Raw genomic sequence first — 56,601 nt, 5'->3', positions numbered from 1 at the left:
GCACCCATCCCGGCGCCCCGAGGCCGGGAGCCGTCAGCCCCGGCAGATCGCTCATCGGGCGCGATGCTCGGCGACGGCGTCGAGGTAGGCCTCGAGGTCGAAGTCGGGTAGGGCCAGGTAGGCATCGCGGATCGACTCGGCGTCGAGATCGTGAGCGGTCGCTCCCACCCCGTCCAGCACAGCGGAGTACTCCTCCAGCAGCGCCCGGTACTCCGCGATGAAGGCCTCGGGGTCGTCGAGAGTCGATGGGGCATTCGCTGCGAGGTTCTCGACGCGCTGGTCCTGATGCTCGAAGATCACGTCGTTCAGATCGCTCGGGTCGTGCCACTCGACGTTCTCGAGCCCGGCGATCTCGGCCCGCGCCGCGATCTGGTTGGCATTCCACTGCCAGAGGGCATCCGCCATCGTGGCCTGCACGATCTCCTGAGCCTCTTCGGGCAATGCGTTCCACTCGTCGAGGTTCATGATGAAGATGGCCGTGGAGACGGGGGCGCTCATGTTGACGGGGGTGAAATCGGTCACGAACTCCATGACTCCCTCGTCGATGAAGGAGGCCTCTGTACTCGCCCAGCAGTCGATGACCCCGCGCTGCATCGCCTCGTAGACCTCGGTCAGCGGGATGCTCGCCGGTACCATGCCGATCGACGCCAGCTCGCCATTCCAGATTTCGGAGTTCGATCGAACTGTCACCCCCGCGGCATCGGCGGGCGTCTCGATCGGCTTGGTGCATGCCAGGCGGTAGGGGCCGGTGTTGGCGACCGAGAGGACCTTGACGTTCTGCGCCTCGAACTCGGCGTTGAGCGCCTCGTTGGACTCGAAGAGATCCTGCGTGGCGGCCGTGCCCACCGTCATCGATGCCGGGATCTCGTGGGGAAGCTCGTTGCCGAGCCCTTCCATCCAGTAGGTAATCGGCGTCTCGGTGGGGTTGTAGAAGGGTGTGACGAAGCCGATGCTCGCTATCCCCGAGCCGACCCCGCCGAGCACCTCGTTGCCTGGCAGCAGCTCACCGGAAAAGTAGTTCTCGACCGTGATCTTGCCGTCGCTGCGCTTCTCCACCTCCTCGCCGAAGTACGTCTGCGCACGCCCGAGGGCGCCCGCCGCCGGAACGTTCGTGGTGAACGAGAGCTTCACGGGCGTCATGTCCCCGAGTCCCCCGCCCTCGCCGGAGGGCTCGGCCTCCGATCCCGCGCCCGCGCACGCGGTGAGCGCGAGCAGTGTGGCGGCTGCGACGGACGTCGCGAGCACGCGACGAAGCCGGGGACGTTGGTCGTACGGGCTGGATGTTGCCATGGCGCTGACTCCTTTTGTCGTAGGTCTGGGATCGTGCTACCTCGGGCCAGCTCTAGCCCAAGGGATCAACTTTTTACATGCAACGCGCTATCGAAGCGCTCCAGTCGCGAACTTACGTTCTGAGCAAGAGCGACGTGACCGGCATCGTCGGGATGCACCCGATCAGCCACGAACCGGTCGGCTGGCACGAGGTCGAGCCCCGGTATGACCAGGAGGTTGCCATCTCCGGTGGCGGCCGCGAATTCGCGTACCGCATCTTCCAGCGCAGAGCGCAGGTCGCTCTGCGTGGCGCCGAAGCGATTAGGCAGGAACTCGGCATCAGCGCGCAGCACCGGACTGATCACGGCGATCGGTGCATCCGGAAGGCCTTGACGAACCGCGGTCAGGAAGGTCCTCATCGTGGCCGCGATGAGGTCCGTGTCGGCCGGGAGCGTGGAGTAGGAGTTGGTGCCCCAGGCGAGAGCCACCGCGTCGGCCTGGGAGGCCCCGATCACATCCGCCGCGGCCAACTCTCCGCGAGCGGCCCTCGCGAATCCCAGATTGATAAGCTCACGTCCCAGCCGCCGACCGCTCAGCGAGGCCCAGCCGAGGCCTGCGCGGGAGACGGACCACCCCTGTGTGATCGAGTCGCCGTACACGACCCATCGTGGCAACTGAGGTGCTGGCTCCAACGCTCCGCCAACGCCAACGACGCTGTCGAACCTGAGCTGGATCGTCTCGGGAAGGTGGATGTCGATGACCTCGCCCTCGGAACGGGCGGGCAACTCGATCACGGCTACATCTGCGTCGCGCGGGAGGGGTGCGGTCGTGGAGGATCCGTCAGGGGTATATACAACGAACTCCCCGCGCAGGGTCGGCGCTGGCCGCCAGGTCGGTTCACCCCGCCGGAAGCGGACTTCCACCGCCTCGGCCGTCCCCACAATGGAGAAGTGCACGCCCGCGGGGACTCCCGCCGTCGCCACGGTGTCGGAGGGAAGCAGCACTCGCGAGGCATCGGGCAGCCTGGAGCCCCCGTTCCAGTCCAGAGACGGCAGGGTGCCGCGCAGAAGATCGCGCACATCCGTCATAACGTGGCCTCCCTTCGGTAGGACCCGAACGTTGTCACCTTCGACTACACGCAGTATGTTACATGCAACGCACTACTCTGTGCGCGTCTCACCCCCGATGGAGTCGGCGAGGGAGTCGGGAGGGCGAAGTGGCCAGCACGACACTACGATTCGACGGGCGTGTCGCGATTGTCACCGGGGCGGGACGCGGCCTCGGCGAGGCATATGCGAGCGCGCTGGCCGCACGGGGAGCCGCCGTGGTCGTGAACGACCTCGGCTGCGATGTGTACGGTGAGGGCTCGGATCCGGAGGTCGCAGAGGCGGTCGCCGAGTCGCTCCGCCGAAGCGGGGGGACGGCGATCGCCCATACTGAAGACGTCTCCGAGTCCGAGGGGGCTACCGGTCTCGTCGAGGCGGCGCTGAGAGAGTGGGGGCGACTCGACATCGTGGTCGCGAACGCAGCGATCCGCCGCGCGCGCACACTCGCCGATGTATCCATGCTCGACGCGATGACGCACATCAAGACCGATCTCATCGGAACGATGCTGGTGACACAGGCGGCGTGGCCGCACTTCGTCGAGGCAGGATACGGCCGTCTGGTCGTCAGCTCGTCGTCGGCGATCTTCGGCAGCGACCGCGCCGTGCCGTACGCTCTCGCCAAAGGCGCGGTCACCGTGCTGGGCAGGTCGTATGGTGTGCACGCCGAGGGTATCGAGGGGGACATCAAGGCCAATGTGGTCGCCCCGTATGCACTCACCCGAATGCTGCGCGGTGTCTTCGACCACGACCCCGAGGCGCTCGACCTGCGCCGCCGCTTCGGCGGAGCGGAGCGCGCAGCCGAGACCGTCGTCGTGCTGAGCCACGAGCTCTGCCCCGTCAACGCGAACATTTAAGCGACCGGCGCCGGACAGGTGCGGCGCGTGTTTTACGGGGAGACGAAGGGCATCTGGGACATCGACCTCACGGCGGAGGAGCAACTTGCGCACTGGGATCGGCTGGACTCGGTCGACGGCTTCCGGGTCGTCGACGAAGGGACGGCCGAGTACGCCGGCGCCGTGTACACGCGGGCTGCGGAGCTCTTCGATCCGCGACCCGATCCGGTGGAGACGGCGAGCGGCTCCGGTGTCTGAGCCTGCGCGGCTGCTCGCCGACGACCCGTTCCAACTCTCCCCCTATAAGTACACCCCGTACTCACAGCTTCCCCTCGAAGGCCCGCATGCCGCGAGCCTCGGCCACGACCTCATCACGCTGGTCGTGCCCCGACGTCGGGCACGAGGCCGCATTCAACCGGTGGTCGAAGACGATCACTTCTTCGACGGTGCCATGCAGATGCCCTGGATGTCTCCGGGCGACGATGGATTGCGACCCGCGACCTCCAGCTGCTGCGCGACCCGGGTCTCACGGCGATCGCCGACCCGCCCGCCGCCGGCATCTCCCTCGGCACGTATTGGATCACCCCGGACCGCCCCGACGATCACCTCAAGTGGATGTCGGCGACGAACGCGCGCCACCGAGCGATCGGGAACGCCTATACCCATCGTCGCAACGTGTTCACGGCATTCCACGACGCCGTGGACACGGTGTACAGTGACGCCGACGTGCCCCGGGCGAGGTTCAACCTGATAGACCCCGCACCCGGCCTCATCTTCGAGGTGATCGACGCCCCGTCTGCCGATGCGCTCCCGGCCCTCGAATCGTGGCTCCTTGAGGAGCACCTTCCTGCCCGGATCCGGGCCGGGGGTGGGATCTCGTCCGCAGGCGTGTTCCGAGTGAACCCCCCGCGCATCTGGGGACACAGCGCGGCCCGGTACGCCGAGCTCGAGCACATCGGCCAGCACGGCACACAGCTGACGATCCTGTGGTTCCTGGCCGATCCGCCCGCGCAGGCATGGGCAGGCGGCTTCGCCGATGCGGCGGCGACCGCGCGTGCCTCCGGGCGCGGTGAAGTCGCCTTGGTGGCACCCTTCATCCCGCTCAAGATGGCTACGGACAGCTACATGGACCGGCTCCGTGACCCCCTGCCCGAGGCGCCTCACCGTGCGCTGCCGAGCATCCCGGATCCGTCATGAGCGCCCCGCGCCCCACCGTCGTCCAGGTCTATCCGCTCCCCCACCCCAGCGGAGACAGGCTGCTGGCCGCGCACGCCGATGTCATCCACCCCCGGACCGACGACGAAGAGTCCCTCGCGCGCGCACTCCGCGACGCCGATGGTATCCTCGTCTGGAGTCCCGCGAAGCTCCCCGCACGCCTGATCGACGCCGCCCCGCGACTCCGCGTCATCGGCACCCCGGGTTCGGGGTCGACCCGATAGACGTGGCGGCTGCCACCCGCCGCGGCATCCCCGTCGTGCACACCCAGGGCGTGTCGCCGCACGGGGTCGCGGAGTATGCCCTTGCGGCGATGGTGACAGCCCACCGCGACATCGTCGGCATGCACACGGCCCTCCTGTCCGGCGCCGTGCCCTGGCGCACGCGCCCGCAGGATTTCGCGGCGACGGAACTGACCGGCACGGCCATCGGTGTGGTCGGGTACGGCCATATCGGGCAGCGGGTCGCCCGTATGGCCTCGGCCGCGTACGAGGCGGACGTGCTCGTCTTCGACCCCCACCTCGGCGACCCGTCGTCGCTCCCGGGTCCCGTCGAGGTCGTGGGCTCGCTCAACGAACTGTGCGAGCGCAGTCTCTCTGTCACGCTGCACTGCCCCCTCACCGACGCCACCCGGGGCATGATCGGCGCGCGTCAACTCGAGCTGCTCGGGCCGGACGGGGTGCTGGTCAACGCCGCGAGAGGCGGCATCGTGGATACGCCTTCCCTCTGTGCGGCACTGCGCGCCGGCACGCTCAAGGGGGCCGTCGTCGACGTCTTCGACGGGGAACCCCCCTCGGCATCGATGCTCGCCGAACTCGCCGCCACGCCGAGGCTCGTGGTCACCCCGCACGTGGCGGGCGTCACGCACCAGGGGAACGAGCGCATCTCGCTCTCGGTGGTGGAGGACGTGCTCGCCGCTCTCCGAGGCGAGCGGCCACGGGTCCTGGCCAACCGTGAGGTCCTCGGCTGACCGCAGCGCACGTGTGGGCGAGCGTATGCGGACGGTCGGGGTGCGTATCGCTGGGTGGGGCCGGCGCGATGCCGGCCCCACCGTCGCTCACGCCCGGTCGGCGGCCTCCGCCGCGCCGGCCCACAGCTCGCCGAGCGCGCCGGATAGCAGCGGCGTGTCGACCCATGCGAGCATCGCGAACCCCTGCTCCTTCAGCGTACGCAGCTGCGCGACGCGCGCTTCCCGGCTCACGGCGACGGACGCGGTCGCCGTCGTGAAGGAGATGACATCGTTCTTCCTCGCGGCATCAAGCCCCCGCTGTACGGAGTCGACCACCTGCGGGTCGGACACCTGGAGGGGGATGCCGAGATCCTGCGAGAGGTCGCCGACACCGATCCAGATGACATCCAGCCCGGGCACGCTGGCGATCTCCTCGAGGTTGGACATCGCGATGCGGTCCTCGACGATGACCATGACGATGATCTCCTCGTTGGCGGTGGTCCAGTACTCGTCCCATCCGGCTCCCGAGTACTCCGCGGCACGGACATAGGGCGACATCGCACGCACGCCGACGGGCGCGTAGCGCGCATACGACACGGCGCGCTCGGCATCCTCGCGGGTGCGCACGTGGGGCACGCAGATGCCGATCGCTCCGTGGTCGAGGACGGCCGCGATGTCGTCCACATTGTTGCCGGGCACGCGGACGATGACCGGCGTCTTCGCGATCTCCGCCGCCCGGATGATCTCGGCGGCCGAGATCGTGTCTACGCGCTCGCCGTGCTCCAGATCGGCGATGAGGTAATCGACACCGGCGAGGGCGGCCGCCTCGGCCACCTGCGCGCTGGCCGACCCGACGAAGACTCCGAGCTTGAGCTCGCCGTCCTTCATGGCACGCTTGAGACCGCGGGTGGGGTGGAATGGCATGGTCATGCTCCTGTCGTTCGGGGAGGACGTGCGGGACGATCCCGCAGTGTCAAGTGGGGAGGGGGCTGGTCCGCGAGATCGCGTCCAGCTTCTCGAGGGCCTCGCTCCAGGAGGCTCCCGATGAGATGAGGGATGAGCTGAGCAGGCCCTGCGCCGGTCGGCCGATGGCGAGCGCCCCGACGAGGCGGTCACCGGTGCGATACCACGCGAGACCGTCATGGTCGCGGATGCTTCCTGCCACTACCTCGACGTCGGCGCCTGTGGTGACGCCGGCGAGCTGGATGCGCACGCCGTACTGGTCGGACCAGACGTAGTTCGCACCGGAGAACGGCGTCGTGGTGCCGCGCATCAGATTGCGCGCGGCCGCCGTGGCCTGCTGGGAGGCATTGGTCCAGTGCTCGACGCGCATCCGCCGTCCGAACAGGGGGTTCGGCCAGTTCGCGATGTCACCGACGGCGTAGACGCCTGGCGGGCCGGCGGCGAGGCTCTCATCGACGACCACACCGTTGTCGAGGGTGAGACCCGAGCCCTCCAGCCATGCGGTGTTCGGCGTGACCCCCACGCCTGCGATCACGAGGTCCGTCTGCAGCCTCGAGTCATCCGTGAGACGCAGCGTTCCGGGCGCTGCCACTCCGGCGACAGTGACCCCCAGCCGCAGATCTGTTCCGTTGCCGCGGTGCAGATCCATAATGGCATCGGCCATTTCGGGACCGAGCGAGCGAGCGAGCGGCGTGCGCTCCAGCTCGAGCACCGTCACCTCGATGCCGCGCGAACGGGCCCCGGCCGCGAGCTCGGAGCCGATGAAGCCTGCTCCGATGACGGTCAGGTGACGCGCCCCGGCGAGTCGCTCGCGGATCGCTATGGCATCGTCGATGCCACGGAGCGCGAGCGGGTCGTGAGGTGCGTGACCCCATCCCCCGAGTCGTCGAGCGGCGACCCCCGTCGCGATGATCAACCCGTCGTAGGGGATGGAGTCGGCTCCGACGAGCACCCGGCGCGCGTCGAGATCGAGACCGGTGGCGGCGTGTCCGAGGCAAAGGTCGATCTGCAGGTCGCCGTACTTCTCCATCGGGCGCAGCAGCGTGCCGCGGGGGTCCGCGTCGCTGCTGACGACGTCCTTCGACAACGCCGGCCGATCGTACGCGGGATACGCCTCCTCGCCCAGCAGGACGATCTCACCGTCGAAGCGCTCCCGGCGAAGCGTCTCGGCCGCACGAAGTCCGGCAATCCCCGCCCCGACGACGACGACCCGGCGGAGTCCGGCGATGCCCTCGCTCATCGCGCTCGCCGGAAGGACAGGACGACGAACTCGTCATCGATCTCGAGCGGCATGACCTGGGCGGTGTAGGGCCCGGCGACGCGGTGGTTGACGGCGTCGACGTATCCGCCTTCCGTCTCGACGGCGACCGCCTCGGCCGCCTCGATCTCCTCGGCCACGCGACCGCCGCTCTCCACGCCCACCTGGAATGCGCGAGCGGGCGGGTATCTGTTCGGATCCGTGTTCACCGCGGGGTCATACCACGACTCGCCGGTCTTGATGTCGAACTCCCACCCGTGCCACGGGCACACGATGAACTTCTTTGTCTCATCGAGCCGCACGTCGCCGGGACGGCTGGATTCGACGAGGCCGAGCACGTCGCCCTTGCATAGCTCCCCGCCGCGGTGGGGGCAGTAGTTGAGGATGGCGTGGAACTGGCCGTCTACCCGAAAGATGCCGATCTCCTTGCCGTCGACCTCGACGATGATGCGTGAGCCCTCGGGGATGTCCTTCGTTCGCGCCACGATGTACTTGCCGTCGCGGCGCCGGGTCGCCGGCGGCCTCTCGAGGGTCATCGTGTGCCGCCGTCGAGCCGGTACCACTCGCGTGCGTTGCCCGACATCACCTTGCCGCGAACGCCCTCCGGGAGGGCGCCTAACAGCACCGCAAGGTCGTCGCCGTGATCGTGCGGATAGTCGCTCGCGTACATCAGGATCTCCTCCGAGCGCAGCCATCCGATCACCTTCGCCAGGTCTTCGGGATCGGACGCCGCCAGGGGCGCCGTGCTGAAGCGCACATGGTCGCGGAGGACTTCGAAGGGCCGGCGATCGAGCCACGGCACCTCCCGGCGGATACCCTTCCAATTGCGGTCCAGGTCCCACATCCAGGCAGGAACCCACGTGAATCCGCTTTCGAGAAACGACAGGCGCAGATCGGGGAACCGCTGGAAGAGACCCTCTCCGAGGATGCTGATGATCTGGGCCTGGAAGATCTGCACCTCGGCGGAGTACTCCTCGGCCACCCAGGAGGGGAAGCCCGACGGCGTCGGGGCGAGTCCCTCGTTGCTCCCGCCGAAGTGGATGCCGCCCACGATGCCGCTGCGTTCGAGCGCCTCGAACACCGGCCAGAAGACCCGCTTGCCGTAGAGCCGCCCGCTCCGGGCGGGAAGGATCGCCTGGACGAAGCCGGAGTGCGAACCCATGCGGTCGATCTCCGCCGCCATCGCGGCGGGATCATTCGGGCCGGGCAGTACCAGGGAGGCGCGGAGTCGGGGCTCAGGCTCGAGCCAGTGCTCGACGAGCCAGTCGTTGACCGCCCGGGCGAGGGCGACCGAGAAGTCGGGCGGACCCCCGTCGATCGGGAAGAGGCAGGTGAGGATCGCGACATCCGCGCCGCCTGCATCGAGCACGTCGCGCTGGATCATCGCCAGGTCACTGGCGGGGGGCCGCCCGTCCTGGGGGCGCCAGTCCGCGCGTGCGGCGAGGCGCATGTTCGGCGGATACGTCGCGGCGAGCGAGGGCCCGTACCACTGCTGCTCTGTGATGTGCTGCACCCAGACTGGATCGAGGTACGGCAACAGCACACTCGCATCGGGCACCGTCGCGTGCACATCCACGTCGACGGTGGGTCCCGTCCAGTTTCGCCGGACGCCGGTCGGCGCCGTCTTCGCAATCGTCATGCGGCGGCCCTCCCCGGGAGCTCGAGCTGGTACAGGGCGTGCGCATTGGTCTCAAGGATCCGCCGTTTCACGAGCGGGTCGAGGCCGCGGGGGAGGCTCTCGAACGGGGAGTCCATGTCCCAGTGCGGGTAGTCGCTCGAGAACATCAGCCGGTCGCCGAAGCCCTCCTTCGAGAAGAGCCCGTACACCTCGTCGAACTGCTCGGGGTACTCGGGGTCGAACGCGGGCTGGGTCGTGAACCAGAAGTGGTCTCTGAAGTACTCCGACGGCTTGCGCTGCAAATGGCCGACCTCTTCGCGCATCGTCTCGTACGCTGCATCCATCCGCCACGCCAACGGCACCGCCCAGCTCCACTGCAGCTCGATCAGGACGATCTTGAGGGTCGGGAACCGGTCGAAGACCCCATTGAAGATCATGGATGAGACGAGGCCCTGCGCGTATGAGGACAGAGATGTGCGCGCCTCGAAGTAAAATGTCCACTCCCCCACCCCGGAACGCAGGCTGCTCACGCCGTGCACGTGGATGGCGACGGGAAGATCCCGATCGACGGCAGCCTGGTAGATCGGCCAGTACATGGGATCCCCTGCGGGCCGCTCGAGGTGCGTGTCCATGAGCACCTGGACGTATCGATCGCTCGACCCCGCCACCCGATGCACCTCACCGGCGGACCAGTCCGGTGCGGTGTGCAGCGTGTTGATGGAGGCGAACCAGCGAGGGTCGGAGGCGAGCCATTCGGCGGCGTTGTAGTCGTTCAGCGCTCGCGTCCGCTCGATCTGGAGGTCGAGGGGGTGGCGACCGGTCGTGCCCTTGATGTGGCTGATGATCGCCGCATCCATGCCGTATTCGTCGAGCAGCTGGAAGCGGGCGAAGTCGGGATCGCTCCCGCCCATTCCGCCACCGGGGGGAACACTGTCGAGGCGATTGGCATTCGGCCTCGCGGTCAGGCGGACGGGAGACGCGGACGACGCCCCACGACCCCAGCCGACGAGCGATGCGTAGTCCCGCCAGCGCTGCGACATGTACGCCGTCAGCGCAGACGCCGGCGGATTATTGTGCACGTCCGTGTCGATGACCAGGAAGTCCTCGAATCCGGCCGGACGGCCCTTTGCGAGATACGTTGCGCCTCCGATGGGCATGTCAGTTCTCCTCTCCCGCCGCGCGGGTGATCGCGAGCACGGGGCAGTCGTCCATGGCACGACGGGCGAGATTCTCCTTGCCCTGGGGAACGACGCCGTCGGCCAGCAGTACGGCGTAGCCCCACTCGTCGAGTTCGAAGACCTCGGGGAGGTGACGCGCACATGCGCCGAATCCTTCGCACAGCTCCGCGTTCAGTGTGAGTTTCATGTCGCCCTCGTAGATCGGGCCGCCTTGTCGACGACCCTGTCAGACAGTCTCATTCTGTGGCGAGACTTATGTGATGTCAATGCTTTTACGTGCAGTATGTAAAGTGCAACCAGGTGTATACGCAACCGACTAACTGGGATCGAGGTCGCGGTAGGCGGACCTCTTAGTCCCTGTGGGCGGTGCGAAGCGCCGGTAGTCGTACGGCCCGGGGCTCAGGTATCCGCCGTCGACCGCGAGCGTGTGTCCCGTCACCATCGCCGCCATATCGGAGAGCAAGAAGATGGCGCCATTGGCCACATCCGCGTCAATCCCGCCCATCCGGTCGTCCACGTCGGCGATGGCGCGCACTAGCTCGTCGTCATCGAGCACGTTGGCGGTGACGGCGAATGCATCCCCTCCGCGGTCTCGGATCCGGGCCGCCACCGGCTCGACGCGCAGAGGGTCGAAGTCGAGCGCGGCCACCCTGGCACCCGCCGCGCTCGCCACTTCGCAGCACGCCTCACCCATCCCGGGACCGGCACCGATGACGAGGACGGATTGGCCCGTCAGGCCCAATAGCGAGTCGACCATGTCGGTCCGCACCTCCACACGGTGACTGTCTTGTGCGCGGTGCGGCTGCCGTCGCGCCATAATCACCGCTTGCATGTTGCATATTACACGGGGCATTTAAGATTCGCCCCCTTTTCATATTGCATGTAGATCTTGAAACTGGAATCACTCTTGAGTAACCTAAGCGGAGGCTCCCGCACGGGGAGCAGTTCCACGGCAGCAACAGGTGTGTTTTGACGACGACGTCGCAGTACCGAACCCGGACGCCGACGTCTTTACGCCGCCCACTCCACGACATGCAACCCGCGACGAGCCACCGCCGCACCGGCCGAGCCATAAGGAGAATCGCGTGACGATCAACGACGACATCCGCATCTACCACGCCAATGCGGAGAAGCACCATCTCAAGTTCCCCGAGGGCACCGAGTTCCCGGAGCTCTACGAGCTCACCGAGGAGGAGTCCCTCATCCCGGTGTCGGAGTACACGTCTCAGGAGTTCCTGCAGCAGGAGCTGGAGAAGGTCTGGTACCGCAGCTGGCAGGTCGCGTGCCGCCAGGAGGAAGTGCCGAACACCGGCGACTACTTCGAGTACAACATCGGAACGCAGTCGTTCCTTGTGGTGCGCGGCGAGGATCACGTCATCCGGGCATTCCATAATTCCTGCCGTCACCGCGGCACCCTCCTCAAGCTCGGCACGGGCAACGCGACGAACCTCACCTGCTCGTTCCATGCCTGGTGCTTCTCACTCAAAGGGGAGCTCGTCGACATCCCCGACCGCCACCTCTTCCCCGGCGTGACCAATGAGGCGTACAGCCTTCGCGAGGTCGGCTGCGACCTCTGGGCGGGATTCGTCTTCATCCACCCCGACCCCGAACGGGCCGCGGCGCAGCCGCTCCGAGAGTTCCTGGGTCGCGTCGCCGTAGACGTCGACGTCTACCACATGGAGAGCTATCGGGCGACGATGCAGGCGAGCATCGAACTCAAGTGCAACTGGAAAGCCGCCATCGAAGCGTTCATCGAGGCCTACCACGTCTCGTTCACGCATCCGCAGATTCTGGCGTACCTCGATGATGTGAACACCGTGCTGGAGGTGTTCGGCGACCACAGCAGGATGATCGTCCCCTACGGCGTCCCCTGCATGCGCCTCGAACACGTCGACGAGGCCGAGATCTACGAGTCGTACTTCAACAAGTCGGCGACATCCTTCCGGCACAAGTCGGCCGCAGGGCTGCCCGACCATCTCTTCGACGAGCACGGCGAGTGGATGCTCGACGAGCCCATCCGCGACTACATGATCGAGCACCACGCGACTCTCGGCCGAGAGAGCGGGCACGACTACTCCGAACTGACCCGCGAGCAGCTGGTGGACGATTACGACTATCACATCTTCCCCGGCTTCAAGTTCAATTCGCACGCCGGCGCCGCACTCGCGTTCCGTTCGCGCCCGCACCCCACCGACCCCGACCGCTGCATCTTCGATGTGTACAAGCTGGTCTGGCCGAATGAGAACGAGTCGATCCCCGAGCCCGCCCCGTGGATGAACGTCGACATCTCCCAGCAGAGCATGGGCCTCGTGCTCGACCAGGACTTCGGCAACCTCGAGAAAGTGCAGCGAGGGATGCACGATTCCACCCTCGATCACGTCACCTTCGGCGCGCCCGAGGTGCGGATCGCCAACTTCCACAAGGTCATACACCGGATGATCGCCGAGGACTGACAGACCGTCGGCGAGCGCCTGCGCACCGGCATGACACCCTACGAAGGAGCCCGATGAGCACCCCCACGACGGTTGCGCCCGCGGATCAGATCGACGCCACCTCGGTGGAGCAGCTCTTCCGCGTCGCGCTGAAGATCGCCCACTGCGACGAGCGGATGCAGAAGGAAGTCAAGGCGGGCGGCATCAAGGCCGCCACATACCCGGTGCGGGGTCTTGAGGGAGTCTGCGCCGCGATCGGCCTGGCTCTGGAGCCGACCGACTATCTCGTCTCCACCTACCGCAACCTCGGGGACGCGATCGCCAAGGGGATGCCGCTCGGCGCCGCCATAGCGGAGATCAGCGGGCGCGAGACCGGGGTGGCGAAGGGCAAGGGCGGCGCCATGCACCTCGCGGATGTCGCGGTCGGGCTCATGACGACGACCGGGATCGTCGGGGCGGGTCTGCCCATCGCCAACGGACTCGCACTGGCGTCTCAAATGTCGAGTGACGGGCGCGTGACCGTGGTCACCTTCGGCGACGGAGCCACCTCCATCGGGGCCTTCCACGAGGCCCTCAACCTGGCCGCCCTCTGGAAGCTGCCGATCGTGTTCGTCTGCCAGAACAACGGATGGGCGGAGCACACGCCCGTCGACGAGTACATGGCCCAGACCGACATCATCGCGAAGGCGCGCAGCTACGGCATCGATGCCGAGCGGGTGGACGGCTTCGATGCCGTCGCGACGCTGGAGACGCTGGGGCGCGCCGTTTCGGCCGCCCGCATAGGGGCAGGCCCCCGCTTCGTCGAGGCGATGACGTACCGCCTCGCCGGTCATACAAGCACGACCGACTTCTCGTATATGGACAAGGACGTGCTTGCACGTCATCGCGCCGACGACGCCGTCGTGCGGCTGCGTGCGCGCCTGGCGGAAACGGCGTTCGACGCGGACGCCGCCGAGGCGGATGTCCTCGCGGAGATCGACGCGGCCTTCGCGTTCGCCGCCTCCAGTCCCTACCCCGACCAGCGCGAGGCGCACACCGACGCCTATGCCCTCGCCACGAGCGCCCCGGAGGCCCGCCGATGAGCACCGTCGCCACACAGACCCGCACCATCTCGATGGCCGTCGCCATCAACGAGGCCCTTGACGTGGCTCTCGGCACCGATGAGAAGGTCTTCCTCATCGGCGAGGACATCGCCGACCCCGCAGGCGGTGTCTTCAAGGTCACCAAGGGTCTTTCGAGCCGTCACGGCACCGACCGCGTCCGCGCCACTCCGATCGCGGAGCAGGCGATCATCGGCGCGGCGATCGGCGCCTCGATGGTGGGCTACCGTCCCGTCGCCGAGATCATGTTCTTCGACTTCGTCACGGTCGCGATGGATCAGATCGTCAACCACGCCGCGAAGCTGCGCTACATGAGCGGCGGGCACACCACGAGCCCGATCACCGTGCTCACCACGGTCGGTTCTTCGCGGTTCGGCGCGCAGCACGCGCAGACCCTCGAGGCATGGTTCATGCACACGCCCGGGATGACCGTCGCGTATCCCTCGACACCCGCCGACGCACGCGGTCTCATGCTCTCCAGCGTCTTCAGCGACGATCCCGTGCTGTTCATCGCGCACAGCGAGATGCTCTTCAGCTCCAAGGGCGACGCTCCCGAGGGCGACGTGCGCATCCCGCTGGGCGTCGCAGACATCAAACGCGCGGGCGACGACGTCACCATCGTCACCTACGGCACCCAGGTCGCCGCGTCGCTCGCCGCCGCCGCCGAGCTGGCCGCCGAGGGCATCGACGTCGAGGTCATCGACCTGCGAACGCTGCTGCCGCTCGACCTGCCCACCGTGCTCGAATCCGTGGGCAAGACCCGGCGCGTCATCATCACGCATCAGGCCACGAAGTTCATGGGACCCGGCGCCGAGATCGCGACCCTTATCACCGAGCGCATCGGCAAGGACCTCGCAGCGCCGGTCCTGCGCCTGGGTGCCGACTACGTTCCGGTGCCGTTCTCGTCGTCGCTCTCGGTCGTGCCGACGGCGAAGGACATCGCAGCGGCGGCGCGCGCGCTGGTCGCGGAGTGAGCTCCGAAGCGTCACTGGGCTACCTCGTCCGCGAGTTCGGCGACGAGGAGGTCATGTCCTGGGGGCAGCTCCCCGACCTGGCGCTCGGCGACCACGAGGTGGCGATCGACGTGGCATACGCCGGCGTCAACTTCCTGGACGTGCACCAGCGGACGGGGAAGTACCCGCGACCGCTCCCCTTCATCCCCGGCAACGAGGGCTCGGGGCGAGTCGCTGCCGTGGGGGACGGGGTCGTCGGTCTCGTCCCCGGCGACCGGGTCGCATTCGCCATGCACGGCCAGGGTAGCTACGCCCAGCGCGTGCATGTACGGGCCGATCGCGTCGCCGCCGTCCCCGATGTTGTCGGGCTGTCAGATGCGGCGGGGTCGATCCTGCAGGGAGTGACCGCGCTGTGCCTGGTTGAGGAGGAGGCACGCGTCGCGCCCGGCCAGACGGTGCTGGTGCACTCGGCGTCGGGGGGCGCCGGGGCATCCATCGTGCAGGTCGCCCGCCACGCGGGCGCGGCCGTCCTGGCTCTGGTGTCTTCGGAGCAGAAGCGGCAGCTCGCACTCGACGCCGGCGCACGCGAGGTCGCGCTCTACTCGGATGCCGCCGAGTACTCCACCTGGGTCGCCGACCTCACCGGCGGGGCCGGCGCCTCCGCCGTCTTCGATGCAGTGGGCGGCGACCTCGTGCTCGAGGACATCCGCTCCCTCGGCCCCCGGGGCAAGGTGGTCCTGTACGGTCAGACCTCCGGACCGTTCACGCCGGTGCCGCCCGGCCTCCTGGCCGCCCGCTCCCTCTCGGTCGTCTACTCGAGGATCAGCGCCTACATCGCCGAGCCGGGCGAGTTCGCCCGCCTGGCCCACCGTCTGTTCGAGCTAATGGGCGCCGGAGCGTTCGCTCCCTCGAACCTCACGGTGCGGGAGGCGGCCGATGCGGCGCAAGCGCACCGCGCGCTGACGAGTCGCGCCTCCCTGGGCAAGACCGTCCTGCGCGTCGAGGCCGACAGCCTGCGAGCCGACTGAGGCTCAGGCGATCTCAGCGAAGAAGCCCGAGGACGGGTCATCGAGCCGGCGCGCCGGTCGCGGGTAATTGACGTGCCCCGGCCACTCCGAACCAGGCAGCGACTCTCGCGACCAGTCCATGACGACCGTGCGGTCCGCGATGAGCCACGAACCGTCGCGACGCTCGAAGATGTCGAGGTAGCGGCCGCCGATGAAGCCCAGCAGGTTCTCGCCGCTCGCAGCCGTATAGGGCTGGATCGCGAGGAAGTAGCTCTCCACGCGCGCGCGATCGCCGTCGAACTCGAAGAGCACATTCGTGATGTGATGCTGCCCGTGGAGCACGGCGGCGTCCATCTTCTCCACGATGTACTCGGCGAAGTCCTCGGAGACGCCGTTGAACCCGCCGTGGTGCTCGGTCGCGCCGGGGTGGTAGACGGCTTTGAGCGACGGGATGTCGCCGCGGTCGACGGCTCGGCAGTAGCGGTTGAGGACCTCGGTGATCTCGGCTCGTGAAATAAATTCGTCGATCTGAAGTGCCATGTTCTGTCTCCTTCGAATCAGATAGAGCGCGCCAGCAGGGTCGCCTGCTGGATCGCATCCAGGATCGTGTGGCTGCCCGTCGCGTCGCCGATGACGTGGACGGGGAACGGGGCGTCCAGGAGCTCGTCGGCGTTCTCCCGGTTCGGCGTATTGTGGCCGACGAGCACGACCGCCTCGGCGGGAACGACACGACGGCCGATTCCCATGAGGGAGAGTTCGACGCTCCCCGGGAGGACCTCGCTGATCGTGGCGTTGGGCACGAACTCCAGACCGGAGTCGAACAGACGCTCGAGCGCCGCGAACACGGCCGACGGAGTGTGATCCACGGTCGCTCCGATGCGCTCGTGCCGGGAGGCGAACACCACCTGCACCCCCTTCTCCACCAGCTTCTCCGCGACCGATATGGCATCGTACGCGCCGATGTCGTCGTAGATCAGCGCGGTGGAGAACTCCCGCCGACCGCCCCCGAAACCGAGCGCCTGCCAGGGATTGATGACATGCGGGAGCGTGATCCCCGGCGCGTCCACGGCCGGGCGCATCGCCTGGAACCCGTCCTCGCGGGGCGTGGAGCCCGTGGCGAGGATCACCACGTCGGGGTGCGCGTCCTTGATGACGTCGGGATCGACCGGGCTGTTGAGCCGGACAACGACGCCGAGCCGACGGACCTCGGTCTCGAGCCAGGCGGTGATGGCGCCGATGTCCGCCCGGTAGGGCGCGGCCGAGGCGATCGCCACCTGACCCCCGAGCGAGCGGTTCATCTCGTGCAGCTCCACGACGTGTCCACGGAGCGCCAGCGTGCGGGCGGCCTCGAGACCCGCAGGTCCGCCGCCCACGACGAGCACGCGCTGGGGATCCGCGACCCGGTCGGTCGGGTCCATGGTGCGCGTGGACTCCTGGGTCACCAGGGGGTTGACGACGCAGCTCATCCGGCCGAATGTGAAGAACTTGCCCAGGCAGCCCTGATTGATGCCGATGCAGGGGCGTATCTCGTTCGACCGCCCCTCCCTTGCCTTCTTCACGAGCTCCGGGTCTGCGATGAGCGGACGCACCATCGACACCATGTCGGCGATGCCGTCGGCGACGATGCGCTCCGCGTCGTCCAGGGTCATGATCCGACCCGTCACGATGGTGGGGATCGACATCGCCTGCGTCACGATGCCCGAAGCCGGCAGCTCGTACCCCAGCTCGGAGTCCATCGTCGCGAACATCTGCTGGAACCGGTAGTAGCCGCTGAACGACAGGTCGAGGAAGTCTATGGTCGGCTCCACGGCCTTGGCGATCGCCACCGTGTCCTGCGCCGTCAGACCGCCTTCCACCTGCTCGTCGGAGCTGAGACGCACGCCGAGCGCGAAGTCGTCGCCGACCTCCGCGCGGATGGCGGCGATGACCTCGCGGAGGAACCGCAGGCGGTTCTCCGGCGAGCCTCCGTACTCATCCTCACGATGGTTCGTCGCCGGCGAGAGGAACTGTCCGATGAGGTACCCGTGCGCGGCATGCAGTTCGATCCCGTCGATTCCGCCCTCTTTGACACGTCGCGCCGCCGAGGCGAACCCTCCGACCACCTCGTCGATCATGGTCTGGGTCATGGGACGCGGAACGACCCCGACCTGGGGGTTCGGGCGGTCGCTCGCCGACCAGGGCTGCTCGGGCGGGAAGAAGCGTGCCGGACCCGAATGCCAGAGCTGCTGGAAGAGTTTCATGCCGTACGGGCGCATGCGGTCCGCCAGGCGCCGGTAGCCATCGATCACACCGTCGCTCATAACGGGGATGGAAGTCGGCGACACGCGGTGCACACCGGCGATGCCGAGGATGGTCAGACCGACCTCGCCCTTCGCGCGCGCCTCGTGATAGGCGATGAGGTCGTCGGATTGGTCGACCCAGGGAAGGCCGACATTGTGAGCGGCGCGTGCGATCCGGTTGGGGATCGTCACGCCTCCGATGGTTAGGGGTTGGAAGATGCTGTCGTAAGCCACGCGGTGCGCCCTCCTCTCGTCGTCGAGTGCGGGTTAAGGGCTAGGTCCCATTCTGCAGGAGGCGGGGATAAGTGTCTACAGCATGTAACATGCAACACAGCGATGTAATAACGCCACGGAAGCGGAGATGCCCCGTGGACCGAATCGCCGCGATCCGCGCACGCGCGGATGCACTGCACTCGACGCAAGGGGCCGACGATGACCGTTGACGAGACACCCGTCCTGCTCACGCTGGAGGGAGACGTCCACACGATCACCCTGAACCGGCCGGAGCGACTGAACGCCATAGATCCGGCCACGCATGACCTCCTCGAGCGGACCCTGCGCGAGGCCGACGCCAGCGCGCAGTCGCGCGTGATCGTGATCACGGGGGCCGGGCGCGGATTCTGCGCAGGCGGGGATGTGAAGGGCATGGCGGGCAAGACGTCGTTCGGCGAATCGGCGCGCATGCGCGTGCTGTCCCCGGGCCGCCACCTGGTCGACACGCTGCTGCGCATGGAGAAGCCCGTGATCGCGAAAGTGAACGGCGCCGCCGCCGGTCTCGGCGCCACCATCGCGCTGCTCAGTGACATCGTGATCATGTCCGAGACCGCCAAGATCGGCGACCGGCACGTAAACGTCGGCCTCGTCGCCGGCGACGGCAGCGGTGTCATCTGGCCGCTGCTGATCGGTCCTTCGCGCGCGAAGCTCTTCCTGATGACCGGGCGGATGATCGAGGCTCGCGATGCAGAGCGGATGGGCCTGATCTGGCGCGCGGTGCACCCGGATACTCTCGACGATGAGGTCCGTTCCCTGGCCGAAGAGCTCGCCGCCCTCCCCCCGTACGCCGTGCAGGCCACGAAGTCGATGGTCAACAGGTCGCTGCAGGCCATGTCCGGGGTGATCCTCGACACGGGGCTCGCCTACGAGCACCTCTCCATGCACACGGCCGACCACCAGGAGGCCCTGGCGGCCTGGTCGCAGAAGCGCCCCGGCGTCTACGTGGGACACTGAGCGCGACATGACCGATTCCTTCACTGACGTGACTGACGCGCCCGACGTCGTCCGCACACTCCTGCACGCGCGAAGCATCGCGATCGTCGGTGCGTCCGACGATCCGAACAAGGCCTCCGGGCGCACGCTGCACTATCTGAAGAAGTACGGATACGCCGGCCGGATCTTTCCGGTCAATCCCAATCGCCCCGTCGTACAGGGCCTGCGCGCCTATGCCGGCATCGACGATCTGCCTGAGACGCCAGAACTGGCGGTCGTGGTCGTGCCGGCAGCGTCCGTGATCGACGCCGTCTCCGACCTCGGCCGACGGGGCACACCGGTCGCGATCGTTTTCGCCTCCGGATTCGCGGAGGCGGGACCCGACGGCACGCTCCAACAGGACGCTCTCGCGCGCGTAGCGCGAGAGACCGGCATCCGAGTCCTCGGTCCCAATTGCGTCGGCTCGGTGGGCGCCGCGTCCTCGGTGACCGCCGCCTTCATGAGCGGACTCGACCAGGACAGATTCGAGCTCGTGGACGACGGTGTGGCGTTCGTCACGCAGAGCGGCGCGATGGGCGCGTTCGTGCTGAGCATGGCGCAGTCATCCGGCGTCGGACTCGGGCGGTTCGTCAGCACCGGCAACGAAGCGGACATCACCCTGCCCGAGGTGATCGAGGGGCTCGTGGCCGACCCGAGCACGGCGGCGGTCCTTGGCTACATCGAGGGCGTGCGGGATCCCCGAGCCTTCCGTCGTGCGCTCGCGACGGCGCGCCGCCGCCGCGTCCCCACCGTCTTCATGAAGGTGGGACGCAGCGCGCACGGCGCCGCGACCGCGCAGTCCCACACGGGCGCACTGGTCGGCTCCGACGCCGTCTACGACGGTCTGTTCGCCCAATACGGCGTCTATCGGGCCGATGATCTGAGCACTCTGATGGATCTTGGGCGGATCTTCGCCATGCGACGTCTCGCGGCAGGACCACGGCTGTCGATCGTGACCCTGTCGGGCGGCGCGGGTGTGCTGATGACCGATGCCGCCGAGGAACTCGGCCTCGACGTCTCTCCCTGGTCCGGCCCGTCGCAGCAGCGTGCGGCCGAGGCCCTCCCGTCGTTCGCGTCGGTCGTGAATCCGATCGACGTGACCGGCGCGATGATCGCCGAGCCGCAGATTCTGCGGGACGCTCTGGAGATCGCCCTCGACTCTCCCGACACCGACGTCGCCGTGGTGATGATCGGCAACCTCGATCGCGAGGAGTCGGTGGTCGTCGACCACATCCGCGCGGCCGCTGCGACAAGCGACAAACCCCTCGTCGTCGTGTGGGTCGGCGGATCGGGGCACCCCATCGCGACGCTCTCCCGCGAGCACATCCCCACCTTCGACGAGCCGCTTCGGGCCATGCGCGCCATCGCCACCCTCGTGGACTGGTCGGCCGTCGCCGGCCAAGGCACCGGACTGCGCCGTGGAACGGGCGCTTCGACGCAAGAACCGGCGGACGCCGGCGACCACCGCGTCGAAGGCTCGAATCCAACCCTCGACGAAGTCGCGGCGAAGAGCATTCTCGCCGAATTCGGCCTGCCGATCGTCGAGGAGACCGAGGTGGCTGACGCCGACGGCGCGGTCGATGCCGCGGTCGCCACGGGATTCCCCGTGGTCGTCAAGCTGCTCTCCGAGGAGGTCCAGCACAAGTCCGAGCACGGCTTCGTGGCGGTGGGCCTGGGCGACGTGTCCTCCGTACGGGAGGCCGCGGATCGGATCACCTCCGGTGCGGTCGCCATGGGCATCGGCGATCGGCGTCTCGTCGTTCAGCGCATGGTGCGATCGGAGACCGAACTGCTTCTCGGAATGCGGCGCGACGCGGCCTTCGGGCCCGTGATCGCCCTCGGGATCGGAGGCGTGCTCACCGAGCTCGCCGCCGACGTGCAGGTGCGGCTGCCACCGCTGAGCGCCTCCGATGCAGAGTCGATGATCGACTCACTGCGCAACACCCGCGTGCTGCACGGCTTCCGCGGTCGCGCTCCGGCCGACAGATCGCTGCTGGTCAAGGCCATCCTGGACTTCTCCCGGCTCCTCGAGGACACCGGCGACCGGTTCGACTCGATCGAGGTCAATCCGCTTCTGATCGACGAGCATGGCGCCCCCATCGCCGTCGACGCACTCATGATCGAGGCCGCCGACCCCTCATGAGACGCCAGCGGCCACGGTCATTCGATCGTCGTGAGTGCCTGACTGACGCTCGCGAGGGCGTGCACGATGTGGCCGCGATCCAGGCCGCCGTAGCGATATCGGCCCGACGCCCACTCCTCCGACACCGACATCGCGAGCTGCAGATACGCGCGCGCGGCGAGCTCGTCCTCCGCGTGTCGGACGTCGTCGACCGCCACGGGTCCTCGTTCGATGCGACGGATGACACGGTGGATGTAGTCGCGCACGAACTCGGCGCGCACCCCCCGCGCGGAGTCAGGACCTTCACCGGACCAGACGTAGAGGAGTCGGGCGGGCTCCGGATTGTCCTCAGCCCACTTCCACACCAGCTCGACTGCCCCCGCCATGCTGAACGCCGCGGGATCGCGATCCTCCGCGCCGCGCGTCAGCGCGAGATGCCGTTCGGCCACGAGGGCCACCGCCTCGGTGAAGAGCGCCTCCTTCGAGGGGAAGTGGTAGTAGATCGCTGCGGGGGTCACCATGGCGGCGCGAGCCACAAGGGCGATCGGTACCGCGGGTCCCTCGGCGCCGAAGACGGAGATGGCGGCCTCGACTATCTGCGCCCGCCGGGACGGGCGGTGCGCGGCTCGGACGGCAGGCTCGGGCGGCACTCAGCCCACTTCCTCCGCCGGACGGCGGCGGACGCTTCGGCGATGCACGACGGCGTCGCCGTTCAGCCTGGTCTGACACGCGAGCCGATCGCGCGGGTCCTCCACGCCGTGGGCCCAGCGCAGCCGCTGCAGTGTGGCGCGCTCGGCGAACTCCATGTGCGAGAGGTTATCGGACCCCTCGAGTACGGTCATGCAGCACCGCGAGCAGTCGGCGCGTCCCCCGCACACGGTAGGCCAGATGTATCCATTCCGGGCGGCAGCGGCGAACACGGTCTCGCCCGCCTCCACCGGGAACTCCACGTTGCTGCCTTCCACCGTGATCGTGGCGAACTTGGTGGCAGCCTCACGCTCGACGGCAATCGGAGGGGTCTGATCGGTCATCTGCTGCGCACTCCTTCGACGGTGAATGGATGCATGACGCGCTATCCAGGTTACTGGAGTCGAACTATAGTAACAAGGTTGGCCACGCCGCAGCGGCGAGGCGACCCCTGCGGATGAAAGGCCGATGCGGGAATGCACGCGATGATCCAACGCTCAGCCGGCGGGCCGCAGACGCTCTTGTGGACGAGATGCCGACGCCCGCGCCGCTGCCCGGCGAGGTGCGCATCGGGGTCGCGGCAACGGCCTACAACCGTGTTGACAGCGCCCAGCGCGAACGGGGCTAACTCTAAAACTGATGGAGGTTGTTGACAGTTGGGTCTTCCGATTGAGAGGAAGATCCCATGTCACAACGAGAGCTCGAGCGTCGGGCGAACCACAAGCTGGCGGTGCTGCGGCACGTCGAGGAGATCAGCGGGAACGTCGCGGCGACCTGCCGCTACTACGGCATCAGCCGGCAGGTCTACTACAAGTGGCGAAGACGCTACGAGGAGGAAGGCGTCGAGGGGCTGAAGGACCGCTCGAGCATTCCGCATCATCAGCCGCGAAAGACTGATCCTCAGGTGGTCGAGAAGATCCTCTGGCTACGCCAGCAGTATCACTTCGGTCCGCACAAGATCTCGATGTATCTCAGCCGGTATCACGACATCACCGTCAGCCCCTCGGGGATCTGGCGCATCCTGAACAAGCTCGGTCTCAGCCGCCTGCCCGCGTCGCAACGATACAAACGCACTCAGACCCGGTGGAAGCGGTACGAGAAGCAGCGTCCCGGCCACCAGCTGCAGGTCGATGTGAAGTTCATCGAGCCGCTCGGCCAGGTCGGGCGGAAGAAGCGCTACTACCAATACACCGCGATCGATGACTGCACACGGTTGCGGGTACTCCGCGCATACCCGCGCAACGATCAGAAGACCGCGATCCAGTTCATCGACCACGCCCTGTCTAAGCTGCCGTTCCAGGTCGAGAAGGTGCAGACGGACAACGGACAGGAGTTCGGGCAAGCGTTCCACTGGCACCTGCTGGACAAGGGCATCGGCCACGTGAAGATCCGACCTCGGACACCGCGACTCAATGGAAAGGTGGAGAGGTCGCATCGGATCGACTCCGAAGAGTTCTACCGACTCCTCGAAGGCGAGGTCATCGACGACGCCAACCTCTTCGCCGAACGCCTTCAACAATGGGAAGACCACTACAACTACGATCGACCACACGGCGGCCTCGCCGGCCAAACGCCATACGAGCGGCTCCTGTAGAAAGCACGAGACCCACTGTCATAGGCCTCCATCAGTTGCACAGCTAACCCTCCCCCGCCGGGCGCGTCGTCGGTCATCGGACTCGAGCGCTCCGGTGTCGTCGACGCCGTCGGAGCCAACGTCGTGCGCCGCCAGGTGGGCGACTCGGTGTGCGCCCTGCTGAGCGGCGGCGGCTACGCCGAGTACTGCTGCGTGCCCGAGGAACTGGTCATGCCCATCCCAGACGGCGTCGGTCTCATCGCCGCGGCGTGTCTGCCCGAGGCCGCCTGCACGGCGTGGTCGAATCTGAGTCTCGCGCGGCCGTCACCTCACGGTCGGCGGATCCTGGTGCATGGTGGCAGCGGAGGCAGCGGGTCCATGGCCATCCAGGTCGCCCGGATGCTGGGCTACCGCGGCGCGAGCCCGGCGGGCACCGCCGACGGACTCGCCTGGTGCCGCGCCCTCGGCGCCGACGAGGTCATCGACCACCGCGCCGGCGATGTGCCCGAGCGCGTCCTAGAGTGGAGCGAAGGCGCCGCCGCCGACCTCATCCTCGACCTGCTCGGCGCGGCCGGCCTCGGGGCGAACCTCGCGTCGCTCACCCCCGATTGACATCTCGTGGTCATCGGGGTCCAGCACGGGACGACGGCACAGCTCGACCTCATGGCGATCATGCGGCGTCGCGCCACGATCTCCGGCACGACGTTTCGGGCTCGGCCGCTCCATCGCCCCGGGTCGAAGGCAGACGTGGTTGCGGACACCGCCGCCACGCTCTGGCCGGGTTTCGCGGACGGGTCCTTGCGGCCGTGCGTCACGTCGATCGACCACCTCAGCGACGCGGCCGACGTCTACCGCCGCCACGATCAACCAGCGCACGCCCGGGCAAAACGGTCATGATCACCGATTTCGGGTGGCGATTCACCGGCGTCGAGGTAGCGGATCTCACAGCTCGAGCCTGAGAGACGGGGTCTTCGCGCGCGAGACGCAGATGAACATCACTTCGTTGAGCGCGCGCTCCTCGGCATCGAGGATCGAGTCCCGGTGGGCGGGGATCCCGGCGAGCACGCCCGTCTCGCAGGTGCCGCACGTCCCCTCCTGGCACGACGACGGGACGCGTATCCCGACCCGGCGCACGACCTCCAGGATCGACTCGTCCGCATGCACACGCAGCACACGGCCCGTGGAGGCGATCTCGACGTCGAAGGGCATCTCCTCGTGACCGGGCAGCAGAGGGGTTGCGGAGAAGCGCTCCGTCCTGAACGACCCCGCAGGCCAATCCGAGGTCGCGATCTCTGCTGCCCGGATCATGCCCTCCGGCCCGCAGCAGTACACGAGCGCGCCCGGATCGGGCTCACCGACGAAGGCGCGCAGATCGGGGATGCCGCGCTCGTCCTGCGGCCAGAGCTCCACGCGGTCGGCGCCGTACTCGGTCAGCTCGTCGGCAAAAGGCATCGCGGAACGATCCCGCGCTCCGTACAGGAGCTTCCACGCCGTGACCCCGCGCGCCTCCAGTTCGCCGATCATCGCGGCAATGGGGGTGATGCCGACTCCGCCCGCCAGGAAGATGTACCGCCAGCCGGACCGCAGGGGGAAGAGGTTGCGCACGCCGACCACTCGCACGCGGTCTCCGGGCGCGAGGTCGTCGAAGAGCGACGATGAGCCCCCGCGCGAAGCCGGCGCGCGATCGACGACGATCAGCCACGCATCCGGCGGGCCGAGCGTCGTGACGAGCGAGTACTGCCGGACGATGCCGCTCGGTGTCACCACGTCGAGGTGCGTGCCGGCATCGAGGACGGGCAGTGCATCGCCGTCTGGGCGCTCCAGGACGATGCGGGCGATCGAACCGACTCGGCTGATGCCACGTACGCGCAGCATCAGGGGCGAATCCGCGGTCACGCCCGCCATCACCGGAGGAGCATTGCCTGCTTCCACCGTCAGGCGGAGGGTGCCGCGTTCTCTCTAGGTTCGCTCGATCCGCCGGCGCTCTCGAGGCCCCGGCTCTGGTACAGGTACAGCACGCCGCGCACGTGCGCGCGGGCGACCCTGTCGGCTTTCGTCGTATCGCCGGTGGTGATCGCATCGACGATCGCCTCGTGGGCATCGATCACACGCTGATCCATGCCGCCCGGCTCGGTCGACATGGCGCGGCTGAGGAGCACGAGCTGCCCGCGGACCTTGCCGAGCTCCTCGAAGATGCGCGAGTTGCCGCTGCCTGCGGCGATGGCCGCATGGAACTCCTCGTCGTAACGCAGGTGGGCAGCGAGGTCCTCGGCGCGGACGGACTCGGCGTGCAACTTCGCGATCGCCACCAGGTTCTCCTTCTGTTCGGGGCTCATCTGGCGTGCCGCCAGCCGGGCGGCCATGCCCTCCAGTGCCTCGCGGAATTGGAAGAGCTCCAGCAGGTCGTCCGAATTGCCCTGCAACACGACGGCGCCCTTGCGGGGCACCACCATGACGAGTCCCTCATGCTGAAGCCGCATGAGCGCCTCACGTGCGGGTGTGCGGCTGACGTTGAGCTCGCGGGCGAGCTCGGGCACGCTCAGACGACTGCCCGGCGCGAACTTCCCCGACAGGATCGCGAACCGGATCTCGTTGGCGACACGGTCCAGCAGCAGACCCTCTTCGGGGATGGGGTTGAGCCGGGGACCATGGCTTTGGTCTGCGAGCATCTCGGTCACCTCTTGATCCTTCTGTCTCGGCTTCACATTACATGCAGAAGTCAGTCATGATACCCCTGCGACCAGTGAGCGATGCGCGTCGCGATGACTCGGACCACATCGGGCCGACACAGCGCCGCCTCCGCGGGATTGCGCGACGCCGCCCGGAGGGTCGTCAGCAGAGACAGGAGTGCGCTCGCGAGAAGCCACGCCTGCTCCGCTGAGGTCGTGGACGACCGATCGCACACCTCATGCGCCACCGCCGCGCGGAACGCGTCCGCGCATTCGTGGATCGCATCGAGCGGGCGCGCGCCCCCGCTGGGCACATCCCCGGAGCCGACGATCAGGTGCGACGCGAAAGGATCGACGGTGATCCACGCCGCGCACGAGACGACGCCTTGGACGATCCATGCCTCAACGTCCGTGACGTCCTCACCCGGGAAGCACGACTGGGCCCGGCGATACGCCTCCCGCGTCAGCTCATCGCGCACGTCGCCGAGGGAGGAGAAGTGATAGTAGACCGACGACGGCGCCATCTGCGCCGCACGGGCGACGTCGGCGAGAGTTGCTCGTCCGTCCGTCTCGGCGAGCACGATCGCCGCGGTCGCCAGCACATCACCGCGTCTCGACGGGCGGTGCTGCGCACGGACCGTCGGCTGGGATTGCACGATAGACGCGTCGCTCATCGCGAACCCACGCTAGCAGCGCCCGCTCTGCGGCGGGAGGGTCCGGAGGGTGGAGGCGGCGTCCGACGAACCGCTAGGGTGCCGGTGCAGTCGCATCCTCGGTCACGATCCGGATCCCGTCGTTCAGCAGCGATCGGCCGATGGCCACGCGCAGCTCAGGTTCGCGTCCGTACGTGCTCTCCCATGCCTGGCCGCGCATGAGCCAGAAGTGCAGGTCGTACTCCCAGGTGAAGCCGATCCCGCCGTGCAGCTGCAGACCGTTCCGATTGGCGAATCTCGCCGCGGCGTTGGCGCTGGCCTTGGAGGTGAGGCTGGCCAGTTCGGCGTCCGGGCGGTCCTCGCCGAGGGTGTAGCCGGCATACCAGGACAGCACTCGGGCCGCCTCGATCTTGACCCCGAGATCAGCGAGGCGGTGCTTCACGACCTGGAAGGCTCCCAGAGGCTGACCGAACTGCTCCCTCTGGATCACGTAGGCGATCGTCATCTCGAGGATGCGTCGCGACAGGCCGACGAGAGCGGATGCCGTCGCGGCGCGCCCGTGGCGTTCGATCAAGGCTGTGGCGCCTGCGCCCGTGGCCACGACGGAGCCGGCGGAGAGTGCGTCGACGTCGACGCGAGCCAGACGCCGCGTGGGGTCCTGGGTGCGCAGCGGTGTCCACTGGGCCGTCCCCCGGGTGACGAGGTGCACGGCATCGGCGGTCGGCACCAGGACGGCATCGGCCTCTTGCCCGAAACTGGCGTAGCCGGAGGCATCTGCGACGGAGAATACGACCTCGCCGGACGCGATGCTCGGAAGCCACTCCTCTGCGGCGGGGCCGCGGAGGGCCTGGAGGAACGGCGCTGCGATGCCCGCGGTCTCCAGCAGGGGCTCCGTGAAGCCCGCGTGCGCCGCACCCTCGATCGCCAGGAGAGTCTCCAGATAGCCGACGCCGAGTCCGCCCAGCTCTTCGGGGATGGACAGTCCCATGACGCCGAGATCTGCGACATCAGCCCAGATCCCGGACTTCTCGATCCGCTCCTCCCAAGTGGCCCGAAGGCGGTCGGCAGGAAAGCGGTCCGTGAAGAATTCGGCGACCAGGTCGCGCAGCTGCTCTTGGTCGTCAGTGAGCTCAAAGTGCATGACGCTTGTCCTTCGGTAGGCCTAGAACGCGCTCGGAGATTATGTTGCGCTGCACCTCGTTCGCGCCGGCGTAGATCATGGCCGCTCGAGACAGCCAGTAGCGCTGGCGCCAGCGGACGGGCGCCGGGTCCCCCTGCTCGCCATCGCGGAGCTCGGCCGCGGGACCCATGAGCTGCAGCCCGAGCTCGTAGAGCCTGACCTGGAGCTCCGACCACCAGAGCTTGCCCATGGATGCCTGCGCGGTCGGCTTCTTGCCGATGGCCACCTGGCTGAGCGTCTGCAGCGTCATGTAGCGATACGCCTCGATGTGCTCGTGCAGCCAACCGAGCTCGGCCAGTACGTGGGCATCCTCGAGGGAGTCGGCCGGCACCGCGTCGATGAGGTCCTGCAGGAAGCTCGAGAAGTGCGCGGCGGTGTAGAGGCTCGCCCCGCGCTCGTGCACCAGCGTGGACATGGCCACGTGCCACCCGTTGTCGATCCGGCCGATCACGTTCTCGTGCGGAACGAGCACATCGGTGAGGAAGACCTCCCCGAACTCCCGCGCGTGATTGATCTGGCGGATGGGCCGCACGTCGACCCCCGGGTCCGACATGTCGATCATCAGGAACGTCAGGCCGGCATGGCGCCGGCTCTCGGGATCGGTGCGGACGAGCGCGAACATCCAGTCGGCATGCTCCGACCAGGAGGTCCAGATCTTCTGACCGTTGATGAGGATCCCGTCCTCCCGCACCTCGCCGCGCGTGCGGATGGCCGCCAGGTCACTGCCGGCGCCGGGCTCGCTGAAGCCCTGGCACCACAGGTGCTCGCACGAGAGGATCTTCGACAGCCAGCGGTCCTGCTGCTCGGGCGTTCCGAGATCGATGAGGGTCGGTCCCGCCAGTCCCAGGCCGAGTCGGTTCAATCGTGGTGGCGCACCCGATCGCAGGTACTCCTCGTAGAAGATGAGCGTCGCCACCGGGTCGGCGCCCCGACCGCCGAAGCGCTTCGGCCACTGCACGGCCGCGAAGCCGCCGTCGAACAGTTCGCGCTCCCACGCACGCGCACGGCCGACGCCCTCTTGGGTCGCCAGGTCTGGCGCCGGCCCTTGCGGTGCGTGCTCGGCGAGCCAGGCGCGAATCTCATCTCGCAGGAGTTTCTGGTCCGCGGTCATGGTCAGGTTCACAGGTAGCGCCTCCCGGCAGCATCGTTGCGCCGATGGGTTGTGGTAGCGGATGATGTTGCTTACATATTACATGTTGCGTGCTAAACGGGAAGCAGTTTGTTGCATTGCGCATGAACCATTGAGCGGTGCGCCGTTCAATGCACTCTTCGCCTGCGGAGTCGGCGTGACCGCCCTTGGGTGCTTTTTGCATGTAGCATGCAACAACGGGATGACGGCGACCCTGCCCAAGCCATCCCGATGAGTGGATGCGGGGAGTGGCGCGGATGAAGATCCTGGTTCTCGTCAAAGAGGTGCCCGACACCTATGGAGATCGAGTGCTGGACCAGGAGACCGGACTCGCGCAACGTGCCCTGGGGGACGCGGTCCTGGACGAGATCGGTGAGCGTGCCGTCGAGGTGGCGCTGTCATACGCAGACGCCAACCCGGGCACGGATGTCGTCGTGCTCTCGATGGGACGCCCGGAGGCGGTGATAACGATCCGCAAAGCGCTCGCGATGGGGGTGGGCTCCGCCGTGCATGTCGTCGACGACGCGCTGATCGGCGCCGACATGGTGCTCACGGCGGACGTACTCGCCGCGGCGGCGAAGAGAACCGGCTTCGACCTGGTGATCACCGGCAACCAGTCGACCGACGGCGTCGCCGGAATGGTTCCTGCGATGATCGCCGACCTCCTGGGCATCCCCGCGGCTCTCAATCTGACCCGGGTGCAGATCTCCGAGGCAGGGGTATCCGGTGAGCGTGCCACAGAGGTCGGCAGCGTCGAGGTCGATGCCGACCTCCCCGCGCTGATCTCCATCACGGAGAGCCTGCCGGACGCGCGATTCCCCAACTTCAAGGGCATCATGGCGGCCAAGAAGAAGCCGTTCGAGACGCTTTCACTGGCCGATCTGGGTGTCGACTCCGCGGCGACGGATGCCCGCTCGATAATGATCGCCGTCAGCGTGAGACCGCCCCGGGCGTCGGGGACGACGATCATCGACGAGGGAGACGCGGGCGACCGCCTGGCGGCCTACCTCGTCGCGAACCGCCTGGCGTGAGGACGAGTAATGACGACCATCGATGACATCACCGCGCCGGTGCTGGTGCTTGTGGACACGACCCCCGATGGTGCTCCCGCGCCCTCGACCGGCGCACTCCTCGGTGCCGCTGCAGCGATCGGCACTCCGGTCGCCGTGGTGGCCGCGGCGGATCACGTCAATCGGGCCGCCGCCCTGGGCGCCGGTGGGGTGATCGTCGCCGGGGGCGACCGCACAGACGCCCTCACCGCGGCCATCGCCCGCATCCGGACCGACGCCGTCGTACTGTCGCACTCGGTGGAAGGACGCGAGGTCGCGGCACGACTGGCCGTGCGCGCCCGCGCCGCTGTCGCCGTCGACGCCGTCAGGATATCGCGCGACCACGAGGGAGTCATCGCGCACCACTCGGTGTACGGCGGGGCCTACGACGTCGTGAGCGCGGCGACGTTCGGCCCCCCGATCATCACGATCCGACAGGGATCGATCGATGCCCGTGCAGGTGCCGTGGCATCCCCGCCCGTCGAACACCTGGACACCCCCGCGTCGCAACGGCGCTCGGCGCGGTTCGGAACCCTGACGCCGATCCCGTCGTCATCGTCACGCCCGGACCTGCGGGGGGCTGCGCGGGTCGTCGCGGGGGGTCGCGGATTGGGCTCGGCCGAGAAGTTCGCCCTCGTTGAGGATCTGGCCGACGCGCTCGGTGCCGCCGTGGGCGCGTCCCGCGCCGCCGTCGATGCCGGCTACGTCGCCCACGCGCATCAGGTCGGCCAGACCGGCGTATCCGTGAGCCCGCAGCTCTACATCGCTCTCGGCATCTCGGGGGCCGTGCAGCACAAGGCGGGCATGCAGACTGCCAAGACGATCGTCGCGATCAACAAGGACGCGGATGCTCCGATCTTCGAGATCGCGGACTTCGGCGTCGTCGGTGACGTGTTCACGGTCGTCCCGCAGTTGATCACCGCGCTCGACGCGAATGCGAAGCGCTGAGGACACGGTGCCCGAGATCATCGTCCGCCAGGGACTCCCGCGCAGATCGGGTGGACCACCGTGGCCACCCGCCCTCCCAGCCGCTCGCGTGGCCGACGGCGTGCCCGCCCGCGAGGCCGCCCGGGAGGCCGACCGAGTGCCCGACGAGCCTGGTGTCGTCCGCTACGAACCCCACGACAAGCACAGCGAGGGCGACGCATCCCCCACCCTCCGCCGCGGATTGCCGAGGAGGGCGGGCGGCGACCCCTGGTCGCCGAGCCGCGGAAACGCCGTCTTCATTCGCACCGTGGACTCCACCACGAAGACAGCGGAGTCGGAGCATTCCGAGGAGGCATCCATCCCCCCGGAGTCGCCCGGTCCGGAGCCGAGGGACGTGGTCGATGTCTCCGTGCCGCTCGCCTTCCATGCGACCGCCGGGGCCGGCGCCGGTGCGCCGGCCGCGCCCTCCGCGCCTCCTCGTCGCTACGGGCCGTACACGGCGCCGCAGTGGCCCCTCATCCTGACCCCGATCGCCCGCCTGTTCGGCCACGTGTCCGCACGGTAGGAAGCCTGTTGATCATGATGGACGACACCCCGGCGAGCGCCGGCGGCGGAACCGGCGGCGAGGCGCTGCGCGAGATCACCTTCCGCACCATGAGCGGCCGGGACACGACCCTCGGCCCATACGAGGGCGATGTGGGCCTCGTCGTGAACGTCGCCTCGCGATGCGGCCTGACGCCGCAGTACGAGGTTGCAGCGGATCCATGAGGAATTCGCCACGCGGGGACTGCGGGTCCTCGCCTTCCCTGCCAACGATTTCAAGGGACAGGAACCCGGAACGGATGCCGCGATCGCCGCGTTCTGCTCGGTCAACCACGGTGTGGAGTTCGCTTTCATGTCGAAGATCAGCGCGATCGGTACAGCGGCGCATCCTCTCTACCGAGCTCTAGCCCGCCGCATCCGCACCGCCGGGCAAAGACGACTTCCGTCGCCGACTGCGCGACCGGGGCAATGCGGTGACCGACGACCCCGAGGTGCTCTGGAACTTCGAGAAGTTCCAGATCTCACGCTCGGGACAGGTGGTGGACCGGTTCTCACCCGATACGGAACCCGGGGATGAGTCCGTGCTCGCGGCGATCCGGAGCGAGCTCGACCGCTGAGACCGCCGCAGTCGGCGGGATCAGCGAGCGATGCCCTGCTCGACCTTCTTGGCCCGCCGGACCGCGTGAAGGATGGGCTCGGTGTAGCCGTTGGGCTGCGCGGCGCCGTCGACAATGAGCGACCGTGCCGCTTGGAACGCCAGGCCCGGACCGCGGGGTCCGACGAGCGGCTCGTAAAGAGGGTCGCTGGCATTCTGCCCATCGACCACCGCCGCGAGTCGCTGCAGGCTCTCATCGATGCCCGCTGCGTCGATCAGGCCGTGCCGCAGCCAGTTGGCCAGCAGCTGGCTGGAGATCCGCAAGGTCGCACGGTCCTCCATGAGTCCAATGCCGTGGATGTCGGGGACCTTGGAGCATCCGATGCCCTGGTCCACCCAGCGCACTACATACCCCAGGATCGACTGCACGTTGTTGTCGAGTTCCGTGGCGATGTCGGCGGCGTCGACGGGATGGCGCGACAGAGGCGGTACGAGGACAGCATCGCGCTCGGAATCACCGTCGAGTGCGATGCCGTCCCGCGCGGCGGCGGTGTCGACCTCGTGGTAATGGACCGCGTGGAGGGTCGCCGCAGTGGGAGACGGCACCCATGCGGTCGACGCACCGGAGCGCACGTGGGCGATCTTCTGCTCGACCATCGCGTGCATCAGGTCGGGCATGGCCCACATGCCCTTGCCGATCTGCGCACGACCGGGGAATCCGGCTTCCAGTCCCGCCTTGACATTGGCGCGTTCGTAGGCCTCGAGGAAGACCTGGTTGCGCATCTGCGCCTTCGGGACAACCGGCCCCGCCAGGAGCGACGTGTGGATCTCATCGCCGGTGCGGTCGAGGAAGCCGGTGTTAATAAAGACGATGCGATCCCGCGCCGCGGCGATGCATGCGCGCAGGTTGAGAGTCGTGCGGCGCTCCTCGTCCATGATGCCGATCTTGATCGTGCGCGGCGGAAGACCGAGCATCTCCTCGACACGACCGAAGAGATCGACCGTGAAGGCCACCTCTTCAGGGCCGTGCATCTTCGGCTTCACGATGTACATCGATCCGGTGCGGGAGTTGCCGCCGCGGTTCGGACCGCGCAGGTCGGGGAGCGCACCGAGAGCGGTCATGACGGCATCGAGGATCCCCTCGGGGATCTCCGCGCCAGCGGCATCGCGCACGGCGTCGGTCGTCATGAGATGCCCGACGTTGCGCACCAGCATCAGCGATCGCCCGGGCACCGTCACGACTCCCCCGTCCGGTCCGACGAAGGCCATATCGTCGTTCATCGTGCGCATGAACGTGCGACCGTTCTTGGTGACCACCTCGGTGAGGCGACCCCGCATGAGCTCACGCCAGTTGCGAAAGCCGAGCACCTTGTCCTCGGCATCCACCGCCGCGACGGAGTCCTCCAGGTCCATGATCGTCGTGAGGGCGGACTCGAGGCGGACGTCTTGGACGCCCGCGCTGTCGGTCGCCCCGATCGAGCCCTGAGGATCGATGACGATCTCGACATGCAGGCCCCCGTGCGTGAGGAGCACGGAGCTCGGTGCCGCTGGGTCGCCGATGTGACCGGCGAAGGCCACGGGGTCGGACGGCGTGGTGGTGGCATACTCGCCCCGCTCGACCACGAGTGCGCCGTCCTGTACCCGGTAGGCGGTCGCCTCGGCGTGAGACCCACTCACGAGCGGCGCGACCACGTCCAGCACCTCGCGTCCACGACGTACGACCTCTGCCCCCCGCTCGGCGTTGTAGTCGGAGCCTCGCGCGAGGCGGCCGGCATCTGCCACGGCATCCGTGCCGTAAAGCGCGTCGTAGAGCGAGCCCCAGCGCGCGTTCACGGCGTTCACGGCGAAGCGCGCGTTCAGCAGCGGCACCACGAGCTGTGGACCCGACAACCGCGCGATCTCGTCGTCGACGCCGACGGTCGTGATCGTGAACGGCTCCGGCTCCGGGACGAGGTAGCCGATGTCCTCGAGGAACGCGCGGTAGTGCACCGGGTCGGGCAGTCCGGGCCGATCCCTGTGATAGTCGTCGATACGGACCTGCAGGCGGTCGCGTTCCCCGAGGAGGGCGCGGTTGCGGGGCACGAAGTCTCGGAGGAGCGCGCTGAAGGCGCTCCAGAATCGCTCGGGATCGATGCCGGAGTCCGGCAGCGCATCACCCTCCACGAACGTCGCGAGCGACTCGGAGACATCGAGGTCGGCACGCGGGACACGTTCGGTGCTGACGATGCTCGTCATGGCGATTCCTTCCGGTCTGCGGGTGAGACATGTGGAAGCTACGACGCGTCGTGATAGTTTCGGAAAAGTGTTTCCGTAATGCGGAAACCGCATCTCATCGCAGGAGAGGACTGATTTGAGCGCCACGCCCCGCGTGCAGTCGATCGACCGCGGCTTCGCGATTCTGCAGACGATCGCCGGCAGCACGGAGGGTGCCCTCGGCGTTTCCGAGATCACCGGCCTCACCGGCCTGTCCCTGCCGACGACCCACCGCCTGCTTCGCACGCTGGTCGAGCTCGGATACGCCCGACAGCTCCCGTCCCGGAGGTACGCACTGGGTCCCGCCCTCATCCCCCTGGGCGAGAGCGCCAAGTCGCGCACGTCGACGTGGGCCAGGCCGCTCCTCGAGCGTCTCGCCGTCGCGACGGCGGAGTCGGCCAACCTCGCGCACCTGGACGGGGACATGGTCGTCTATCTCGCACACGTGCAATCGCGACACCAGATGCGGATGTTCACCGAGGTCGGGCGCCGGGTGTACCCGCACTCGACGGGGGTCGGCAAGGCCATCCTGGCGCAGTTCCCGAATGCCGAAGTCCGTGCGATCATCCAGCGCACCGGCATGCCGACGTTCACCGGAACGACGCACGCACGCACAGCCGATCTGATGGCCGATCTCGACGTCATCCGCGCCCGCGGCTTCGCCGTCGACGACGGCGAGCAGGAGGTCGGAGTGCGGTGCCTGGCCGTGGCCGTGCCCGGCGGCGTGCGTATGGCGGTCTCGGTGTCCGCCCCGGAGGCGCGCCTGCCATCGACCTCGATTCGGCAGGCGGTCGCGGCACTCCACGAAGCCGCCGACGCTGTCGCATCCGAGACGCGGTAGCGTCGAGCGGCCGCCCGTGGCGGAGGCTTCAGCCATAAGTCGATGTCGGGATCTCACCCACACTCAGGTAGAGCAGCTCGCGGCAGCTAGCGGTGAGTACGGGACGCTTATCCGCACACTGGCCTACACCGGCCTGCGCTGGGCAGAGGCAATCGGGCTACGGGCGCACAGCGTCGATCTCACGCGATCACGGATCTGGGTCGTGCAGAACGCGGTGGAGGTCGGCGGACAGATCATTGAGGGAACTCCGAAGTCCCACAAGACCCGGCATGTTCCGATGCCATCGTTCCTGCGCGAAGAGATCCATGATCGGATCGCAGGTCTCGGCCCCGATGACTTGGTGTTCCCGAGCCGGGCAGGCGACTTCATGAAGCGTGTACGCAACAGCAAGAACTCGAAGTCATGGTTCAAGAACGCAGCAGCCGCGGCCGGTGCGCCCAGGATCAAGATTCACGACTTGCGTCACACGACAGCGTCGCTGGCCGTCCAAGCCGGCGCCAATGTCAAGGCGATCCAACGCATGCTGGGTCACGCGTCCGCCGCCATGACGCTCGACGTCTATGCCGACCTGTTCGACGACGATCTGGACGCAGTCTCAGCCGCACTCGATCGCAGCCGCTCAAGCCAGCTCGGTGGGCCCCGTCACGGAGACTAGGACAGTTCGGTGATCGTGATCACGGCCGTTTGACTGTGCCGCTGTGCGTGCGGGCCGGACCGCAAAGCATGCCACGGGCACACGCTCTGGATTCCCCTCAAGCATCACCGCGCGAGCCTTCGCCGATAACAAATGTGGGCAAACGGTGGGCACGCGGGGCTTCAGCCGCCAAGCCAGCCCTCGAGAACCGCGGAAAATCAACGAACTTGAGGCAGATACGGTGGCGGAGACGGAGGGATTTGAACCCTCGGACCCCGTGAGGGGTCTCCACCTTAGCAGGGTGGTGCACTAGGCCGGACTATGCGACGTCTCCAGGCATCTGTGGCAGAAACCACGGTGATGCGCCCAGCAATCATAACCGCTGGCGGCCGGACCGGCGAACCGACCGCTGACGCCTCACCCGAGCGTCGAAACGCGTGCACCGACCGGGGAGTTCAGTCTGCCGGACTAGTCGCGCAGGTTTCCGTTCGAGCAGGTCTCCTGAGCGGCCGTCGACCCGGTGATGTCGGACGGGAGCGCGATCGACTCCTGCACGGGCGGCGCGGACGGGTCGGGCACGGTGGGCTCGACCGGTGTCTCCGGCTCGACGACGACGACGCTTTCGTTGGAACCCGCGTCACCGGTCAGCTGCAGGGGCTGGTTGGCCGCGAGCGCATCCCAGATGGCCTGCGCGGAATCGTAGTTCGGGACGACCTTGTTCGGGTCGTTCGGGTCGGTGACGACCGGGTACTGCAGGAAGACGATCTCCTCAAACGGCACGTTCTTGACCGCGAGGGCGATCTGCACGAGCGTCAGCGGATTGGTCAGGCTCTTGCTCGGGGTCACGTTGTCCACCGCCGTGGTGGCGAGCTTCATGAGCGCGCCGGGATCGGACAGCACGTCCTCGCTGACCAGCTTGCGTGCCAGCCTCGACATGTACTGCTGCTGGTTGCTGACACGACCCAGGTCGCTGCCGTCGCCGACGCCATGACGGGTGCGCAGGAACTGCAGCGCCTCGATGCCCTGGATGTTGCGCATCCCGGCCGGCCAGTCGATGCCCGTGTAGTAATCGCGGATGCCGCTGGCCAAGCACACGTCCACGCCGCCGACGGCGTTGGTGACCTCGATCACGCCGCCCCAGGTGACCTTCGCCGCGAACGGAATCGGCTGCTCGCTGAGCGCCGATACGGTTTTGACGACACACGACAGACCCCCGTACGAGTACGCGGTGTTGATGGGCTGCTTGCTCATCGCCGGCGTCTCGGAGCCGTCCTCGGCGGTGCACGAGGGGATCGGGATCATCAGGTCGCGGGGGAAGGAGATCACCGTGACGCGGCGGGGAGCGTCGGAGATGTGCACGAGCATGTTCACATCGTTCAGTTCGCCTTCGGCATCCGGGCCGGTGCAGCGGTCGCCGAAGTATTCGGCGTATGCCGGCTCGCAGGCATCCGTGCCGGCCACGAAGAGGTTCACTCCGCCCTCGATCGCGCCGATGTCCGGCGGGACGGACTCCTGGCCGTCCAGGTCCACGGCATCCTCGGTGAAGCTGGTGGTCAGGTCGGTGAGCGCGTATGCGGCGACCCCGGCCCCGGAGACGAGCACCACGGCGACGAAGATCCCGAGGATCTTCATCAGCATCGCCACCGGATGCGGCGACTTCAGCTCCCCGTGGCGCGCGACAGTGCGGCGGCCACGTGTGGAGGGCTTGGTCGTCGGGCTCACTCGCGTCCTTCCGGGATGCTTCGGATCTGCACCGCCCCCTCCCGCCGAAGCGGAAAGCGGCATTGCGCGGAGGGTGTGGGATTCGAACCCACGGGACATTGCTGCCCACTGGTTTTCAAGACCAGGTCCATCGGCCGCTCGGACAACCCTCCCGACAGGTGACGCGAGATCGCGGCATCCGTCGAACAGGCGTCGAGTCTAGCCGAGCACCTCCGACCGATTCTCCCAAGACCGCCTGGACGGCTCCTGTGTCTCTGCGCACGCTCGCGACGCGCCGCCGCCCGCGGATCAGAGGTTGCGCAGCACCTCGGCCACTCCGCCGGCCTGCACCGAGAGGGTGATCTCGCCCGCGGCATCCCGGACTTCCTGCGGGCCCTGCTCCATCGCGACGGCTCGGCCCCCGTTCTGGAGCGCCCAGCGGAACATGCCGAGGTCGTTGCGCCCGTCGCCGATCACCAGTACGCGCGCAGGGTCGATTCCGAGCCAGGTGCGCACGCGCTCGAGGGCGCTGCCCTTGTCCACGCCCTGCGGGGCGATGTCCAGCCAGGCGGTCCACCCGACCGCGTACGACACCTCGTTCAGCCCGATGCGCTCGACCAGCTCCACGAAGTCCTGCTCGGTGTCGCCCGGTGAGACCACGACGATGCGGCAGACCGGCATCGAGCCGAGCTGCTCGAACGGCACGCGGTCGGCCGCCTCCAGGTTCCAGTCCCCGAGGTGCTCGGTGTAGAGCCGGCGCCCGTCGGCCAGTTCGACCATGTACTTCGCGTCGGGCAGGTGTTCGCGCAGCAGCGCGAGCACCTCGGTGGGGTCGAACGTCTCGGTGTGGAAGCGCTCGTAGGATCCGTCACCCGCATCGGCCTTGCGCAGGATGACCGCGCCGTTGGAGCACACGACGAACTCCGGTGCGATGTTCAGGGATTCCAGGAACGCCTTGGCGCCCTCCCAGCTGCGGCCGGTGGCGAGCATGATCTCGTGCCCGGCGCGGTGGGCGTGCTCGACCGCCTCCACCACTCCCGGGCTGAGGGTCTCGTCCTCCAAGACGATGGTTCCGTCGATGTCCAGCACGACCAGCAGACGCTCGGTGCGGATGCCGGGATCCTCCGCATCGCGGGCGACACCCTCGACGAGGTCCGCCGCCGCCTGCTCCGGCACGACCTCGATGCTGCCCGTGGGCGGAAGATGCGCTTCCGTCACGCCACGGGCTCCATGACCTCGAGGCCGCCGAGGTACGGCCGGAGCACCTCGGGGACCAGGACCGAGCCGTCCGCCCGCTGGTGGGTCTCGAGCATCGCGACGATCCAGCGCGTGGTGGCCAGGGTGCCGTTCAGCGTGGCGACATGCTGCGTCTTGCCCGCGCCCGTCCCGCCGTCCACAGACGGCCGGTAGCGGATGTCCAGCCGGCGCGCCTGGAAGGTCGTGCAGTTGGACGTCGAGGTCAGTTCGCGGTACGCACCCTGGGTCGGCACCCACGCCTCGACGTCGTACTTGCGCGCGGCGCTGGAGCCGAGGTCGCCCGCGGCGACGTCGATGACCCGGTAGGCCAGCCCGAGGTCCTGCAGCATCTGCTCCTGCATCGCGACGAGGCGCAGGTGCTCCGCCTCGGCATCCTCCGGTGTCGTGTAGACGAACATCTCGAGCTTGTTGAACTGATGCACGCGGATGATGCCGCGGGTGTCCTTGCCGTAGGAGCCGGCCTCGCGGCGGTAGCACGTGGACCATCCCGCGTAGCGTTTGGGCCCCTTGCCCAGATCGAGGATCTCGTCCATGTGGTAGCCGGCGAGCGGCACCTCGCTGGTGCCCACCAGGTAGAGGTCGTCTTCTTCGAGGTGGTAGACCTCGTCGGCGTGCTGCCCCAGGAAACCCGTGCCGCGCATGACCTCCGGCCGGACCATGGTCGGCGGGATGAGCGGGACGAAGCCGGCCGCGAGCGCCCGGTCCAGGCCCAGCATCATGATGGCGATCTCGAGTCGTGCGCCGATGCCGGTGAGGAAGTAGAACCGGCTGCCGGACACCTTGGTGCCGCGCTCCATGTCGATCGCGCCGAGCATCTCGCCCAGTTCCAGGTGGTCGCGCGGTTCGAAGTCGAACACCGGCGGCTCGCCGAAGGTGCGCAGGGTCACGAAATTGTCCTCGCCGCCGGCGGGGACACCCTCGATCACGATGTTCTCGAGCTTGGCGAGGGCGGTGTCGGCCGCCTGCTCCGCGGCGGTCACCGCGTGCTGCGCCGCCTTGACCTGCTCGCTCAGCTCCTTGGCCGCCGAAACCAGGGCCGCCTTCTCGTCCTTCGGCGCCTGAGCGACGCGTTTACCGTGCGCGTTCTGGGCGGCGCGGAGCTCTTCGAAGGCGGTGATCGCGGCGCGGCGCTCACGGTCGGCGGCGACGGCGTCGTCGACGGTGGCCGGCGACTCCCCGCGGGCCTCCTGCGAGCGCTTGACCAGCTCGGGATTTTCGCGGAGGAAGACTGGATCGATCACCCCACAAGTGTACTCAGCGGCATCGCGCGACCGGCCGGCCCTAGTGTGGAGCCATGGTGACGGCAGGGGACGCGTCCGGCGCGCCCGATGGGGACGCCAAGACACCCCGCGGCGCCGACGACGAAGCGGTCGATCCTGCGGAGGCGGCACAGCCCGACGAGGTGATCCGCGAGCCCGAGGACATCGCCCCGGACACCACCGACGGGGAGGGCGGCCAGGCCCGGCGCGTGGACGCCGAGGGCAGGACCGAGCCCATGGCCGGCGGCGAGAAGCCGAAGCCTCAGGCGGCGCTGGTGTACAACCCCATCAAGGTGGATGCCGCGGCCCTGCGCGCGACCGTCCAGCGGCTCTCGGCGAGAGCCGGGTGGGGCGAGCCCCTCTTCTATGAGACGACCGTGGACGATCTCGGCGACGACGTGGCCCGCCAGGCGCTGAAGGCGGGCGCCGCTGCCGTGCTGGTCGCCGGCGGCGACGGCACCGTCCGTGCGGTCGCCGAGGCGATGAGCGAAAGCGGCGTCCCGCTCACGATCGTGCCCAGCGGCACCGGCAACCTGCTCGCCCGCAACCTGCTGCTGCCGCTGACGGACCCCCAGGCCATGGTGCAGGCGACCTTCGACGGCGACACGCTGCCCGTTGATGTCGGCTTCGCCGCGATCCGGCGCGAGGACGGCACCAGCGAGGAACGGGCCTTCGTCGTGATGGGCGGCATGGGCCTGGACGCCGCGATGATCGCGAACACCAACGGCACGCTCAAGAAGCGGGTGGGGTGGATCGCGTACGTCGACGGCGCGGCGCGGTCGCTCGCGGGGGCGAAGGCCTTCCGGATCGTCTACCAGGTGCCCGGCCGGCGCCTGCACTCGGCGCGGGTGCAGAGCATCCTGGTGGCCAATTGCGGGTCTCTCCCGGCGGGCCTGGAACTCATCCCCGGGGCATCCGTGACCGACGGTGATCTGGACGTCGCGATCTTCCAGCCCAAGAACGCGCTCGGCTGGCTGCTGGTGTGGCGCCGCGTGGCGTGGGACAACAGCATCCTCCGCCGTTTCCGTGCCGGACGTCACGTGCTGTCGCTGCGCACGAAGGACAACTCGGTCCTGTACGCCCGCGGCAAGGGCCTGGAGCTTGCCACCTCGACGGCGCAGCCGGTGCAGCTGGACGGCGACGAGTTCGGCGAAGCGGTGCGCATGCGCTGCCGCGTCGTCGAAGGCGGGCTGCTGACGGTCCTCCCGAAGGGTCACGACACCTCCCGCCTCTGAGCCGCGGAGTGCCACAGCTTCTGTTCTTCTCGCTCGGTGTCCCAGTTATGCACGCGCGCCGCGGCGTGTCGCATGCACAAGCGGGACACGAGTACGGAGGTGCGGCGACTACCGCGCGCGGCAGGCGCGGCGCGCAGCAGCGTCGGTGTCAACCCTCGTCCGCGCGAGCCGGCCGCCGATACCATCCGATGATGAGCGGGCCGTCGATCGTGTGGTTCCGCGATGACCTGCGCCTCGCCGACAATCCTGCGCTCCGCGCCGCGGTCGAGCGCGACGAGGCGGTGATCGGCCTGTACGTCCTGGACGAGGAGTCGCCCGGCATCCGTCCCCTCGGCGGCGCGGCCAAGTGGTGGCTGGACGGCAGCCTGCGCTCGCTGGCGGACCGGCTCGCGCAGCGCGGCTCGACGCTCGTCCTGCGGCGAGGGGCGGCGGCATCCGTCGTCCAGGACGTGGCGAGGGAGGCCGGGGCGGGCGCGGTCTTCTGGAACCGGCGCTACGGCGGGGCGGAGCGGGCAGTGGATGCGGCGCTGAAGTCCGCGCTCCGCGGCAGCGGCGTGACGGCGACGTCGTCCGCGGCCTCGCTGCTGTTCGAACCGTGGACGGTGCTGACCGGCTCGGGGACGCCGTACTCGGTGTTCACCCCGTTCTGGCGGGCCTGCCAGTCGGGCCCGGCGCCGCGCGCGCCGCTGGCCGAACCGCGGCGGATCCGGGGCCCCGCCGCGGCGCCTAGCAGCGACGACATCGGCGACTGGGCTCTGCTGCCCACCGACCCGGATTGGGCGGGGGGCCTGCGCCAGACGTGGGAACCCGGGGAGCCGGCCGCGCGGACGCGGCTGCGCGAGTTCCTCGCCGAGGACCTGGCCGATTACGACCGTTCCCGGGACGAACCCGCGGCCGGAACGACCTCCCGGCTCTCTCCCCGTCTGCGGTGGGGCGAGCTGAGCCCGCACACCGTCTGGCACGAGGCGATCGGCGCCGGTCAGTCTGCGGGGCGCTTCCTCGCCGAGCTGGGCTGGCGGGAGTTCGCCGCCCACGTCCTGTACCACCACCCGGATCTGGCCACGCAGAATCTCCGCCCCGAGTTCGACGGCTTCCCCTGGCCTCGCCTGCGGCCCGCGCAGCTGCGGGCCTGGCAGCAGGGTCGCACCGGCATCCCGCTGGTGGATGCCGGCATGCGGGAACTGTGGCGGACAGGGGTGATGCACAACCGCATCCGCATGGTGACGGCATCCTTCCTCGTGAAGAACCTGCTCATCGACTGGCGGCGGGGTGAGGAGTGGTTCTGGGACACGCTGGTGGATGCCGACGGTGCGAGCAACCCGTTCAACTGGCAGTGGGTCGCCGGATCGGGCGCCGATGCCGCCCCGTACTTCCGCGTCTTCAATCCCGAGCTGCAGGCGAAGAAGTTCGATCCGCGCGCCGAGTACATCCGCCGCTGGGCACCGGAGTACGGGCCGGATGCCGAGGCCCTGGCGCCCCCGCCGATCGTGGACCTCGGCGAGTCGAGGAAGGCCGCGCTGGCCGCGTACGAGCGGATGCGCCGCAGCCGGCGCGCCTGAGCCGACGGGACCCGCGCGCCGCCCTTCCCCCTGCCCCGCTGCCCCCGCGCCCGGTTTGCCTGCCTCCTCCGATTCACTTGCCCTGTGTGCACGCGAAGGGCACTCAGTGACGTACACACAGGGCAAGTGAACAGGGCGGATGCCGGGACGCCGAAGGACGCGCGCGCACGGCGGGCGCTGTCACTCCAGCCGGTGGTCGTGGACCGTCGAGGTCAGGGTCGATCCGTTCAGGTCGAGGTAGAGCTGTCGCTCCGTGATCGACAGCGTCATCGTATTGCGCCGCTCCAGGACGGCGACGGCAGAGTCGATGAAGCCGGGGTCGAAGCTGTGCAGCGTGATGGCCTCGGCGTTGTGGATCCGCTTGCCCGCCCACGGTGCGAGCACCTTGACCGGATCGCGGTGCGTGTAGATCGCGGTCCGGTCGGCGAGCTTGCTCCCGTAGTGCAGCCGCGCGGCGTCCGGCGCACCGACTTCGATCCACCCGGTGAGCCGTCCGGTCGCGTCCCGTACGAGCACTGCCGGCTCGTCCGTCGTGGAGATGCCCTCGCCGAATGCGATGCCCTCCTCGAACTCCAGGCAGTAGGCCAGCACTCGGGTCATCATGAACGCGGCGGTCTCGGACGGGTGGCGGGCCACCCGAAGGGGCAGTTCGTCGTAGACGCCGCGATCCACATCCGCCAGTTGCACCGTGAAAGTGTGGATCGTCGCGCCGGATGCCATAGCGCCCGAGCCTACGCGCTGCCCGGGCGCCGCCTGGCCGGATCGCTCGGTATCCTGACACGACGGTGCCGGGAGGAACGACGATGAGCGATCTGCAGACGCGGCATCCGGACTCCGTCGGCCTCACGAGCGTCTGCGGTCACCTGCTGCGGCGCGCCCAGCAGGTGCACAACGCGTACTGGCTGGACGAGGTCGGCAGCGATCCGACGAGCCCGCAGTATGCGGTCCTCGCGGCGATAGCCGCCACGCCCGGCGCCGACCAGCGCGAGGTGTCCGAGGCGGCATCCCTGGACACGTCCACCACGATGGACATCGTCGCCCGCCTGACCGGACGGGGCTGGGTCGCCCGGGAACGAAGCCCGTCCGATGCGCGGCGGGATATCCTCACTCCCGCGGCGCGCGCGGTCGAGGCACTCACACTGCTGCGCACCAAGGTCCAGCGCGTGCAGGACCGACTGCTCGCACCGCTTCCGGACGAGGAGCGTGGCGAGTTCACCGACCTGCTGCGACGCACTGCGCGCGTGGATCCGCAGACGCAGGGTGGCGGATACTCCCCGCTGCACATCCCCGGCCATCTGCTCCGGCGTGCGCAGCAGGTGCACACCGCCCTGTTCGCCGTGGAGTTCGATCGCGAACTGACCGGGCCGCAGTATGCCGCCCTCCATGTGCTGGCCGCCCACCCATCGATCAGCCAGCGCCAGCTCGGCGACGAAGCCGCGCTGGACAAGTCCACGGCCGCCGACCTCGTGCAGCGTCTGGCACGCCGCGGCTGGATCACCCGGGAACGGGATGCCGCGGACGGTCGCCGCCGAGTGCTCTCGCTGAGCCGTGCAGGCGAGGAAGCCGCGCGCGGATTCACGCCCCGGGTCACGGCCGTTCAGGAGCGACTGATGGAGCCCCTCGACCGGCGCGATCGCGAGAGGCTCCTGGCGCTGCTGGTTCCGGTCGCGTACGTCGCCGGGTACTGATCCGGGCGGGGCCCCGGGGCGCTGGCTGCCCCTTGCGCTCCCTTCCGGGTCGAGGATATCCTCCGTATACGTACTATTTTCTCGGGTCGGTCTGACCGGTGCGACCCGGCGCGAAGGAGCAACGATGCAGGCGTATCTGAACGGCTTCCACAGCGGCGACCCCGCGATCCTGCCCGCTGACCCGGCCTCGACGCACGCGCCGCACGGCGACGACCGCGTCGACGTTCTGATCGTGGGCACCGGCCCCGCGGGCTGCGTTCTGGGCGCCCAGCTGGCCGCCTTTCCCGGCATCCGAACCCGCATCCTCGAGCGGCGGGGCGGTCCGCTCGAACTGGGGCAGGCCGACGGCGTCGCGTGTCGCTCGGTCGAGATGTTCGAGGCGTTCGACATCGCCGACCGCGTGTTGAAAGAGGCCGCGCAGATCACCGAGACCGTCTTCTGGCGACCGGACCCGACCGACGGCTCCCGCATCGTGCGCAGCGGGCGGATCGAGGATGTCGAGGAGGGACTGTCCGAGTTCCCGCACGTCATCTTGAACCAGGCGCGCGTGCAGGATTTCCTGCTGGAGAAGATGCGGACCGCGCCGCGGCGCCTGGAACCCGAGTACGGCGTCGAGGTGCTCGCGGTGGAGGTGACGGACGCCGCCGACTACCCGGTCCTCGTCCGGACACGCGATGTAAACACCGGCGCGGAGAGCACGCTGCGCGCACGTTACGTGGTCGGGTGCGACGGCGCGCGCAGCACCGTGCGGCAGTCGATCGGACGCGTCCTGCGCGGCGACTCGGCCAACCAGGCGTGGGGCGTCATGGACGCACTGGCGGTGACCGACTACCCGGATATCCGCTTCAAGTCGGTCATCCAATCCCGCGACTCGGGCAACATGATCATCATCCCGCGCGAGGGTGGCTACCTGGTCCGCTTCTACATCGAGATGGACGAGCTGGAGCCCGGCGAACGAGTGGCCGGTCGCGCCATCACCTCGGACGACCTGATCGCGGCCGCCCGCCGCATTCTGCACCCGCACACGCTCGACGCGCGGGAGATCGTCTGGTGGTCGGTCTACGAGATCGGCCAGCGACTCACGGACAAGTTCGACGATGTGCCCGAGGACGAGGTCGCGACCCGGCTCCCCCGGGTCTTCGTCGCCGGCGACGCCTGCCACACGCACAGCCCGAAAGCCGGACAGGGCATGAACGTGTCGATGCAGGACGCTTTCAACCTCGGCTGGAAGCTCGCCGCCGTGCTCGAGGGCCGCAGCGACCCCGAGCTCCTGCACACGTATTCGGCCGAGCGCCAGGCCGTCGCGCAGGACCTGATCGACTTCGACAAGGAGTGGGCCGCCATGATGAGCGCGAAACCCCTGGATGCCGTCTCCGGCGAGGGCGTGGACCCGGATGCGCTGCAGAACCACTTCCAGAAGCAGGGCCGGTACACCGCCGGCACGGCCACGCAGTACCCGCCCGCGCTGCTCACCGGCGGCCCCCAGTGGCAGCACCTCGCGGCCGGGTTCCCGATCGGCCGGCGATTCCACTCCGCCCCGGTCGCTCGCATCGCGGATGCCGAGCCGCTTCAGCTCGGCCACCTCCATCGCGCAGACGGCCGCTGGCGGCTCTACGCATTCGGCGATAGGCCGCCGATCACGGATCCCTCCTCACGCCTGCGCCGATTCGCCGAGCGGTGGATCGAAGGTCCCGCCACCCGCTTCACCTCGCCCGGGGCTGACATCGATGCGGTCATCGACGTGCGCGGCATCCTTCAGCACAGCCATCGCGAGGTCGAGCCGACGAGCCTGCCCGAGCTGCTGCGTCCGCATAAGGGCAGGTACGGGCTGGCCGACTACGACAAAGCGTTCGCGCCGTCCGTCAGAGAGGGCGATATCTTCGCCGCGCGCGGAATCGACCGCGACCAGGGCTGCCTCGTTCTGGTGCGCCCCGACCAGTACGTGGCGCACGTGCTCCCGCTGGACGGCCTGGATGAACTGGAGGAGTTCCTCGGCCGCTTCCTGCTCCCCCGGCGGCGCGAGGCCGGACTCCGCGCGTGACCCCGCCGCCTCTGCACCGTGCCGACCCGCCATCAGGCTGAGGGCGTCCGGGACACCGGGAACCGGGTCGTGCCGTGCATCCCGGCGCGAGAGGTATCGTGACAGTACCGGCAAACGCCGGATCAGGGAAGACTTCTCGTTGACCGTTGGGCATCCGTCCGGCCACGATTCCGTCGCCTCCTCTGAATCACTCAGAGGAATCCCATGCTCCCGTCTGTCCCCCGTTCCGAACCCACCGCAGCTTCGCTGCCCTCCGGAACCACCGCCGTCGTCTACTGCGAGGGTCAATTCGGTCAGCAGGACGGCAAGACCGCCAACGGCCTCGTGCGCCACTCCGAGCGGTACGAGATCCTCAGCGTCATCGACAGCACGCTGGCCGGGGTCGACGGCGGGCTTCATCTGGACGGCGTGGCCAACGGGATCGCGGTGCTGGCCGACCTGACAGAAGCGATCGCCTTCGCCGGACGCGTGCCGGACTACCTCATCTGCGGCATCGCGCCCGCGTCCGGTCTTCTGTCGGCCGCGCAGCGGGTCGTGCTGCTGGAGGGCATTGCGCGGGGCATGCACATCATCAACGGCCTGCACGAGTTCCTCAACGACGACATCGAGTTCGCCGCGGCCGCGCTCCTGGCCGATGTGACGATCACCGACGTGCGCCGCCCGAAGGCCAAGCAGGACCTCCACCAGTTCTCCGGCCGCATCTTCGATGTGCCGTGCCCGCGGATCGCCGTCCTGGGCACGGACGGAGCGATCGGCAAGCGCACCACCGCGACTCTGCTGGTGCAGTCGCTCAACGCCCGAGGCATCAACGCCGTGTTGGTCGGCACCGGCCAGACCACGCTCATTCAGGGCGGCAGGTACGGGGTCGCCCTGGACGCCATGGTCCCGCAGTTCTGCTCCGGCGAAGTGGAGAATCAGGTCGTCGCGGCATACGAGGGCGAGCATCCCGACGTCATCGTGGTCGAGGGCCAGGGAGCGCTCAGCCACCCCGCCTACCTGACGTCGGCATACATCCTGCGCGGCAGCCGCCCGGCGGGTGTCATCGTGCAGCACGCACCCAAACGCACGACGCTGGGAGATTTCCCGATGCTTCCGATGCCGACCGTCGCGAGCGAGATCGCGCTCATCGAGGCGTTCGCCGACACCCGGGTCATCGGCGTCACCATCAATCACGAGCACATGAGCGACGCCGAGGTCGGGACAGTCATCGACGAGTACGAACTCGAGCTGGGCATGCCCGTCACCGACCCGCTCACCCGCCCGCTTGAGCGACTGGTGGACATGGTGCTGCGCGCGTTTCCGGCCCTCGAAATGAGCGCGACAGCGCCCCTTCCGCACTGACGGTCGGGGGTGCGTCGCCCTCGCGAGCCCGAGCGCAACTCGGATAGCACAGCCGACCGTCGTGCGCGAGCCCCCTTTCCCCCGCGCGCCGGCGACGTACCGTGGAAGGCACGGGAGACACCCGGATTTCGCATGGAAGGAATCGCAATGGGACTCGACGACAAGATCAAGAACGCAGCCGAAGACGTGGCCGGCAAGGCCAAAGAGGCTGTCGGCAAGGGAACGAACGACGAAAGCCTTGAGCGCGAAGGCGAAGCCGACCAGACGAAGGCCAACTTCAAGAAGGCCGGCGAGAACGTCAAGGACGCGTTCAAGTAGACCGTCTCGATGAGGGAACCCCCCGCGCCGTCCGGCCGGGGGGTTCTCTCGTGCGAGGTCCTCGCCGCCGTCTCCCGGTCTCAGCCGGCGAGCCGAGCCGGGTCCGCGAGGGAGTGGATCCCGATGCGGTGCCAGGCGCGGTTGCGGTAGACCAGCCCGTCGTCGTCGACCGATCGGTCCGAGACGCTCGCGTCCACGGCCTCGGCGACGAACACCGTCGAACCACCCGCATCGATACGGTGGATGATCCGGGCACGGAGCCAGACCCCGGCTTCAGCGAAGACCGGTTCGCCGGTGGGCAGCCGGCTCCAGCGGGTCTCGTCCGCGAACCGGTCCACGCCGCTTGCGGCGCCCAGCATGGCCAGATCCAGATTCCCCGCGGTGAGCAGGTGAATGATCACCGCATCCGCCCGCTTGAGCACGTCGGCACTCGACGAGATCACCGAGATCGAGAACATCACCAGCGGAGGCTCGGCACTGACCGCGGACACCGAAGATGCGGTGAGTGCGACCTGCGTGCCACCCACGTTCGCGGTGATCAGTGCGACGCCGCTCGGATGCAGCCGGAACGCCGACTTGAACTCGTCTGGAGCGATCATGACTGCGAGGCGAGGAAGCGGACGGCCGCCTGCCGCCAGTTCAGTGTGACGTGGTGGGAGATCATCTCGATGTCGCGTTTGGCTCGGGATACCGGATGGGCGGCGTTTCCGGCCCTCGCGCCGACGAGCGAGAAGATCTGCTGCACGGCGCGCAACGAGGTGCGGGTGACCAGCGCGTTATCGCGCATCTCGCGGGCGACGTCGGACTCGGCCGATTCCACGCGCTGCCGCGCGCGCTCGGAGGCTTCCAGGCTGCGCCTCTCGACCAGCAGCCGCGCCATCTCGATGTCACCCTGCGCCTGGGCGAACTCACTGGCGACGTAGTCCTGATCGGCCAGGCGCACGGTTCCGCCCAGGGCGTTGGCGACCCTCGTGCTGGTGCCGGCGGTCTCCGCGAAATGCTCGGCTGCGCCCCACGCTGCACCGACCGCGCAGCTGGCGAACGGGAAACGGCCGTTCGACGGCCAGGTCGCCCACATCGTCTCGAACGTCGGGTGCAGTGAACGGCGCTCCTTGAGCTTGCGAACGGTGCCCTTGGTCGCCTGCACTCGATGCTCGGGCACGAAGACGTCCTCGACGGCCATGCTCCGGCTGCCGGTGCCACGCATGCCGGTGGGGAACCAGTCGTCGATCGTGACGGTCTCCTCCCTCGGCACGATGAACATGTGGCCCTCGCCGTCATCGCCCACAGGAGCGTTGAAGATCAGCCACTCGGAGAAATCGGAGCCGCTGCAGAACCCCCACTGCCCGGTGAGGCGGTAACCGCCGGGTACCCGCGTAGCAGTGGCCTTGGGGTTGAGGTTGGTGTTGCCCGCCAGCGTCGCGTACGTGTCCGTGCCCCAGATCTCGTCCTGGACCTCTTCGGGGTAGGCGACGATCGCCATGTTGTCCGAACTCAGGATGGAGAAGATCCAGGCGGTGGAGGCGCACCCGCGCGCCAGCGTCATCGCGATCCTGGCGTGCTCGTGCTCGCTGAGTTCGAGACCGCCGTACTTCTTCGGCTTGAGCACGTGGAAGAAGCCCGCGTCGCCGAGTCGGCGGTAGGTGTCCTGGTGGATCCGGCGTTCGCTGTCGACCTCCGCCGCCCGATCGCGCAGCATCGGGATCATCCCCTCCGCTGCGATCAGCAGGTCATCGGGCGTGAGCGTCGTGGGGGGCGCGGGGCGTACGCCGGTCCGGTCTTCGATATCGACAGTGTGGGTGTCCATTGCAGTCGCCTGTCCCGCGGCGCCGAGTCGGCCGCGATCGTCGTTGATGGCACCATCCTGAGTCGGAGCGCCTTATGCGGTCAAACGAATGAATCTGCGCAATATGCACACTTCAGTCGTATTAGTCGGACCCCGGATAATGCCGACGTACCAGGTCGGCCAGAGCCCGGACCCGGGAGGACACCTCCACGCCGCGCGACCGCGCGAGAACGACCGGCACTGCCGGGGGCGGCGGCGTGATCTCCTTCTCGACGATCGGCAGACCCTCGTAGCTGAGCTTGTTCGCCGGCCGTTGGACCAGGACGGCGTAGTCGGTGGTGGATCTGGCAACGAGCGACCGCGTCAGTTCGAACGCATGCGTGCGGTGCCGGATGTTCGGCGTCAGACCCCCCGCCTCGAAGACGGACATCGCATAGCGCGTGCTGGGCTCCTGGTCGTACAGCACCAGGGGAAGCTCGGCGACCTCTTCGAGCCGAACCGTCTCGCGGGCCGCGAGCGGGTGACGCTCACCGAACAGTGCGTATCCGCGCGCCTCGTACAGCGTGAACCGGTCGAGCCCATCCATTCCGCCCACGTCGTACATGATCGCGGCGTCGATGGCACCGGTGACGAGGGCCTCCTGGAGCTCGTCCTGCGCACCGACCACGAAGTCCACGGTCACGCGCGGATGCAGCTTCTCGTACTCGTCCAGCAGTCGCGGCAGGACGGTCGGGGCCAGAGTGGCGAAGCAGCCGACCACGAGCGGGCCGACCAGCTCGCTTCCGCCACCCCCGACGGCGTAGCTGAGCTCCGCGGCATCCTCGAGCAGTCGTTTCGCGCGAGCGAAGATGAGACGTCCGGTGGATGTCAGGCTCACGCCCTGCGCTCGTCGACGGACGCAGAGTTCGGCACCGAGCACGCGCTCGAGTTCGGTGATGGACGCGGAGATCGCGGACGGCGAGTAGCTGAGCCGCTTGGCGGCACCGCTGATGGTTCCGTCCTCAGCCGCGGCCACGAAGTTGGCCAGCTGGCGCAGCGTCAGCTCACCGCGGACGACGCTGCCATCCATGTCCGTCAGAGGTTCCATCCCGCCACACTAAACCACACCTCAGGCGCTCTTCTTCATCGATTTGTTTCGTTTGACCGAACAAGACGCTGCCCGCAGGATGGGCCAGGGTCGGACGAGACCGCGACCAGCGCAGGTCGCGGCAGACACAGGAGGCACTGCAGCCATGAACATCACCCCCACGAGACGACGGGTCACTGCGCTCGTCGCCACCGTCGGCATCCTCACGCTCGGGCTCACCGGGTGCGCCCGGGCCGGAACCGCCGCAACCGGGACCGAGGACGGTCCCGTCGCGTCTCCCGGCATCACCGACACGACGCTCCTGCTGGGATCGACCTCTCCGCTCACGGGCGGTGCTGCCGGCGTCGGCAACTGCGCAGTGGACGGTGCCATTGCCTACTTCGAAGCGCGAAACGCCGACGGCGGCATCACGTTCGGCGATGGCAAGACCCGCACGGTCGAGTTCAAGGCCTATGACGACGGCTACGACCCGCAGAAGTCGCTCACCAACTTCCAGCAGATGGTCAGTGACGGCGTCTTCGCGGCCGCGCTGAGCCTGGGCACACCCACGAACCGGTCCTGGCGCGAGGCAGCGATCGCTGAAGAAGTTCCGCAGGTCCTTCTGCAGACCGGAGACCCCCTGTTCAGCGATCGCGAGGAGAGCCCCTGGCAGATCGGTCTGCTTCCGGTGTATCAGCAGGAAGGCGAGGCTTTCGGCGAACTGCTCGCTTCATCCCCGGACACGCACAAGGTCGCCATCCTGTACCAGAACGATGACTACGGGCACGGCTACGTCGAGGGCCTGAAGACGGCGCTGGAAGGCGCGGACAACGTTGAGATCGTCAAGGAGGTCTCGTACGAGGCGACCGACATGGACGTCTCCGCGCAGATCACCGAGCTCGCCAGCAGCGGCGCTGACATCTTCTACAACGCGATGTCCTCTCTTGCGCCCCTCGTGCTGGGCTCCCTTCAGCGCGCAGATGCGCTGGGGTGGCACCCGAGCTGGTTCCTGCCCTCGACGACGTCCAGTCCGAGCGTCTACCTCACGCCGTCGGGCGTCGCCGACCGGTTCCCGGCCATCTACACGACCGCGTCGTCCCTGAACGCCGGCTCCCCGGCCTTCCAGGAGAGCCCGGACGGAAAGGCGTTCCTCGCCGCGATCGACGAGTACACCAACCAGGACGGCATCCCCGGATTCCCGCAGTGCGTGTGGAGCTGGATCGGCGCGTCGATCCTCGAGGAGGCCTTCACGAAGATGGAAGAGCCGACCCGGGAGAGCTTCCGCGAAGCGCTGCTCTCCATCGAAGGATTCGAAGCGCCGTTCCTCCTGCCCGGCGGGAAGATCGACACCACGAGGGACGGACGTCCGGCGATGAGCGACCTCAACGTCATGGCGTTCAACGGCACCGGATTCGCTCCGGTGGAGGCGCTTCAGTAACCCGCTCCACGGCTCGCCCCCACCGGGCGTGGTGCGCATGTGTCTGGACCGTCGTGATGACTGCGACGGTCCAGACTCGTGTGCACGGGTGCTCGCCGCAGACGCCGCCCTCTGGGGCCTGCGCTGCACTCCGTCGTGCGGCACCGCGCCGCGGTCGTCGCGACCGGGTCCGCTCAGGCTGCCGAGCGTGACGGCTGGACCCGGGCGCCTCCGGCCCGGGGCGTGCCGACCGCTCGCGGCATCACGACGGATCCGAGCAGGTGGACGAGCGCGAACACCAGCATCAGCAGGAACACCGTGCCGATGGCCGATTGCACGACCAGGGGGTCTCGATCGCGTGCCGCGTCGCCGAGAATGGTGGTGCCGACCGCTCCCAGCGCCGCCACGCCGAGGACCTGGCCGAGCGAGCGGAAGAACGTGACGAGGCCCGTGACCATACCGCGCTGATTCCAGGGGACGCTTTCCTGCAGCGCCACGAGCCCGGGCACCGTCGTGAACCCGAAACCGATCCCCACCAGAGCGGCACAGGCAGCCACCGTGTAGACAGACGGATGGTCGACGAAGACCACCAGCCCCGAAACACCCGCGGCCGTGAGCATCGCTCCCAGCACGGTGGTCCGGCGCAATCCCCACCGCAGCGACAGCCTGCCGGCCAGCGCTGATGACGCGGGCATGCCCAACGCCATCGCCGCGACCGCCACACCCGCCCAGATCGGCGACGCCCCCCCGGCCACCTGCAGGTAGATCGGCGCGAATGCGCTCAGGCCCACCATGATGCCGCCCATCATCAGGCCCAGGACCGCCATGACGACGACCAGACGGCGCTGGAAAAGCTCCAGAGGGATGATCGGCTCCGCGGCACGCCGCTCGCGAAAGACGAACGCGACCAGCAGGGCGGCGCCGACCGCGAAGATCGTCACACTCGTGACAGATGTCCAGCTCCAGGCGCGGCCCCCCTCAAGTGCACCGAGGACCAGCAGGGACAGTGCCGCCGTGATCAGAACCGCCCCGGCATAGTCGATCCGGTGCGCTCGACGCTCGACGTGCTCGTGCACGTTCCGATGAATGAGCCAGAGCGTCAGCACGCCGATCGGCAGGTTGATCAGGAAGACCACTCGCCACGCGTCCATCATCGCGAACGCGCCCCCCACAAGCGGACCGATGACGGATGCCGCGGCGAGCGTGACCGCGATATGGCCCTGCACGCGGGCGCGGTCCTCGCGGTCGTAGAGGTCTCCGATGACCGTGAGCGCGAGGGACTGGATCGAACCGCCCCCGAGCGCCTGGACGACGCGGAACGCGATCAGCGAGGGCATGCTCCACGCCAGACCGCACAGAACCGAGCCCAGGACGAACACGCTGATCCCGATCACCAGGAGGCGCTTGCGTCCGACGATGTCGGCCAGCCGCGAGACGACCGGCACTGTCACCGTCATGGTGAGCAGGTACACCGAGAACAGCCAGGGGAACGACGAGAATCCGCCGATGTCGGCGGCGATCGAGGGCACAGCGGTGGCGATCACCCACGCCGACATGCCGATCAGAAAGGTCGCCAGCAGCAGGGCCAGCAGCGCAGGTCCGCGCTCGGAGCGCAGGCCGATGCCGTCGGACACCCCTACAGCGCGTCTTCCTGCTGCCGGGAGATGGGTTCGAGGCGCACGGAGATCACGGCGGGCACGCCCTCCGCCACCTTCGCCAGACCCGTCTGCAGCGCGTCGTGGAGTGCGTGGAACTCGGTCACGGTCTCTCCCCAGGCGTTGCCCGCAGCAGCCGCGATCGCCGGGAAGTCCGCGCTCTGCTGCAGATTGACCCAGTACCGGTCGTTCCGGTCGGCGGACTGGCCGGCGTGCTGGCGCGTCAGATTGCGCTTCGTGGCATTCCAGCCCCCGTTGTCCAGCACCACGGTCAGCACGGGGATGCCGTAGCGCTCCGCGACCCAGTAGGTCGATGACGGCACGCTGAAGAAGAAGGTCCCGTCACCGACGATGCTGACCACCGTCCGGTCGGGGTTGGCGAGCTTCACGCCGAGCGCTCCCCCGCCGGACCACCCCAGGGAGGTGCCGCGGTTACCGAAGACGGTTCCGGCCTCGCGTCTGGGCAGGTGCTTCCAGACGGTGGGCGCCTCGGAGATGGCCTCGTTCAGGACGATCGTGTTGTGGTCGATCAGCCCCGCGAGCACGTGCGACACACTGGCCGGAGTGAGCCGGCCCGCCGCCAGATCTGCGTGGACGGCGTCATGCCAGCGCTCCCGCATTTCTCGGCCGCGGACGGCGGCCGATTCCGTGCGTTGCCGCGCACGTGGATCGACCTCTGGTGCGGAGGGCAGGCGTGCGAGGATCTGATCCAGCACCACACCGCTGTCCGCGCGGATGAAGCGGTCCGCCGGCACGTACCAGAGCGGGATGGATTGCTGCAGGGGATCCTCGTTGATCACGAAGACCTTGCTGCCGGCACGTGGTCGGCCGGATCCGGCCAGCCACGGCGCATCGGTGTCGATTGCGACGATGAGGTCCGCGTCGGCGATCACCGGGTGCGGATCGTCGCCCAGGTGCAGGAGGTGATCGTAGGGGAAGCTCAGCACCTCGGCGTTGTACTCCACCACCGGCACGCCGAGCCGCTCCGCGACATCGACCAGCTTGGCCACCGAGGTCTGGGACCGACCGAGATAGGTCGTCACGATCACCGGAGTTCGCGAGGCCTGAAGGTCGCGGATCAGCTCGTCCACCAGATCGTGCGGCGCGGGCACGGGCGCGATGGCCGTCCACTGCTGGGGCATGACCTCGGGGCGGGGCACCTCCTCTGCCAGAACCTCTCGGGCGCCCGTCAGGTACACGGGACCGGCGGGTGCGCTGGCAGCGATCTGCAGAGCACGGTGGACCAGCTGGGGCACGTTCCTGCCGGTGCGGATGTCGTAGTTCCACTTGACGTACTGACGCACCAGCGCGTGCTGGTCGGGAGCGTCCTGCAGGTGGTTGATGTGGGTGTTGCGGGATCCGGGGAGTTCGCCCTCGAGGGTGAAGGGTGTCAGGCCGGCGAAGATGAAGACGGGCACCCGGGCGCGGGCAGCGTTGTGCACGGCACCGCCCAGGTTGGCCGTGCCCACGTCCGTGTGGATGAACACCGCCTGGGGTTCACCTGTCGCTGCCGCGTAGCCGTGCGCGGCACTCAGCGCGGTGTACTCGTGCGGGCAGATCACCACGGCCGGCGCCTCGATCCCTCGTTCCCGGTCCGCCGCGAGCGCCTCGATGATGGCGGGATGGTCACTGCCGAAGTTCGCGAAGAGGTATCTGACGCCGGCCTCGCGCAGCGTTTCCAGAAGCAGGGCGGCCGTCGACGGCAGTTGCGCCACCGCCTAGCCGTCCGTTTCGGGAAACGACTGGACATCGACACTGTGGAACTGGAGGTACTCGTCGATGCCGTGCGGCGATCCCTCCCACCCGATACCGCTCTGCTTCCACCCGCCGAAGGGGATCTGCCGGACACCGGTGTGACTGAACAGATGGTTGTTGATGATCGTCATTCCCGCCTCGATGCGCGAGGCCACGACCAGGGCACGATCCGTCGAGCGCGACCACACCGAGGAGCACAGCCCGTACTCGGTGTCGTTGGCCATCGCGATCGCCTCCTCTTCGTTGTCGTAAGCGATCACCGG

General features: G+C 68.2%; 55 protein-coding genes, 2 tRNA genes and 2 pseudogenes (2 of these 59 only partly in view). 27 read left to right on the top strand and 32 right to left on the bottom strand.

What is annotated here, in order from left to right:
* The 3 genes from NQ152_RS12650 to NQ152_RS12640 all read right to left on the bottom strand — a co-directional run.
* Window positions 1-55, bottom strand: the 5' end (the start) of a protein-coding gene (locus NQ152_RS12650; protein ID WP_257524246.1) for a TRAP transporter small permease subunit. 548 nt of this gene lie to the left of the window's left edge; the window shows 55 of its 603 coding nt (coding positions 1-55); it begins with the start codon at window positions 53-55; its stop codon lies beyond the left edge, outside the window.
* Window positions 52-1,290, bottom strand: a complete 1,239-nt coding sequence (gene dctP / locus NQ152_RS12645) for a TRAP transporter substrate-binding protein DctP (protein WP_257524245.1) — start codon at window positions 1,288-1,290, stop codon at window positions 52-54. Before dctP ends, NQ152_RS12650 begins: the two co-directional genes overlap by 4 nt.
* Before the next feature lie 65 nt (window positions 1,291-1,355).
* The gene (locus tag NQ152_RS12640; protein ID WP_257524244.1) at window positions 1,356-2,357 is read right to left on the bottom strand and encodes an SGNH/GDSL hydrolase family protein; all 1,002 of its coding nucleotides are present in this window, start codon (window positions 2,355-2,357) and stop codon (window positions 1,356-1,358) included.
* A gap of 128 nt (window positions 2,358-2,485) precedes the next feature.
* Between NQ152_RS12640 and NQ152_RS12635 the strand changes: the two genes are divergently transcribed.
* From NQ152_RS12635 to NQ152_RS12615, 4 genes and pseudogenes are all read left to right on the top strand, one after another.
* Complete coding sequence (locus NQ152_RS12635) at window positions 2,486-3,229, top strand: SDR family NAD(P)-dependent oxidoreductase (protein WP_257524243.1); 744 nt, start codon at window positions 2,486-2,488, stop codon at window positions 3,227-3,229.
* 27 nt (window positions 3,230-3,256) lie between these two features.
* Window positions 3,257-3,466 (top strand): hypothetical protein, encoded by a 210-nt coding sequence (locus NQ152_RS12630; protein ID WP_257524242.1) that lies wholly within the window; start codon window positions 3,257-3,259, stop codon window positions 3,464-3,466.
* Window positions 3,467-3,823: 357 nt separating this feature from the next.
* Entirely contained in the window at window positions 3,824-4,405 is a 582-nt protein-coding gene (locus NQ152_RS12625; protein ID WP_257524241.1) for a hypothetical protein, read from the top strand.
* Window positions 4,402-5,393 (top strand): annotated as a pseudogene (locus NQ152_RS12615) (NAD(P)-dependent oxidoreductase). The gene NQ152_RS12625 and the pseudogene NQ152_RS12615 overlap by 4 nt, the downstream one beginning before the upstream one ends.
* A gap of 87 nt (window positions 5,394-5,480) precedes the next feature.
* Here NQ152_RS12615 and NQ152_RS12610 read toward each other — a convergent pair.
* From NQ152_RS12610 to NQ152_RS12580, 7 genes are all read right to left on the bottom strand, one after another.
* Window positions 5,481-6,302, bottom strand: coding sequence for an HpcH/HpaI aldolase/citrate lyase family protein (locus NQ152_RS12610; RefSeq protein WP_257524238.1), 822 nt, complete (start codon window positions 6,300-6,302; stop codon window positions 5,481-5,483).
* Between the two features lie 43 nt (window positions 6,303-6,345).
* Window positions 6,346-7,575: an NAD(P)/FAD-dependent oxidoreductase gene (locus NQ152_RS12605; protein WP_257524237.1), complete on the bottom strand. Its 1,230-nt coding sequence runs from the start codon at window positions 7,573-7,575 to the stop codon at window positions 6,346-6,348.
* Window positions 7,572-8,129: a Rieske (2Fe-2S) protein gene (locus NQ152_RS12600; protein ID WP_257524236.1), complete on the bottom strand. Its 558-nt coding sequence runs from the start codon at window positions 8,127-8,129 to the stop codon at window positions 7,572-7,574. Before NQ152_RS12600 ends, NQ152_RS12605 begins: the two co-directional genes overlap by 4 nt.
* Window positions 8,126-9,232: an amidohydrolase family protein gene (locus NQ152_RS12595; protein WP_257524235.1), complete on the bottom strand. Its 1,107-nt coding sequence runs from the start codon at window positions 9,230-9,232 to the stop codon at window positions 8,126-8,128. Before NQ152_RS12595 ends, NQ152_RS12600 begins: the two co-directional genes overlap by 4 nt.
* Entirely contained in the window at window positions 9,229-10,368 is a 1,140-nt protein-coding gene (locus NQ152_RS12590) for an amidohydrolase family protein (RefSeq protein WP_257524234.1), read from the bottom strand. Before NQ152_RS12590 ends, NQ152_RS12595 begins: the two co-directional genes overlap by 4 nt.
* Window position 10,369: 1 nt before the next feature.
* Complete coding sequence (locus tag NQ152_RS12585) at window positions 10,370-10,576, bottom strand: ferredoxin (protein ID WP_257524233.1); 207 nt, start codon at window positions 10,574-10,576, stop codon at window positions 10,370-10,372.
* Window positions 10,577-10,705: 129 nt separating this feature from the next.
* Window positions 10,706-11,164 (bottom strand): SDR family oxidoreductase, encoded by a 459-nt coding sequence (locus NQ152_RS12580; protein ID WP_257524232.1) that lies wholly within the window; start codon window positions 11,162-11,164, stop codon window positions 10,706-10,708.
* A 310-nt stretch (window positions 11,165-11,474) separates the two neighbouring features.
* Here NQ152_RS12580 and NQ152_RS12575 point away from each other — a divergent pair, with 310 nt between their 5' ends.
* The 4 genes from NQ152_RS12575 to NQ152_RS12560 are packed head-to-tail and all read left to right on the top strand — an operon-like array spanning window position 11,475 to window position 15,902.
* Complete coding sequence (locus tag NQ152_RS12575) at window positions 11,475-12,842, top strand: aromatic ring-hydroxylating dioxygenase subunit alpha (RefSeq protein ID WP_257524231.1); 1,368 nt, start codon at window positions 11,475-11,477, stop codon at window positions 12,840-12,842.
* Window positions 12,843-12,895: 53 nt separating this feature from the next.
* Entirely contained in the window at window positions 12,896-13,903 is a 1,008-nt protein-coding gene (locus NQ152_RS12570; protein WP_257524230.1) for a thiamine pyrophosphate-dependent dehydrogenase E1 component subunit alpha, read from the top strand.
* The gene (locus tag NQ152_RS12565) at window positions 13,900-14,895 is read left to right on the top strand and encodes an alpha-ketoacid dehydrogenase subunit beta (protein WP_257524229.1); all 996 of its coding nucleotides are present in this window, start codon (window positions 13,900-13,902) and stop codon (window positions 14,893-14,895) included. The genes NQ152_RS12570 and NQ152_RS12565 overlap by 4 nt, the downstream gene beginning before the upstream one ends.
* A complete protein-coding gene (locus NQ152_RS12560) occupies window positions 14,892-15,902 on the top strand; it encodes a zinc-binding dehydrogenase (protein ID WP_257524228.1) in 1,011 nt (336 codons plus the stop codon). Before NQ152_RS12565 ends, NQ152_RS12560 begins: the two co-directional genes overlap by 4 nt.
* 3 nt (window positions 15,903-15,905) lie before the next feature.
* Here the strand turns inward: NQ152_RS12560 and NQ152_RS12555 are convergent, their stop codons facing one another.
* Window positions 15,906-16,421 (bottom strand): nuclear transport factor 2 family protein, encoded by a 516-nt coding sequence (locus NQ152_RS12555; RefSeq protein WP_257524227.1) that lies wholly within the window; start codon window positions 16,419-16,421, stop codon window positions 15,906-15,908.
* 17 nt (window positions 16,422-16,438) lie between these two features.
* On the bottom strand, window positions 16,439-18,394 hold the full coding sequence (locus NQ152_RS17290; RefSeq protein ID WP_257524226.1) for an NAD(P)-binding protein: 1,956 nt from the start codon (window positions 18,392-18,394) through the stop codon (window positions 16,439-16,441).
* Between the two features lie 198 nt (window positions 18,395-18,592).
* Here NQ152_RS17290 and NQ152_RS12545 point away from each other — a divergent pair, with 198 nt between their 5' ends.
* Both NQ152_RS12545 and NQ152_RS12540 read left to right on the top strand, forming a co-directional pair.
* Window positions 18,593-19,387 carry an enoyl-CoA hydratase/isomerase family protein gene (locus NQ152_RS12545; protein WP_257524225.1) on the top strand — a complete coding sequence of 265 codons (795 nt, stop codon included), beginning with the start codon at window positions 18,593-18,595 and terminating at the stop codon, window positions 19,385-19,387.
* A 7-nt stretch (window positions 19,388-19,394) separates the two neighbouring features.
* Entirely contained in the window at window positions 19,395-21,548 is a 2,154-nt protein-coding gene (locus NQ152_RS12540) for an acetate--CoA ligase family protein (protein WP_257524224.1), read from the top strand.
* Window positions 21,549-21,565: 17 nt separating this feature from the next.
* Here the strand turns inward: NQ152_RS12540 and NQ152_RS12535 are convergent, their stop codons facing one another.
* Both NQ152_RS12535 and NQ152_RS12530 read right to left on the bottom strand, forming a co-directional pair.
* Complete coding sequence (locus tag NQ152_RS12535) at window positions 21,566-22,177, bottom strand: TetR/AcrR family transcriptional regulator (RefSeq protein ID WP_257524223.1); 612 nt, start codon at window positions 22,175-22,177, stop codon at window positions 21,566-21,568.
* The gene (locus tag NQ152_RS12530) at window positions 22,178-22,558 is read right to left on the bottom strand and encodes a (2Fe-2S)-binding protein (protein ID WP_257524222.1); all 381 of its coding nucleotides are present in this window, start codon (window positions 22,556-22,558) and stop codon (window positions 22,178-22,180) included. It lies immediately after the preceding gene.
* Window positions 22,559-22,899: 341 nt separating this feature from the next.
* Between NQ152_RS12530 and NQ152_RS12525 the strand changes: the two genes are divergently transcribed.
* Window positions 22,900-23,808 (top strand): IS481 family transposase, encoded by a 909-nt coding sequence (locus tag NQ152_RS12525; protein ID WP_257524221.1) that lies wholly within the window; start codon window positions 22,900-22,902, stop codon window positions 23,806-23,808.
* 30 nt (window positions 23,809-23,838) lie between these two features.
* Window positions 23,839-24,399: a zinc-binding dehydrogenase gene (locus NQ152_RS12520; RefSeq protein ID WP_374113594.1), complete on the top strand. Its 561-nt coding sequence runs from the start codon at window positions 23,839-23,841 to the stop codon at window positions 24,397-24,399.
* A 330-nt stretch (window positions 24,400-24,729) separates the two neighbouring features.
* On the opposite strand, the gene NQ152_RS12515 is transcribed toward NQ152_RS12520, so the two are convergent.
* The 5 genes from NQ152_RS12515 to NQ152_RS12495 all read right to left on the bottom strand — a co-directional run bounded on the left by NQ152_RS12515 (window position 24,730) and on the right by NQ152_RS12495 (window position 29,412).
* The gene (locus NQ152_RS12515; RefSeq protein ID WP_257524219.1) at window positions 24,730-25,662 is read right to left on the bottom strand and encodes a PDR/VanB family oxidoreductase; all 933 of its coding nucleotides are present in this window, start codon (window positions 25,660-25,662) and stop codon (window positions 24,730-24,732) included.
* 59 nt (window positions 25,663-25,721) lie between these two features.
* A complete protein-coding gene (locus NQ152_RS12510) occupies window positions 25,722-26,456 on the bottom strand; it encodes a GntR family transcriptional regulator (protein WP_257524358.1) in 735 nt (244 codons plus the stop codon).
* A gap of 50 nt (window positions 26,457-26,506) precedes the next feature.
* Window positions 26,507-27,130, bottom strand: a complete 624-nt coding sequence (locus NQ152_RS12505) for a TetR/AcrR family transcriptional regulator (RefSeq protein ID WP_257524218.1) — start codon at window positions 27,128-27,130, stop codon at window positions 26,507-26,509.
* 73 nt (window positions 27,131-27,203) lie between these two features.
* Entirely contained in the window at window positions 27,204-28,250 is a 1,047-nt protein-coding gene (locus NQ152_RS12500) for an acyl-CoA dehydrogenase family protein (protein ID WP_257524217.1), read from the bottom strand.
* Window positions 28,240-29,412, bottom strand: coding sequence for an acyl-CoA dehydrogenase family protein (locus tag NQ152_RS12495; protein ID WP_257524216.1), 1,173 nt, complete (start codon window positions 29,410-29,412; stop codon window positions 28,240-28,242). Before NQ152_RS12495 ends, NQ152_RS12500 begins: the two co-directional genes overlap by 11 nt.
* A 263-nt stretch (window positions 29,413-29,675) precedes the next feature.
* On the opposite strand from NQ152_RS12495, the gene NQ152_RS12490 reads away from it, so the two are divergent.
* The 6 genes and pseudogenes from NQ152_RS12490 to NQ152_RS17280 all read left to right on the top strand — a co-directional run bounded on the left by NQ152_RS12490 (window position 29,676) and on the right by NQ152_RS17280 (window position 32,554).
* Window positions 29,676-30,449, top strand: coding sequence for an electron transfer flavoprotein subunit beta/FixA family protein (locus tag NQ152_RS12490; RefSeq protein WP_257524215.1), 774 nt, complete (start codon window positions 29,676-29,678; stop codon window positions 30,447-30,449).
* Window positions 30,450-30,458: 9 nt separating this feature from the next.
* Window positions 30,459-31,415, top strand: a complete 957-nt coding sequence (locus tag NQ152_RS12485; protein ID WP_257524214.1) for an electron transfer flavoprotein subunit alpha/FixB family protein — start codon at window positions 30,459-30,461, stop codon at window positions 31,413-31,415.
* An 88-nt stretch (window positions 31,416-31,503) separates the two neighbouring features.
* Complete coding sequence (locus tag NQ152_RS12480) at window positions 31,504-31,959, top strand: hypothetical protein (protein ID WP_257524213.1); 456 nt, start codon at window positions 31,504-31,506, stop codon at window positions 31,957-31,959.
* 14 nt (window positions 31,960-31,973) lie between these two features.
* Window positions 31,974-32,162: a hypothetical protein gene (locus NQ152_RS12475; RefSeq protein WP_257524212.1), complete on the top strand. Its 189-nt coding sequence runs from the start codon at window positions 31,974-31,976 to the stop codon at window positions 32,160-32,162.
* Window positions 32,146-32,283 (top strand): annotated as a pseudogene (locus NQ152_RS17285) (glutathione peroxidase); the annotation flags it as partial. The gene NQ152_RS12475 and the pseudogene NQ152_RS17285, both read left to right, overlap by 17 nt.
* Window positions 32,284-32,410: 127 nt before the next feature.
* Entirely contained in the window at window positions 32,411-32,554 is a 144-nt protein-coding gene (locus NQ152_RS17280) for a hypothetical protein (RefSeq protein ID WP_257524363.1), read from the top strand.
* A gap of 20 nt (window positions 32,555-32,574) precedes the next feature.
* On the opposite strand, the gene NQ152_RS12460 is transcribed toward NQ152_RS17280, so the two are convergent.
* Window positions 32,575-34,767, bottom strand: a complete 2,193-nt coding sequence (locus tag NQ152_RS12460; RefSeq protein WP_257524211.1) for a malate synthase G — start codon at window positions 34,765-34,767, stop codon at window positions 32,575-32,577.
* A gap of 115 nt (window positions 34,768-34,882) precedes the next feature.
* Here NQ152_RS12460 and NQ152_RS12455 point away from each other — a divergent pair, with 115 nt between their 5' ends.
* Together NQ152_RS12455 and NQ152_RS12450 are read left to right on the top strand one after the other, a co-directional pair.
* A complete protein-coding gene (locus tag NQ152_RS12455) occupies window positions 34,883-35,626 on the top strand; it encodes an IclR family transcriptional regulator (protein ID WP_257524210.1) in 744 nt (247 codons plus the stop codon).
* Between the two features lie 16 nt (window positions 35,627-35,642).
* The gene (locus tag NQ152_RS12450; RefSeq protein ID WP_257524209.1) at window positions 35,643-36,281 is read left to right on the top strand and encodes a site-specific integrase; all 639 of its coding nucleotides are present in this window, start codon (window positions 35,643-35,645) and stop codon (window positions 36,279-36,281) included.
* Window positions 36,282-36,502: 221 nt separating this feature from the next.
* On the opposite strand, the gene NQ152_RS12445 is transcribed toward NQ152_RS12450, so the two are convergent.
* The 5 genes from NQ152_RS12445 to serS all read right to left on the bottom strand — a co-directional run bounded on the left by NQ152_RS12445 (window position 36,503) and on the right by serS (window position 40,459).
* A tRNA-Ser gene (locus NQ152_RS12445) sits at window positions 36,503-36,594 on the bottom strand.
* Between the two features lie 134 nt (window positions 36,595-36,728).
* Window positions 36,729-37,982 (bottom strand): LCP family protein, encoded by a 1,254-nt coding sequence (locus tag NQ152_RS12440; RefSeq protein WP_257524208.1) that lies wholly within the window; start codon window positions 37,980-37,982, stop codon window positions 36,729-36,731.
* 67 nt (window positions 37,983-38,049) lie between these two features.
* Window positions 38,050-38,134 (bottom strand) — tRNA-Ser (locus tag NQ152_RS12435).
* Between the two features lie 136 nt (window positions 38,135-38,270).
* A complete protein-coding gene (locus NQ152_RS12430) occupies window positions 38,271-39,179 on the bottom strand; it encodes an HAD hydrolase family protein (RefSeq protein ID WP_257524207.1) in 909 nt (302 codons plus the stop codon).
* Window positions 39,176-40,459 carry a serine--tRNA ligase gene (serS, locus tag NQ152_RS12425; RefSeq protein ID WP_257524206.1) on the bottom strand — a complete coding sequence of 428 codons (1,284 nt, stop codon included), beginning with the start codon at window positions 40,457-40,459 and terminating at the stop codon, window positions 39,176-39,178. The genes NQ152_RS12430 and serS overlap by 4 nt, the downstream gene beginning before the upstream one ends.
* A 254-nt stretch (window positions 40,460-40,713) precedes the next feature.
* On the opposite strand from serS, the gene NQ152_RS12420 reads away from it, so the two are divergent.
* The gene (locus NQ152_RS12420) at window positions 40,714-41,712 is read left to right on the top strand and encodes a diacylglycerol kinase family protein (protein WP_257524357.1); all 999 of its coding nucleotides are present in this window, start codon (window positions 40,714-40,716) and stop codon (window positions 41,710-41,712) included.
* Between the two features lie 191 nt (window positions 41,713-41,903).
* Window positions 41,904-43,271 (top strand): deoxyribodipyrimidine photo-lyase, encoded by a 1,368-nt coding sequence (locus NQ152_RS12415; RefSeq protein WP_257524205.1) that lies wholly within the window; start codon window positions 41,904-41,906, stop codon window positions 43,269-43,271.
* 180 nt (window positions 43,272-43,451) lie between these two features.
* Here the strand turns inward: NQ152_RS12415 and NQ152_RS12410 are convergent, their stop codons facing one another.
* Window positions 43,452-43,991, bottom strand: a complete 540-nt coding sequence (locus NQ152_RS12410) for a YaeQ family protein (protein ID WP_257524204.1) — start codon at window positions 43,989-43,991, stop codon at window positions 43,452-43,454.
* Window positions 43,992-44,074: 83 nt separating this feature from the next.
* Here NQ152_RS12410 and NQ152_RS12405 point away from each other — a divergent pair, with 83 nt between their 5' ends.
* The 4 genes from NQ152_RS12405 (at window position 44,075) to NQ152_RS12390 (ending at window position 48,659) form a co-directional block, all read left to right on the top strand.
* A complete protein-coding gene (locus NQ152_RS12405; RefSeq protein ID WP_257524203.1) occupies window positions 44,075-44,959 on the top strand; it encodes a MarR family winged helix-turn-helix transcriptional regulator in 885 nt (294 codons plus the stop codon).
* 124 nt (window positions 44,960-45,083) lie between these two features.
* Window positions 45,084-47,000, top strand: a complete 1,917-nt coding sequence (locus NQ152_RS12400; protein ID WP_257524202.1) for an FAD-dependent monooxygenase — start codon at window positions 45,084-45,086, stop codon at window positions 46,998-47,000.
* A gap of 204 nt (window positions 47,001-47,204) precedes the next feature.
* Entirely contained in the window at window positions 47,205-48,341 is a 1,137-nt protein-coding gene (locus NQ152_RS12395; protein WP_257524201.1) for a DUF1611 domain-containing protein, read from the top strand.
* Window positions 48,342-48,488: 147 nt separating this feature from the next.
* Window positions 48,489-48,659 (top strand): CsbD family protein, encoded by a 171-nt coding sequence (locus NQ152_RS12390; protein ID WP_257503249.1) that lies wholly within the window; start codon window positions 48,489-48,491, stop codon window positions 48,657-48,659.
* An 80-nt stretch (window positions 48,660-48,739) separates the two neighbouring features.
* On the opposite strand, the gene NQ152_RS12385 is transcribed toward NQ152_RS12390, so the two are convergent.
* The 3 genes from NQ152_RS12385 to NQ152_RS12375 form a co-directional block, all read right to left on the bottom strand.
* Window positions 48,740-49,258, bottom strand: a complete 519-nt coding sequence (locus NQ152_RS12385; protein WP_257524200.1) for a flavin reductase family protein — start codon at window positions 49,256-49,258, stop codon at window positions 48,740-48,742.
* A complete protein-coding gene (locus NQ152_RS12380) occupies window positions 49,255-50,466 on the bottom strand; it encodes an acyl-CoA dehydrogenase family protein (protein ID WP_257524199.1) in 1,212 nt (403 codons plus the stop codon). The genes NQ152_RS12385 and NQ152_RS12380 overlap by 4 nt, the downstream gene beginning before the upstream one ends.
* 121 nt (window positions 50,467-50,587) lie before the next feature.
* Window positions 50,588-51,532 carry a LysR family transcriptional regulator gene (locus tag NQ152_RS12375; protein ID WP_257524198.1) on the bottom strand — a complete coding sequence of 315 codons (945 nt, stop codon included), beginning with the start codon at window positions 51,530-51,532 and terminating at the stop codon, window positions 50,588-50,590.
* A 145-nt stretch (window positions 51,533-51,677) separates the two neighbouring features.
* Between NQ152_RS12375 and NQ152_RS12370 the strand changes: the two genes are divergently transcribed.
* Window positions 51,678-52,949, top strand: coding sequence for an ABC transporter substrate-binding protein (locus NQ152_RS12370; protein ID WP_257503221.1), 1,272 nt, complete (start codon window positions 51,678-51,680; stop codon window positions 52,947-52,949).
* Window positions 52,950-53,122: 173 nt separating this feature from the next.
* Here the strand turns inward: NQ152_RS12370 and NQ152_RS12365 are convergent, their stop codons facing one another.
* The 3 genes in view from NQ152_RS12365 to NQ152_RS12355 are tightly spaced (at most 3 nt apart) and all read right to left on the bottom strand, a layout consistent with a single transcriptional unit that may run on beyond the window.
* On the bottom strand, window positions 53,123-54,562 hold the full coding sequence (locus NQ152_RS12365) for an MFS transporter (RefSeq protein ID WP_257524197.1): 1,440 nt from the start codon (window positions 54,560-54,562) through the stop codon (window positions 53,123-53,125).
* 2 nt (window positions 54,563-54,564) lie between these two features.
* A complete protein-coding gene (locus tag NQ152_RS12360; RefSeq protein WP_257524196.1) occupies window positions 54,565-56,298 on the bottom strand; it encodes a thiamine pyrophosphate-requiring protein in 1,734 nt (577 codons plus the stop codon).
* Between the two features lie 3 nt (window positions 56,299-56,301).
* Window positions 56,302-56,601 carry the final stretch of an aldehyde dehydrogenase family protein gene (locus NQ152_RS12355; protein WP_257524195.1) on the bottom strand. Its footprint extends 1,191 nt past the window's final position, so the window shows 300 of its 1,491 coding nt (coding positions 1,192-1,491); its start codon lies beyond the right edge, outside the window; the stop codon is at window positions 56,302-56,304.

The organism is Microbacterium sp. zg.B48, from assembly GCF_024623505.1.
Taxonomy (GTDB): domain Bacteria; phylum Actinomycetota; class Actinomycetes; order Actinomycetales; family Microbacteriaceae; genus Microbacterium.
This window is presented reverse-complemented; position numbering and strand designations above follow the sequence as displayed.

Bases quoted from the DNA above. Each gene is read 5' to 3' on its own strand.
- NQ152_RS12640 (WP_257524244.1), bottom strand. From the start codon at position 2,357: ATGACGGATGTGCGCGATCTTCTGCGCGGCACCCTGCCGTCTCTGGAC.
- NQ152_RS12420 (WP_257524357.1), top strand. From the start codon at position 40,714: ATGGCCGGCGGCGAGAAGCCGAAGCCTCAGGCGGCGCTGGTGTACAAC.
- NQ152_RS12375 (WP_257524198.1), bottom strand. From the start codon at position 51,532: ATGGAACCTCTGACGGACATGGATGGCAGCGTCGTCCGCGGTGAGCTG.
- NQ152_RS12385 (WP_257524200.1), bottom strand. From the start codon at position 49,258: ATGATCGCTCCAGACGAGTTCAAGTCGGCGTTCCGGCTGCATCCGAGC.
- NQ152_RS12530 (WP_257524222.1), bottom strand. From the start codon at position 22,558: ATGACCGATCAGACCCCTCCGATTGCCGTCGAGCGTGAGGCTGCCACC.
- NQ152_RS12595 (WP_257524235.1), bottom strand. From the start codon at position 9,232: ATGACGATTGCGAAGACGGCGCCGACCGGCGTCCGGCGAAACTGGACG.
- NQ152_RS12505 (WP_257524218.1), bottom strand. From the start codon at position 27,130: ATGAGCGACGCGTCTATCGTGCAATCCCAGCCGACGGTCCGTGCGCAG.
- NQ152_RS12625 (WP_257524241.1), top strand. From the start codon at position 3,824: ATGTCGGCGACGAACGCGCGCCACCGAGCGATCGGGAACGCCTATACC.
- NQ152_RS12380 (WP_257524199.1), bottom strand. From the start codon at position 50,466: ATGGACACCCACACTGTCGATATCGAAGACCGGACCGGCGTACGCCCC.
- NQ152_RS12540 (WP_257524224.1), top strand. From the start codon at position 19,395: ATGACCGATTCCTTCACTGACGTGACTGACGCGCCCGACGTCGTCCGC.
- NQ152_RS12475 (WP_257524212.1), top strand. From the start codon at position 31,974: ATGATGGACGACACCCCGGCGAGCGCCGGCGGCGGAACCGGCGGCGAG.
- NQ152_RS12485 (WP_257524214.1), top strand. From the start codon at position 30,459: ATGACGACCATCGATGACATCACCGCGCCGGTGCTGGTGCTTGTGGAC.
- NQ152_RS12410 (WP_257524204.1), bottom strand. From the start codon at position 43,991: ATGGCATCCGGCGCGACGATCCACACTTTCACGGTGCAACTGGCGGAT.
- NQ152_RS12515 (WP_257524219.1), bottom strand. From the start codon at position 25,662: ATGCTGCGCGTACGTGGCATCAGCCGAGTCGGTTCGATCGCCCGCATC.
- dctP (WP_257524245.1), bottom strand. From the start codon at position 1,290: ATGGCAACATCCAGCCCGTACGACCAACGTCCCCGGCTTCGTCGCGTG.
- NQ152_RS12510 (WP_257524358.1), bottom strand. From the start codon at position 26,456: ATGCTCGCAGACCAAAGCCATGGTCCCCGGCTCAACCCCATCCCCGAA.
- NQ152_RS12370 (WP_257503221.1), top strand. From the start codon at position 51,678: ATGAACATCACCCCCACGAGACGACGGGTCACTGCGCTCGTCGCCACC.
- NQ152_RS12460 (WP_257524211.1), bottom strand. From the start codon at position 34,767: ATGACGAGCATCGTCAGCACCGAACGTGTCCCGCGTGCCGACCTCGAT.
- NQ152_RS12500 (WP_257524217.1), bottom strand. From the start codon at position 28,250: ATGCACTTTGAGCTCACTGACGACCAAGAGCAGCTGCGCGACCTGGTC.
- NQ152_RS12585 (WP_257524233.1), bottom strand. From the start codon at position 10,576: ATGAAACTCACACTGAACGCGGAGCTGTGCGAAGGATTCGGCGCATGT.
- NQ152_RS12605 (WP_257524237.1), bottom strand. From the start codon at position 7,575: ATGAGCGAGGGCATCGCCGGACTCCGCCGGGTCGTCGTCGTCGGGGCG.
- NQ152_RS12600 (WP_257524236.1), bottom strand. From the start codon at position 8,129: ATGACCCTCGAGAGGCCGCCGGCGACCCGGCGCCGCGACGGCAAGTAC.
- NQ152_RS12400 (WP_257524202.1), top strand. From the start codon at position 45,084: ATGCAGGCGTATCTGAACGGCTTCCACAGCGGCGACCCCGCGATCCTG.
- NQ152_RS12565 (WP_257524229.1), top strand. From the start codon at position 13,900: ATGAGCACCGTCGCCACACAGACCCGCACCATCTCGATGGCCGTCGCC.
- NQ152_RS12415 (WP_257524205.1), top strand. From the start codon at position 41,904: ATGAGCGGGCCGTCGATCGTGTGGTTCCGCGATGACCTGCGCCTCGCC.
- NQ152_RS12555 (WP_257524227.1), bottom strand. From the start codon at position 16,421: ATGGCACTTCAGATCGACGAATTTATTTCACGAGCCGAGATCACCGAG.
- NQ152_RS12395 (WP_257524201.1), top strand. From the start codon at position 47,205: ATGCTCCCGTCTGTCCCCCGTTCCGAACCCACCGCAGCTTCGCTGCCC.
- NQ152_RS12570 (WP_257524230.1), top strand. From the start codon at position 12,896: ATGAGCACCCCCACGACGGTTGCGCCCGCGGATCAGATCGACGCCACC.
- NQ152_RS12545 (WP_257524225.1), top strand. From the start codon at position 18,593: ATGACCGTTGACGAGACACCCGTCCTGCTCACGCTGGAGGGAGACGTC.
- NQ152_RS12390 (WP_257503249.1), top strand. From the start codon at position 48,489: ATGGGACTCGACGACAAGATCAAGAACGCAGCCGAAGACGTGGCCGGC.
- NQ152_RS12405 (WP_257524203.1), top strand. From the start codon at position 44,075: ATGAGCGATCTGCAGACGCGGCATCCGGACTCCGTCGGCCTCACGAGC.
- NQ152_RS12490 (WP_257524215.1), top strand. From the start codon at position 29,676: ATGAAGATCCTGGTTCTCGTCAAAGAGGTGCCCGACACCTATGGAGAT.
- NQ152_RS12590 (WP_257524234.1), bottom strand. From the start codon at position 10,368: ATGCCCATCGGAGGCGCAACGTATCTCGCAAAGGGCCGTCCGGCCGGA.
- NQ152_RS12525 (WP_257524221.1), top strand. From the start codon at position 22,900: ATGTCACAACGAGAGCTCGAGCGTCGGGCGAACCACAAGCTGGCGGTG.
- NQ152_RS12610 (WP_257524238.1), bottom strand. From the start codon at position 6,302: ATGACCATGCCATTCCACCCCACCCGCGGTCTCAAGCGTGCCATGAAG.